Genomic DNA, 57,671 nt, shown 5'->3' with positions numbered 1-57,671 from the left:
TTTCGGAGATGGTTACGCGCACTTTGCTAAGTTCGCCCGGTTCGCGACCCAGCTTATGCAGATAAGCAGCATCACACACCCGCTGGTAAATGTAGCTACACAGAAAATCGACGGTGGTGTTGCGGCCTTTGAACTGAGGCAGGTCATCTAAATTCTTGTAGTTGAACGGGTGCAGGATCTCGGCAAGCACATCCAATGCATTGCCGATATCGATCACGATCCCGTTCTCATCTAATTCTTCAGCAAAAATAGCTACATGCACGTGGGCAGTCAGCCCGTGGAGCTGGGAGGCGGGACCAAAAACTTCGCCCTTTAAGCTATGCGCGATCATAATATGATTGCTGATCTCGACTGAATACATCTCAAAATCCTTGCAAAACTAAGAGTAAACAATGGGTTGGCAAAGAGTATCCTTCTTGCCAGAAAGTACATCCTTCAGATCATGTGGGGCTTTCTCAAACTCGATTGCCGGAGCGAGTAAAGTATCCAGCACCTCATCTTTCAGCAGAGAAATCGCGGCTTCCATCCGCCTGCGATGCGTCCAGCGTGGCCGCATAACGGGAGCGACTTGCCCAACCTGCGAGGAGACAAGGCTCAGGCGTTGGCTGTGAAAACTACCGCCAAGTACTAGGCCAGAAGGGCGTGAACCATACCAGGAAGCCTCCACAATCTTAGCTTCCCTGCCAGCGATGCGAATAGCGGTGTTGAGGCCAGACTCAGACGCACTGCAATGCACCACAACATCCTGATTTTCCGGCGCAACTTCGGGCAGAGCAAAACTGCAGGAAAATTCATCTGCAATGTCTTGCCGCTTTGGGTTCACATCGATCATGGTCACGCGTACACCCGCAATACGGGCACACAAATATCCAACTAGAGAGCCAACGGTCCCAGTCCCCACAACAGCTACACGCGAACAGGGCAGAATACCCGCGTCCCAGATGATGTTCAGAGCAGTCTCCATATTGGCAGCCAGTGTAGCCCGAGTACTCGGTAAATCCTCTGGAATCGGGTAGAGCGCTTCAGCGGAGAGCAGGAAATTGCTTTGATGCGGATAGAGTGAAAACACCCGCTGGCCTGCTCTCAAATCACCTGTTGTTTCAGCCACTTCGGAAACGTTAGCATACCCGTACTTAACGGGGAACGGAAAGGTGCCTTCCTGAAATGGCGCAGTCATCCGCTCGCGCTCGCTCACCGGCACATCACCACTGAAAACGATGGCCTCCGTACCCCGGCTGATCGCAGAAGCGTGGGTTTTTAAGTAAACACGGTTACCAGATGATTTAGAGAGTTTTTCCTCTCTTATTTCAATGGTTTGAGGCGCAGTATACCAAAGCGCTCTGGCTATCTCAGACAAGAAACCCGCTCCCCGGATCGCTAAACTTTCACAAATATACTCTAGGGAAACGTGAACAAAGGAAACTAGCAGAAATGTAGGTCCCTCTAAAAACAATAATAATTTGGGTAGGACATGACAAAACAATCACGGGTTCCTGAAGAGAACGCCCACACTCGTCTTGTTGACCAGCTGCTCTCCACCAACATCATCGACAAGCATCAGGAAAATAAGCGCTTACACCGGCGCAGACTGATCTTTGGAGGGCTTGTTCTCGCCACTTTGGCAGTGCTCACCACCATCATGGTACTGACGTTGTTCTCCAGTGGTTTCGCCCTTTCAAAAATCGTGATGCTTCTCGCATTTCTGGTAACCTTACCGTGGCTTATCATTGGCTTTTGGCATGCTGTCATCGGTCTGGCTCTGATGAGGTTCTCCTCAAACCCTACTGCACAGGTCTATGCTGGAACGCCTCTCGGCACGCTGGACCTGAAAAAGCCGCTGCAGAACAAGCAAACTGCCTTGCTTTCATGCGTGCGAAACGAGGATTCTCCTGAGGTTGCAGCCAAGCTGGAAGCAATGTTGCAGGATCTGGATCGTCTGGAGAAGCTGAATGGCTTCTCCTTGTATATCCTGAGTGACAGCAACGACCCCGATCATATTCGACAGGAGATGAGAGAGTTCTCTCTTCTCAGAGCACGCTGGCAAAACCGCATTGATGTGCTCTACCGCAGAAGAGAAGTAAACACCGGCTTTAAAGCAGGGAATGTCGAGGATTTCTGCCGCAACTGGGGTGATCGGCACGAGTACGCCATCACGTTGGATGCAGACAGTTTCCTTTCCGCTGAAGCCTTATGTCATCTTGTGAGCAAGATGAATGCGAACCCGCGCTTGGGCATCTTGCAAACGCTGGTTTTAGGCTTGTCGACCAACTCCTTCTTCACCCGTGTCTTCCAATGGGGCATGCGCCTCGGCATGCGTTCTTACACCCTGGGAGCTGCTTGGTGGCAAGGCTCTTCCGGGCCGTATTGGGGGCACAACGCAATCTTCCGCATTAAGCCGTTTACACAGCACTGTCTGTTGGAACCTCTTCCGGGGACAGATGCTTTGAGCGGCCCGATCCTAAGCCATGATCAGGTCGAGGCAGCTATGATGGCAAATGCAGGTTATGAAGTTCGCGTCTGGCCTGTTGAGGGCGGCAGTTATGAGGAAAATCCGCCGCATCTGATTGAGTTTATCCGTAGAGACTTGCGCTGGTGCCACGGAAACTTGCAGTACTTCAAGCTTCTCCGTGAGCCGGGCTTTAAACTGCTAGGCCGCATTCAGCTTGCCTTAGCGATCCTGATGTTCATCGGCTCGCCTGCATGGCTCACCTTCATAGCTATGGCGATCCTTACAGCATCCATCGCTGCACCCGGGACAATGCCGTTTGATCCGTTCTATGGCACCATCCTGATCGTAACCGTTATGAGTATGGTGTTCGCGCCCAAATTGGCAACGCTGGCTCATGTGCTCACAGTTCGCAGTGAACGCAAGGAATATGGCGGTTTCCTCTCCGTGTTCATCAGTGCATTCTTTGAGCTGGTTTACTCCATGCTGCTTGCACCTGTTATGGCAATCGCGCACAGCATCTTCATCGCGCAGCTGTTTGCTGGCCGAAAAACGCAATGGGGCGGGCAGGCACGACAGCCGCACGGCATTCCGTTGGTTCTTGCAGCCAAGAAGTTTTGGCCGCAAACGCTTTTCGGTCTGTGTGGTGTTATCTGGATGATGGACTATTCATTGGCTGATACATGGCTCTTGCTGCCAGTAATCCTTGGGCCATTGCTCACCATCCCGTTTGCGATGATCACATCAAAACCAGTGCTTGGCATGTACTTCAAACATTCAGGTCTTTGGGCTTTGCCAGAAGAGAAGAAAACCCCGCTTGAGCTACAGGGCCTCAGCAAGGAGCAACGGCGGGTTGAGATGGAGTTGGCCAAAGCAAACAGGGCGGCGGCCACACGATGAAAGCACTGCCTGAGTAAGGAACCTCAGGCATCTCAACAAAAAAGCCGATTGCGTTTGATGAACTCACGCAATCGGCTTTTCTTTTCCAGTGCTGAAAAGCTAGGTCTGTTAGGAAGCTGGCTTTTCCTTTGGCTTTCTCCAAGGTTCACCCTTGAACCACGCAACCGTGTAAGCAACGGCGATCAGACCTGCGAAACCAAGTAGATTCGCCAAAATACCGCCAGAGATGGTGCCCTTCAGGCCAAGCTCATCGCGGAAGATTGCAAGACCCTGCGCGAGGATGAGGCTGGCGAGGAACACAGCCAGAGACTGTTGTCCAACCTTCTTGATCACGCGAACAACTTTGCCACCAAAGCCACCCATGAGCAGGCGGTGTCCGCCTTCACCAACAGCCACCCAGGCCACATAAGCAAGAGCGAGGAAGTGGATGTAGCGCAGGATACCCATCTCAGACTTCACGGTAAGATCACTGATATCATTCGCAATTCGGCGAAGCTCAGGCACTTCATTGAGAATGCGGAAGTAAGCGAACGGAATTGTCAGAATGATAATCGAAGCACTCAGGAACAACAGGCGTTTCTTGACTGGTGGTGCTGGAATCCAGCCTTTGATGAAAGCAAAGCCGGTAAAGAACAGCAGCTGCCAAGCAAACGGATTAAAGAACCAACGACGATCTGACCAAGGCTCAGCTGGAAAGTCGACCAGCCTGAAAGTTGCAATCAACCAGAAAGCAGCAATGATCGCAGCAACCGCTCCACGGCCAACCTTGTAATACGCAACCATAATCACTGGCAGCATCGCAAGGATCACCAGATACATCGGCAGAATATCGAAGTAGTTTGGTACGTAGGTCAGCGTCAGCAGGCCTGGAAGCTGGAAGATTGGATCTTCAAAGAAGTGCCAGAGGTTTAGTTTTCCCACATAGTCATCACTGGTCCAGCCGTTGATTTGCAGGAACGCAAGCATGCCTGCTACTGCAAGGAACAGGCAGATATGCGCCCAGTAAACTTGCCAGACGCGGAAGAGCACGCGAGCACTTCCCATAGCAAGGCCATGCAGCTCAAACACGCGACCAAATGCGATGGCTGAGGCCATTCCGGAGCAGAACACAAATATCTCGGTAGCATCGGAAAATCCGAAACGAGCCGGAATCCAAAGAGCCCACCCGTTTGCAGGCAGGTGGGCTATAAAGATGATGAACATTGCGATGCCTCGGAAGAAGTCGAGGCGAGGATCTCTTTGGCGGCTTGCCGTTTTCATAGGTGTCGGCGGTATATTGTGTTTGTTCACGGTGTCTCTGAAACTAAAAACTATAAGTCGTAAAATGCAGCTCCGAAATCCCCCGAAGCTGCACCTTCAATTATCCCATGCGGAATCGCAGGTGTTCACTTTGCATAAGGTCAGTGGCTTCCATCATACGGGTCGCCTGAGCCATGCGGGTTTCGCCATAGGTGTCTGAACCACCTCTCAGGCGAGTGCGCTCATCAATCATGCGTTTTGCTTCCTGACAGAGACCAGCGCGCAGAGCTGCTTCAATCGTGATGCGTTCAAACACATCGCGCTGAGCATGGCTGCCGCCAACTGTACGAAGCAGCGGACGTGCCTCTGCAAGGTGATGATAAGCGCTGAAGTAGTTGCCGTTCTTGAACTGCATCAGGCCGGAAGCTGTTGGAGAACCAGCGACTTTGGTCACATGGCCCATCTCATTGGTGTCTTCTTCACCAAAGGTGCGCATGCGAGCCAAAAGACGGTCAGATGACTGACGACGGTTATCGCCCAACAGGGTCAGCATGTAGTGCAAGTCAGCGAAAACATTGCAGGAATCGTCGATACGCTTCTCACTGATGCTTGCCAGTTCTTCCCAACGGTGGCCAACCTTGATTCCCTCAAGCTCAAGACGGACCAACATGGAAGCGGCGTTGGAGATATCGCGGTAATCGTCGGTGTGATCCTTGCGGAATTTCTGGTCGTAGAGTTCGAAAACGCGCTCCACATTGCCACGGTCCAGATGCAACAAGGCAAGGTGCCACCAGACGTGATAGCCAAAGTTGTTGCAGTGTTCCCAGGCCTGTGGCTGGTCGTCGAGCCACTTGATGCCTTCTTCGGTCTTGCCGGTCATGTCAAGCACGTGAGCGACTGCGTGCAGGCCCCAGGCGTCATCATTTTGAAGCGCGACAGCTTCTTTACCAATGCGTTCGGCTCTCTCAAAATCGCCGCTTTCTTCAAGCGCGAAGGAGTAACAGCCGTGAACGTAACCCTTGGCAACGTGGTCTTCTTCATAAGCGCCAATCACACCTTCAATGGAGGAGCGCATACGAGAAGGCTGGCCAAGCACAAAGCGAATGGCGTGCACCAGTTTCAGAGTAAGAGCATCGCGTGGGTATTTGAGAAGCATTTCATCAAGGCGATCAGCAGCTTTGCTTGGGGCGCCTTGGAGCCAATCGTTCAAAGCTTCGACAACAGCTTCTTCACGATCTGTAATCTGTGTATCTCTGCGGCACTTGTCTGCAATTGCGTAAGCTTCAAAAGCAGTTGCCGTCATTTCGCGTCTGCCAAGCAGAAGGCAGAACAGGCCACGAGCGGCCTGAGCCAGCGCAAAATCTGGATCAGCCTCCAGTGTTTTCGCAAGATGCTCCGGCGTTGCTGCACTATGTGCGAGGAACGCAAGAATAGTGTTGTTCCAGTGTGTTAATGCACCCTTATCGGAGAGTGTTACCGCGTATTCGAACTGGTCATCAATGCGCATGGATGCGACCCGTGGTTAGGGCGACCGGTAATTCGTGCAATGTGCAAATGCTCATGAGATAAGCCATTGGGTTCACATTGCTTACGACACAGGTCTGCCAGGAAATCTGTTGATCAGAACCCTTTCAAAACTGGCGATGACGTTCAACACACAAAAAGGTGTTTAATATCAGCAAGCTTTGTTTATGTAGAAAATATAGTTCAACCTCATGAAGAAATAGAAAACACCATTCTAATGAGTAAGAAAAAATATGCGGCAAATAGAAGCTCTCTTGTAAAATCCTACTATTATTAATAGTGATAATAAGTAAGATTTTAGATATTTGGCTCTATTATACCTGTATTTTATTACCCTTTGATAATCTTCTGTTTGCTGGTTAAAATAGTGTTCACTGCTTCTTGATTTTCTAGTTAGCCTCCACTGTGCAATGTCATTGCTCCAAGAGAGACTAAGTACGTGGCGAATTCATGGCGGATACCGGTAGCTATCAACAAACTAATATCGATCAACAGATTCAGTCCCCACAAACATTAATCGTCATTGGGGCGCTGATGGCTCTGGCGGTGGTTGCCGTGTTGGGATTGGAAAACAGTGGCTGGCGCGTCTTCGGTGCTGCGCTGATAGGGGCGCTGGCAGGCCTTGCTTTGTACCACACCAGCTTTGGGTTTACCGCTGCCTGGCGCCGGATTGTTACCCAGCGAAGAGGGCAGGGGTTACGCGCTCAATTCCTGCTTATCTCATTGGTTTGCTTGATAAGTTTCCCACTTCTCCAATACGGATCAGACATTGGCTTACCAACCGGTGGCTTCGTATTTCCATTCGGTGTTGGAGCAGCCGTTGGCGCCTTCATTTTCGGCATTGGAATGCAGCTTGGCGGCGGGTGTGGATCCGGCACTTTGTTCACCGTTGGAGGCGGCTCATCCCGCATGGTGATCACCCTTGCCTTCTTCGTTTTAGGCAGCGTGATTGCAACAGCGCACCTTCCGTTCTGGAATTCTCTTCCAAGATTACCGGCATTTTCGCTTGTGCGCGGTTTTGGGGTGGTCCCTGCGCTGATGATCACGATTCTGCCGCTCATCGCCTTTGCGATATTCTCGGTGTTTATCGAGAAAAAACAATGGGGTGAGTTGGAGAAACCCCGCAAAACAACTGGCTTTTTACAGGGCCAGTGGGGCTATGTTCTGGGTGCGTTGATATTGGCGTTGGTTTGCGTTCTTACGTTCATTGTGCTGCGCCGCCCATGGGGCGTCACCTCCGGCTTCGCGCTCTGGGGTGCAAAGTTTTTCTACGCAGTTGGTATCCCGGTAGAGACCTGGCCCTACTGGAAATGGCAGGTCGCAGCAATTGAAAGATCGGTCTTCGCAGATTCAACATCCGTCATGAACTTCGGTATCGTGCTAGGCGCTCTGATGGCTGCCGGACTGGCTGGCAAATTCAATCCGGTGAAGAGGATCAACCTCAGAGATGCTGGTACTGCGATTGTCGGCGGTCTGATGCTCGGCTACGGCGCACGCCTCGCTTACGGGTGCAACATCGGGGCCTACCTTGGGGGGATAACTTCAGGTTCCATGCATGGTTGGCTTTGGCTCGTTTTCGCCTTCGCCGGTTCCATGGTCGGAACCCGTGTCCGCCATTTGATCGGTATGGACCCAGCGCCAGTTACTTCAAAGTGACAGCTGAGTTCTGCATACGACTAAAACTGGGCCTATTAAAATCGAGGGAGGCTGAACAACAGCCTGTTCAACTCCCGCTTTTAAACTCATTTCATTACGAGAAGGATTGAACCATGAAAATTCTGACGGGTGTGCTTGGCTTTGTTGGAACATTGATGTTCGTTATGGCCGCCTTTCAACCATCACAAGCTCAAATCACAACAGAACAAGCGCAGCAGGGGAAGGTCCTTCCGCGCAATGGCTGGCGTGTTATCGAAACCACTAAGGCAATCGACGAACTGCTGGATTCGCTCAAGAAAGCTATTCGTGAGGAAGACATGCTGCTGGTCAGCATGGCGAGTGCATCCCGCGGTGCCAAAGCCAACGGCTTCGAAATCCCCGGCAACTACGTCATTGGCGTTTTCCGCAATGACTTCGCCCGCCGCATGCTGGCAGCCAGCGTGCAAGCCGGGATCGAGGCACCTATCCGGTTTTATCTAACGGAAAATCCAGATGGATCCGCAACGCTCTCATGGAAGACACCAAGCTTCGTCTTCCAGCCATATCGGGACACTGCATCTGAGGATCTGGTCTCGCTAAGCGAGGAGCTGGACGTGGTCTTCCAGCGTATTGCGGACCGTGCCACAGGTAACACCTGAGGCACGGTCAACTTGCATACTCTATAGCTTGCCGTCGTAGGCTCTACGGTCGATGCGGCAAGCAAGAACGGTGAAGGTATCGCGTTCCAGCGCTGCCTTCGCTTCCTTTTTCAGGCTCTCTGCATCATCCACCCAAACACCATGACCACCGTAAGCTTCTGCAAGGGCCGGGAAGTTGGTGGCGGAGAAATCAACGCCTAGATTAGGGTTTTGGTTGGCGCGCTGCTTCAGCTCAATCAGAGACAGGCTTTCATCAACCAGCACGCAGACAATGAACGGCACCTGCATATCACGCAGAACCGCCAGATCACCAAGACCCATCTCAAGGCCAGCATCACCAACAAATACAACAACCGGATCTTCTGGCTTCGCCATCTTATGCCCGATACCAAGTGGCAACGCACAAGCCATTGTACAAAGCGCAGAACTCTGCAGCATGGTGCGCGGGTAGAGGCTCTCCCAGATCTGGCTCACCAGAATGCGGTGCGCGCCACTGTCAGCCGTAGCCACAGTGGTATCCGGCAGGGCTTCACGAAGGCCGTGGAACACAGTTGCCGGACCCCAGCCGCTTTCCTCTGCAGCAAAGTCTGCCTTTAGCTTGTCTTTGGCAGGTGCGATCCGGTCACGAAGCCAGTCACTCTCCTCAGGAACAACACCAGTCTCATCTTCTGGTGTGAGTGAAAGCAGGGTCGGCTTGATGTCACCTTCCAGCGTATGGCTCACATGGTGCATGCCATGGCTGCGCAGCACAGGTGTGAGCTCAATCACTGAAGTGTCTTCGCTCCATGGATTACGCCAGTTTACACGCATCTCAATTGGGTCATAACCAATCAGCACAACAAGATCAGCATCCGCCAGCAATGGCATCAGGCTCTTGTCGGCTTTTGGAGAAAGGCCAGCGCCACCAAGTGAAAGCTTATGGTTCTCTGGAATAAGCCCCTTGCCCTTGTAGCTGGTGATCAGTGGGATCTGATAGGCCTCACAGAAAGCCTCAATTTCATTGCCAGCATCCACGTTGACCGCATCCACGCCAGCAATCGCAATAGGACGCTGAGCCGAGCCCAGCAGATCGCGGGCCTGCTCCAGCACATCGCCAAATGGCAGCTGGGCAGCACGAACACCGTAGTTCGGCGCCTTCTGTGTTTCAGTGCTTTCGCTTTCCGCAACAGAGATCGGCACATCAATGTGCACGGGCCCCGGTTGACCAGACATGGCAATGGAAATCGCCTTGTCCATCATGGCATTCAACGCACCTGCGGAGGCTTTGAAGCTGGCTTTCACGATAGGGCGCAGTAACTGCTGATGGTCCATCACCTGGTGGGTGTAGGTCTCAGCCTCAGCTGCATCCACACACCCTGTCAGGAAGATCATCGGAACACGATCCTGAAAAGCATTGGCCACCACGTTGACCGCATTGGTCACACCCGGGCCAAGCGTTGCCAGCAAAACAACAGGTGCATCTGTGCCTTGGCGTGCAAGGCCATGCCATGCACCTTCAGCCATGAAACCACCAGCGTTTTCATGCTTCACTAGATTGAACTTCAACCCGGCAAGGTTGAGCGCATCCATAAGGGCCAGAACTTCGCCACCCGGAATACCGAAGGCATACTGGCTACCGGCCTGATGCAGTTTTTGAGCAATAAGATCAGCACCGCGCATAATTATGAATCTCCCAGTGACACGACACCGCGAGCTGCGAGATCGTCAATTTCTTCTCTAGTTTTTTGCAGATATTTGGTGAGCACTTCAAGGCTGTCCTCACCAAGGGTCGGCGGCGCTTTCCGGTATGTAACCGGCGTCTTGCTGTAATTGATCGGGTTACCAATCAGGCTGACCTGACCATCTTCAGATTGCCGGTGTGGCAGAGAAATCTTCATGCCACGATGCAGGATCTGCGGATCGCTGAAGACACCGGCCAGATCATTCACCGGCCCACATGGAACACCAACAGCTTCAAGCTCATCTGTCCAATGCTGGGCACCTTGTTTGATCGTGAACTGGCGCAGCAATGGGACCAACTCAGAGCGATTGCGCACACGGTCAGCATTGGTCGCAAAGCGCGGATCAGTGCTTAGCTCCGGACAGCCCAGAACCTCGCAGAAACGCTGGTACTGCGCGTCGTTGCCAACAGCCACCATGAAGTCCTTGTCGGAGGCCGGGAAGGTCTCATAAGGCACGATGGTCGGGTGCGCATTGCCAAGCCGTTTCGGGATGTTGCCATCCGTCAGATAAGAAAGGCCCTGATTGATCAGCCAGGCCACCTGACAGTCGAGCAGGGAAATATCGATATGTTGGCCTTCACCGTTCTTCTCACGGTGATGCAGAGCCGCCAGAATAGCGTTACAGGCGTACATGCCGCACATCACATCAGCAATGCCAACACCAATCTTGGTTGGGCTACCACCTTCCTCCTCAGGGAGGCCCGTGATGCTCATAATCCCGCCCATGGCCTGGATCAGCGCGTCATAGCCTGCACGATGAGAATATGGACCTGTCTGGCCAAAGCCGGTAATGGAACAGTAGATCAAACGATCATTTTTCGCGCGCAGATCATCATAACCCAGCCCTTTGCGGGCAAGGTCACCAACCTTGAAGTTCTCGATAACCACATCGGCGGTCGCTGCCAGCTCCTTCAGCATCTCCACGCCTTCTTCAGAGCGCATGTCGATGCCAAGTGAATGCTTGTTGCGGTTGGAGCTGAGGTAATAGGCGCTCTCGCCAGTGTCAGCCCCGTCTTTGCCTTTCAGGAAAGGAGGCCCCCACTTACGGGTATCGTCGCCGCGCTGCGGGTGTTCAATCTTGATGATCTCAGCGCCCATGTCGCCCAGCAGCTGGGTGCAGGTTGGGCCTGCCAGAATGCGGGAAAGGTCAAGCACCACAAGGCCATCCAGTGGCCCTTTGGCGTTGTTGGAAGAGTGGTGCTGTTCACCGTCTCGTTGAGAAATCAAACCGTCTAATCCATTGGTATTGAGGCAAGATTGGCCGCAAATGGAGGGTGACTGACCCTGTCACATGCAGCAATCCAGCAAATTTTGGAGAGACGTTAGAGCACTCGGAAAAGGCCCACCACAACAAACTGGAAAATCACACAGTATCGTGATGACCCGTGAAATTTACAGTTTCCAGCGTGATGGACCTGTGGGTTTTACCAGTGCTTGGTGTTGGCAAGATCAAGCCATGCACGGCGGATCCAGTTGGCTTTCATGGAGTGGCCACCATCATGAAGGCAAAGCTCCAGCTTCTCACCTTCAGCAGACCACACATCACACTCCAGCTCGCCGGCAGTGATGGACGTTGGCTCGGTGCCATAAAGTCCAGCCTGCCGCTTCCATACATCTAGACTGTCAAACACATCAGACTGACGCCAGTTCGCGCCAATGGCCCGGCCCACCATCGGAACGGTTTTATCTTCAACGCCGTGTGTGTGGTACAGGTTGGTCAATGGAGACGGACACTTCTCTGGAATAGGATCCCAGAAGGCACCGGCAATTGGAGCAAAACCGGCATAGTTTTCGCCTTTATAGCAGGCCAGATTCCAAACCATGGAGCCGCCCATAGAAAAGCCGGAAAGCAGGATTTTCTCACGATCAATCGGGAAACGATCAGAAACGTCTGCCAGCAACTCATCGAAGAACTTGAACTCGTTGCGATCCTGACTTGGGGAGCCCGGGTAAGACCAGGAACCGCCCACGCCCTGCGGCACAATCAAAGCGACACCAAGCTCGTTTGCGAGGTTGCGCAGAGCCTTGTTCTCAATGGCGCGATCAGCTTTGCCCTTCCACCCGTGTAGGTAGATTATGGCGCCAATCTGTTCATCGTTGGCAGGAGAATCCGGAAGTGCAATATAGTATTCACCGCTCTCAACTTCGCACGGCGCCGTCACGCCACAGGTCGCTTCCTCAGCCATACTTGCATTGGGAACCAACCCTGAAATAACCACAGTAGCAAACGTAATCGCACTTGTAATAAGGCTCATGCCCATTCCACTTCTTGCCGGTTTCTCGGATCGAACTCTTTGAAACTCATGGATAAATCCACGAATTGCCGAGATTAATTTTGATTATGCTAACATACGCCTCAAGGGCGGTCTTACTCTCAAAAATGATGCTGTCATTTACGGCTTACCGCGAAAGGGCCTACTGCCATTCCCCTTCCGTGGGAATGTGCAAGGTATTGCCGCAATGCTTGCAGTGAACGGCGTCATTATCGTGACGATTAAGGCCACAATCAGGACAGGCGTATTTGACTTTCGACGGACGGAAAATGGTCTGGATCAGCCGCAAAAACAGAGCCACGCCAAACACCATGATGACGATCGTAATCCCGCGACCCATCGTATCCGTCATAGTGATATCGCCGTAGCCAGTCGTCGTCAGCGTGGTGACGGTAAAGTACAGCGCATCCATGTAGGAGTTGATGTCCGGGTTCAGCTGCGCCTCGATCACATAAACAACCGCGCTCACCATAAACACGAAAACCATCAGGTTCAGGGCCGAGTTGATGATCTCTTCATGTTCTTTGAACCACGAGAACGTCTCTCGCAAATCCTTCACCACATGATAGGAGCGCAGCAATCGCAGCATGCGGATCACCCGCAGGAAGCCGAGGTTCTCTATGAACGCTTCAGCAAACAGCGAAAGGATCACAATCAGATCCGCAAGCGCCGTGCTGTCAAATGCTGCTCTGAAGGGCCGCAGAGCAATCGCGAGGCGGAAGCCATAATCAACCAGCAGGATGAAGCCGATAGCCCAGTCCAGTCGTGGGTAGCTTTCCAACTGCGGAAGTGTGGCAGAAAGCACGAAGTAGAGGATCGTCACCACATCGAACATCAACAGCCCAATACGCCAGGAACGCGCTGCGGTGGTCTGCCCGAAATAGAGACGTCGTAAAGCGCCCCTGAAATCGGTTATTGCTTCCTGCATAAATCTAAATCCCCTAATCCCGACGTGTCGCCCGATCAAAATCTACTAGCAAATCTGGGGTTTTCTGCAAAGTCACTCAAGATCCCGGCGCAAAAACTTTCGTGTGAACCGCTGTTGCAGACGTTCCGCTAAGGCGGGCGGCCAAGTGGCAAGTAAACCCTTACGTTTTCCCTCAGTGAGTTTATCGAAAAATTCTGCAACTGATTAAAGGGTTTCTGCTCTACTTCCGGCATGAAAAAAGCCAAGGCCATTCCGGTGCCGCCACCTCCCGGGTATTTGGAGGAATGGCGGGCAACCAACAACACCTGTCTGGTAACGGGCGCAACGGATGGCATCGGCAGGGCACTTGCAATCCGTCTGGCAGATGCTGGCCAAAGTCTGGTCCTCGTAGGCCGGTCCAAGGATAAATTGAGATCCGTCCTCAAAGAGGTTGGCGAAGCTGGTCCCAATCGCTCCCACCGCAGCTTCGTTGCAGACCTCTCGCTCATCTCAGAGGTGGATCGCCTCGCCAACGAGATCCAGCAAAAGCTGCCAGACCTGAGCCGTGTTGTCCTCTGCGCCAGCGAAATCCCTGGCTTTCACGGCATCACAAAAGAGGGGATCGAGGCAGGCTTTGCTGTCATCTACCTCAGCCGGTTCCAACTCCTCAACAAACTCACGCCTCTGCTGAAGAAGCAGAAAGCACCCCGTGTCGTCTCCTTCGCCAGTCCAGCCACCCGGTTTGAGCTGCCCAACATGAGGCTGCTCAACAATCCGGATTGCAAACTCAACAACTGGGAACGTCGCAAGGCCCACACCAACTGCAACCTTCTCTTCCTTGCCGAGATCGCAGAGCAGCTGAAAGACACAGAGATCTGCATCAACGCCTTTGGCCCCGGTCTTGTCCTCACCAAACAGATACAGGGCTACAGCGCAGCAAGGCGCTTCTGGCTGGGCATGAAGAGCTCATTAGTCGGCAAGTCCGCGCCCTACGCAGCACTGCCTGCCATGCACATGCTGCTCTCGCAGGATTTTGCGGAGAAGACCGGCGGCTTCTACGAATGCGGTACCAAATACCCACCAGACAAGCATTTTCTTGATGCTGAAACGCGGCGCAAGTTCTGGGAAGACACCCAACAGCTTGTACAACTGGCACAGGCGAGTGAGTGTAAAAACACCTAGAAACCGCTTTTTGTGACAGCGGTCACGGGCTTTCCCTCACGAAAGTGAGAGGAGAACTTCACTTCTCAATCCGACTTGAACGCAACGTCGCCAGGGCACCTTGGCAGCGAAGACTCCAGCTGTGCCCAAGCCATCAAGGATTGAGTCACTTCCCTAGGGTAATGTTAGGCAAGTGCTGCCAGCAATTCTCAATGTGTAAGAGTAAAAAATGAAAAATAAAATTGAATTCCCTGCCGGCCGGAATGGAAGTTTGATTTCATCTGCTCGTAAAGTCGCCACTTCATTTCTAGTGGCGTCTCTTGGCAGTTTCCTCATTTCAGGAGTGGTCAATGCGCAAGAGGCAGCACCCCCGCCACCGGGTGTTCTTGTAGAACCTGCGCGCAAAGAAGTTATTGAAGAAGAACGCGTTTTCGCAGGGCGTACCGAGGCAATCAGTCAGGTCGCCCTCATCGCACGTGTTGGCGGATTCCTTGAGCCGCTGGAGTTCAAGGAAGGACAAACCGTCAAACAAGGCGATCTTCTCTACGTGATCCAGCAGGAGCCGTACGAGTTCGCCGTTGAGCAGTCCCAGGCCAATCTGGAAAGCGCTCAGGCCAAGGTGGATCTGGCAAAGGTCGACTTCGACCGTAAGGAGCAGCTGGTCAATCGGGACACGATCTCGGTCTCAGAACTAGACACGGCCCGCGCCAACCTCAAAGAAGCCAACGCCACTCTCGCTCTTCGTCAGGCAGACCTCAAACTCTCCGAACTTGACCTGAGCTACACCGAAATCCGTGCTCCCCTGGATGGCCAGATCGGAACCTCCGCGTTTAAAGAAGGTGCCTACGTAAATGCCAACAGCGGCACACTGGCGACCATCACCTCTCTGGATCCGATCCGCGTTGCCTTCCCTGTTCCTCAGGCGCTGATCTTGCAGGCACAGCGGGCAGACAATCTGGAAACAGACAACATCCTCATTCGCATCCGCCTGTCTGACGGCAAGTTCTATCAACACGACGGCAAGCTGGACTTCCTGGAAGCGGAAGCCAATCCGGGCACTGACACCGTCACCGCCTATGCTGTGTTCGAGAACCCTGATCATGTCCTCTTTGATCATCAGCTGGTTGATGTGGTCGCCAACCCGAAAGATGCAGCACCTGTGCTCGTCGTTTCTCAATCCGCACTGCTGCTGGATCAGGAAGGTCCATACGTGCTGAAGGTGAACAACGAAGATGTGGTGGAACAGCAGCGTATCACCGTTGTTGATCAGATCAACGGCCTCGTCATCGTTGGCAGTGGGCTGGAAGAAGGCGATCTGGTGATCACCTCCGGCATTCAGAAAGTCCGTCCGGGAATCAAAGTCAACGCGCAGCTGGCAGGTCAGTAAACCATGATCTATGACATGTTTATTCGCCGACCGCGGTTGGCGATGGTGATTTCGATCCTGATCGTCGTTGTCGGCGCGATCTCGATTTTCTCCATTCCGGTCTCTCAGTATCCAACAATTGCACCGCCAACTGTGCAGGTGAACGCCACCTACATTGGTGCAGATGCGCTCACGGTGGAAGAGAGTGTGGGCCAGCCTATCGAAGGGGCGGTCAACGGCGTGGATGGCATGCGCTATATGAAGTCGTCTTCATCCAGCGATGGCACCTACTCGCTAACGGTTTACTTCGATCTGACCACCAATCCTGACATCAACGCGGTGAACGTTCAGAACCGAATAAGTACGATCGAGAGTAAGCTCCCACAGGAAGTGCGGGATCAGGGCGTCAACGTCACCAAAAAGGCAGGTGACCTGCTGCAGGCGATCTCCTTTTACTCTCCCGATCAAACCCACGACGGGCTCTTCATTTCCAACTACGTCACCATCAACATCGTAGACGAACTGAAGCGTATTCCGGGGGTAGGGGATGCCAGCGTATTCGGCGCGCAGGATTACTCCATGCGTATCTGGCTGGATCCGGTCAAACTCAGAGCTCTCAATCTGACAGCAGAAGACGTCATCTCTGCTGTTCAATCTCAAAACAAACAGGCAGCTGTAGGCCGCATCGGTGCTGCGCCACTGGCTGCGGACCAGCAACTTCAGCTGACAGTCACAGCGAAAGGCCGCTTGAACACCGTTGAGGAGTTCCAGAACATCGTTCTGCGCGCCAATCCGGATGGATCTGTCGTCCACCTCAGCAACGTGGCTCGCGTAGAACTCAGCAGTGCCTCCTTTGACGTGCTGGCAGAATACAATCAGCAGCCAACCGCGATGATTGGCATTTACTTGTCACCGGGTGCAAATGCGGTGGCAGTGTCAGAAGCCGTCAATGAGCGCATTGCTTATCTGGCAGAACGCTTTCCGGAAGACCTCACTTACATCTCTGTCTTCGATACCTCTCTCTTCGTGAATGAGATGATCTCGAAGGTGATCCACACCCTGCTGGAAGCCTTCGTGCTTGTAACCATTGTGGTCTACGTCTTCCTCGGCAAGTTCCGGGCAACGCTCATCCCACTCATCGCGGTGCCGGTGTCGATCATCGGCGCAGTCGCAGTAGCTTACATGATGGGCTATTCGGCCAACACAATCTCACTGCTGGCCCTGGTGCTTGCCATTGGTATCGTGGTGGATGATGCGATCATCGTCGTTGAGAACGTTGAACGCATTATGCATGAGCACCCGGACCTTACACCTGCTCAGGCAACCTCCAAAGCCGTAGGTGAGATTGCTGCGCCTGTGCTCGCCACCACGCTTGTGCTGCTCTCGGTGTTTGTGCCTGTGGCCTTCTTGCCGGGCTCATCGGGTGTACTCTTCCGCGAGTTTGCGGTCTCCATATCCGCAGCTATGGTCATCTCCACCATCAACGCGCTGTCCCTGTCTCCGGCACTTTGCGCAATCCTGATGAAGTCAGAGAACCTGACCGGCGTGATGGCCAAAATCTCTCAGAAGATTGATGATGTTGGTCACGGCTATGCAAACCTCATCAAACGCATCGCAAAGATGTCTTTGTATTCTTTGCCTGCCGTGGTTGGTTTCGCACTCTTTGGTTTCTTGATTGTGTCCAGCACGCCAGATGGCTTCGTGCCGGATGAGGACAAAGGCTACGCCATGGTGCTGGTCAACCTGCCTCCGGGCGCGTCTCGCAACCGGACGGAAGCCGTCATGCGCAAAGCCGATGAGATCATCCGCAAGGATCCGGCGGTGGACTCCACCACCATGATCATTGGTCTTGACCTGTTGGCAGGCGGTGGTTCCTCACCAAACGCAGGTGTCTTCTTCGTCAAACTCAAAGACTATGAGGAACGTCCATCTCGCGAACTGTCTTCCTTCGCCTTCGTCTACCGAACTTACGGATCGCTGGCCGGTATTCCTGAGGCAACCTTCTTCCCGGTCAACCCGGCGGCGATTGATGGCCTTGGCACCGTAGGTGGTTTCGAGTTCATTATGGAAGCGCTGGAAGGACAGGATCCGACGGTCCTTGCACAAGTCTCCCGCTCTCTGATCGTGGCGGCGAATGAAGCGCCTGATATCGCATCGTTCTTCACCACCTTCAACGCAAACACACCTCAGCTGAATGTACAGCTGGACCGTGAGCGCGCGCAGGTGCTCGGCCTCAACATCGCCAGCGTCTACAACGCATTGCAGGCAACGCTGGGCGGCTACTACATCAACGACTTCAACCTCTATGGCCGGACATGGACCGTCCGCCTGCAAGCTGAACAGAAGTACCGCTCTGGTGTTGAAGACATTGGCTCCATCTTTGTCCGTTCCGATACCGGTGAGATGGTGGAGCTGTCCTCCGTTGTGCACACGGAGCTGTCGCGTGGTGCAAACACCATCACACGTTACAACAACTACCGTGCAGTCTCCTTCAACGGCAACGCTGCTCCGGGAGCTGGCCTGGGCGAAGCTTTGACCGCAATGGAAGGTGTGGCCGCCGAAGCCTTGCCAAAGGGCTATGCCTATGAGTGGACCGGTCTGGCGCTGGAACAGAAAGAAGCAGCAGGCCAAACAGCGTTGGTGCTCGGTCTGGCCTTCCTGTTCGCCTACCTGTTCCTCGTGGCTCTCTATGAAAGCTGGAACACACCAATACCGGTTCTGCTTTCCGTGGCCCCGGCCTTGGCAGGTGCTTTGCTCAGTCTCTGGATCTTCGGATTGGCGTTCGATCTCTACGCGCAGATCGGTATGGTCATTCTGATCGCACTGGCTGGTAAGAACGCGATCCTGATGAATGAGTTCTCACTTGAAAAACGCATTGATGGCATGGGGCTCTACGAGTCCGCCATTGAAGGCGCACGCCTGCGTTTCCGTCCGGTGATGATGACATCATTGGCATTCTCCGCAGGTCTGGTGCCATTGGTGATCGCATCTGGTCCGGGTGCAGGAGCGATGGTTGCCGTGGGCGTTCCGGTGCTGGCTGGCATGCTGTTCTCAGCAACTATCGGCATCTTCCTCATCCCAACCCTTTACGTCAGCTTCCAATGGATGCGCGAAAAGGCAGGCTGGACCATCGAGGAAGGCCGTGCAGCCAAAGGCACTGGCGGAGAACTGGCAGCAAGCGATGGCAAAGAAGAAAAGCCATCTGATAGCTGATCTAGCTGAAAACATGGCAACAATGGAGAAGGCGCCTCGGGCGCCTTTTTCTATGCAATGCGCAGCAGGGCGAACCAGTAAAACGCAGCAAGCCCCGCAATGGCATGACTGGTTGAAACAGCTATCCAGGATCGCCGCCGCTGGAACATCAGCCCCCAATAAAAACTCACCATAAATGTCAGCAGAACGGCCAGCTTGGAGTAGGGCAGGTGGATGATGGAGAAGGCAACGGAAGCAGCAAAATTGCCCCAGAAAACAGAGGAGATCTTATGCGGCCCCAGTGCAGCAGTCACAGGAACCTGCATGCCACATCGCACGATGAACTGCTGGATTGGACACATCACCAGCGCATAAAAAATAGCAAAGGCAAACTCCGGCCATCCCATAAATGGCCCTTGGACCTGATGACTGAGGAAGTAAAAGGAAAAGGACTCTTCTGAGGGGTGAACGATATAACGAACACCTGCCATCACCAGAATGATTGGAATGGTCATAACTAGCCCATAGCCGAACTGGCTCGGCAGATGCGTGAACTCAAGCCCGAATATGCGCGGTGGCAGATAGAGGTTCTTCATGATGTAGAACAGGATCGCAGCCAGTATGAAGTTTAAGCTCAGGCTGTAAATCGTCATGGCAATAAAGCCATAGCCGTAATCATCAAAGGTGCTTTTGTAGAGGCTGATAAATAGCGCAAACGACGACATGGCAATCATGTTCGCTACCAGCAAAACCGCGTAAGCCTGTAAGCGCCGCGACCGGATCTTAATCTCTTCCAGCACCCGCGAGCTGGTCTGCTCCAACTGATGTGCTGCCTGCCGTGCAAAATAGCGGAACAGCATGGAGTTGGTTTCCGTTGAAGTGGGCAGCGTGCCGTACCGGTTCCAGCTCAACGAGGCAACAACCGTATCCCGCTTGGCCCGAACCGTCGCAATATACCGCTGCGGCCCAACATGGGCGCGGATATACGCCAGCTCTCCGGCCACATCACCGGCCTTCAGGTGCCCAAGAACCGTGTCAGCCCCATCCTGATCGACTTTGATGACCTCCAGCTCCCCTTCCAGAATGATAAAGAACCGATCTGCACTCTGATCTTGAACAAGTAGATTTTCATGTGCTTTGAGAGAGAAGTATTGAGCGCAATCCAGCACTTCGCGAATGACGGGTTGTGTGGGAAGACCAAGATCCAGAAGGCGTTGATGCAGCTGTGTGCGATGCCGCGGGATGTTGCCGTAGCTCACCTCAAGCGGTGACTTCGCTTTCTTAGAGGATTGTTCGACATCGCGCTGAGACAGGAAGCGCATCCACGGGCCTTCTTTCAGTAAAACGCTGGGCTGATCAGCAGTGCCGTGGAGTTTACCGTGCCCATCCCATCCTGCATGCACTTTGGTAAATCATGGTAATCCTGCACCAATGGGATCTCTCAAATTCCATTCAACTCGACAGTGTGTTCCCAAAACGGCTCTGGTTTACGGAAGTGATTATGCCTCAAGCTTCAGGGTTTTAACCCGCATCTCTGGAAATTACGGGAAAGATTTCGGAGTGGCGCCATCCAATGCAGCACGCTTAGATATCCAAAAGGCAGGGGAGGGTTGCTTGGTCTTATCATTGCTGCACTACAAATCCTATCAATGGATGCCGCGAGACAGAGAGGAAAACCACTGCAAGTTCATCTCCAGCAGAGGCCTTGCCAAAAGCTGCACCGGCCGGAACCGTAAACTAAAATCCTCGGTACCTGAGCTGGATGAAGACCTGTTGGAGCACCATCGCGAAGGGGCCACGCTTTACATCACCACAGATGCCTTGCCCGACTTCGTGCGCACCAAACTGCTGCACATCCGCGAACCTTTCGTGTTATTAAGTGGAGACAGTGATCTGCCCATCGGGCCAGATACAACACTGCCCAACACATTGTCCTCACTTGATCTGAAAAACCTGCTGTCTCACCCGCTCCTCATCGCGTGGTATGCGCAGAATCTTGCCATTGAGCACGAGAAGGTCTTCAACTTGCCCATTGGCTTGGACTACCACACCATGACCGCCCGCAAATCCCACGCATGGGGCACCTTCCAAACACCGCTGGAGCAGGAAGAGCGTCTGCGCGCTGTTGTTGCTGAGGCGCCAGCTCTGGAAGACCGTGAACTCCGCGGCTACTGCAACTGGCACCACGCCGCGCATCGGGGAGATCGTGCGGAGGTGATGGAAGTTGCTGATGAGACCGTCGCCTATTACGAAAACGATCATCTCCCCCGCGAACTGTCATGGCATAAAAACGCTCAGTTCCTCTTCACCATCAGCCCTTTCGGGGAGGGCATGGATTGCCATCGCACATGGGAAGCCCTCTTCCTCGGCGCCATTCCCATCGTCAAATCCTCAAGCCTGAACCCGTTGTACGAAGGTTTGCCCGTTGTAGTTCTGAAGGAATGGAGTGAGCTAACTGAGGAGCGCCTGCTGGAAGAAAAACAGCGCATTCTGAACGAGACCTTCGACTTCTCCAGTCTCTACCTCAGCTTCTGGTTGGACCGTTTTGCGGGCAATGAACCAACCCGTTTGGAGCCTATGAGCTATCAGCAGTTCCTGAATTCACTTTGAGAAATCGCCGCTGAAAAAGAAAAAGGCCAGAGGAACGAATCCTCTGGCTCAGGTAAAGGGTCAATAGCCCTTGGGGGAACTTGATCGGGACTCCGGACATGCTGAAGAACGCCCGGAAATCTCGCTGTAAAACAAAGCAAGTTGCAGACTCAGTTCTAGCCCAAACTGCTTTTGTGGAGCTGACGCCTCAAATCGCCAGATAGGCCTGTCGAAGCTCTTCGTTGTCGAGCACTTCCTGTGCCGTGCCATCAAACACCACTTCGCCCATGTCCAGAATGACCGCACGGTCTGCAAGGTGTAGCGCCGCAACCGCATTCTGCTCCACGATGATCGTCGTGATGCCCAGCTCCTTCACGTTCTCAAGAATGCGCTCAATCTCCTGAACGATCACTGGAGCAAGCCCTTCATAAGGCTCATCCAGCAACAGCAGCTTCACATCACGGGCCAACGCGCGGGCCACAGCCAGCATCTGCTGCTCACCGCCTGACATGGTCACCGCTTCCTGCTTGGCGCGTTCTGCAAGGCGAGGGAAGTGATCGTAAAGCCGCTCTATAGACCAACCATGTGGCTCGGCAATCTGAGCCAGTTGCAGGTTCTCTTCCACCGTCAGCCCCGGAATGATCCGGCGATCCTCTTGCACCAACTGAATGCCATTCTGAGCGGCCATATAGTTCGGCATCTCGTGGATCGGTTTGTGGTCCAGCCAGATCTCGCCATGTGTCAGCTGCGGGTCACTGGCACGCGCAATCGCACGCAAGGTCGAAGTCTTGCCAGCACCATTGCGCCCCAGCAGCGCAAGGATTTCGCCCTCACGAATATCAAAGCTAACACCCTGAACGATATAGCTTTCACCATAGTACGCATGCAGATCCCAGGCAGAGAAGTACGCCGGAGCACCGCCTTTGGAACGAACCGGCGAAACACCGGGAGCCTTTGCGCCTTTGAATTGATCTTCGAGAATGGTCATACGTGCGCCCCTCCCAGATAAGCTTCCTGAACGCGCGGATCGCCCTTGATGTCCTCCGGCTGTCCCTCAGCAATCACGGTGCCCTGCGCCAGAACGCTGATTTTGCTGGCGAGGGAGAACACCACATGCATGTCATGCTCAATTACGATCTTGGTGATGCCACGCTCACCAATGCGCTTCAGCAGATCAATGGTGTTGTTGGTGTCCGCGCGGGACATCCCCGCCGTCGGCTCATCGAGCAGCAGAAGCTTCGGGTCCTGAACAAGACACATCGCCAACTCCAACCGCCGCTTATCACCGCGAGAAAGCGAGTCCGCCGTCATGTCCTTTTTCTCGGCAAGTCCCACATCCTCAAGCAAATGCATGGCCTTGTCGCGGATCTCCGCTTGGCCATCCACACGAGCCCATGCATTCATGGTGAACGCGCCATCCCGTTTGGCCAGCGTTGGGATCATCACGTTTTCCAGCAGGGTCAGATCACCAAAAATCTCTGGTGTCTGAAACACACGGGACACGCCCGCCTGATTGATCTCATGCGGCTTTGCGCCGATCAGATCCTTACCCAGAAAGGTCACAGACCCGGTATCAGGGATCAGCCGCCCCACAAAGCAGTTGAGCAAGGTGGACTTGCCCGCGCCATTGGGACCAATGATGGCATGTACGTTGCCCTGCTCGATGGAAAGGTTCACATCATTGAGAGCTTTGAGGCCACCAAAGCGCTTATTCACGCCCTTAACACTAAGAATTTCCATGGTTGCCTCCCCTTATTCCGCAGCATTGGCTGATGCTGGTGCATGCGAACGACCTGCGCCTTTCCGGCGTGAAGGCTTGCCACGGAACATCTTGGAGATCCGGTTAAAGCCTTCCATGATGCCACCCGGCAGGAAGATCACAATCACCATGAACAGCAGGCCAAGCGTCAGGTGCCATCCTTCACCCACAAACAGGCTCGCAATGCTGACCACAGGTCCCTCCATGAAATCAGGCAGGAACGAGAAAATCGCATGCAATGTCTGCTCGTTGTAGGCCGAGAAGATGTTCTCAAAGTACTTGATGAGACCTGCACCCAGGATCGGCCCAAGCAACGTGCCAGCCCCGCCCAGAATGGTCATCAACACCACCTCACCAGATGCCGTCCACTGCATGCGCTCTGCACCAGCCAATGGATCTGTCACAGCCAGCAGGCTACCCGCCACACCAGCAAACGTGCCGGAAATAACGAAAGCAGCCAGCGTGTAAGGCCGCGTGTTCAAGCCTGTGTAGCTCATGCGGTTTTGGTTGGATTTCACAGCACGAAGCATCATCCCAAATGGACTGCGGAAGATACGTTGCGAAATGTAAAACCCGATAATGAGCAGCACTGCGCAGAAGTAAAAGCCTGAGTAACCAGTCATCTCAATGCCAAACAGGTTGGAAATGAGCGGACCAGAAGAGGCGGATGCCCCATCAAACAACCGTGGATCAGACTGCAACACACGCAGACCTGTCTCACCATTGGTGATTGGGGTGAGCACGGAGTAAGCCAGATTGTAGCTCATCTGCGCAAAGGCCAGCGTCAGAATGGAGAAATAAATCCCTGATCGGCGCAGCGAAATATAGCCAATTGCCACCGCAAAGAGGCTGGAAAACACCACGGAAAAGAGCAGTGCTGGAAGTGGGTTCATACCCAGCAACTTGAAGCTCCAGACCGCGGCGTAAGACCCGATGCCCAGAAAGGCTGCGTGACCAAAGCTGAGATAGCCGGTGAGGCCAAACAGCAGGTTGAAGCCAAGAGCAAACAGGCCGAAAATTGCAAACTTCTGCAAAAGGTCCGGATAACCGGCTCCAATCGGTGCCAGCCACAGCGGCATGGTCAGGATTGCAGCGGCAAACAGAACAAACATGAGCAGGTCGGAGCGAGGAGAAATGTTAGTCGTCATTGGCTCAGGTCTCCATCACACCCTTGCGGCCCATAAGTCCACGCGGACGAACCAGAAGGATAATAACTGCAACAAGATAGATGATGATCTGGTCGATGCCCGGCAGAATGGTCTTCACCTCATTCATACTCGCAAAGCTCTGCAAGATCCCAAGGAGGAAACCAGCCGAAACCGCACCGGGCAGGGAGCCCATGCCGCCAACAACCACCACCACAAACGACAGCACAAGGAAGTCCATGCCCATGTGATAGTCTGGCGGAAGAATAGGCGTGTACATCACTCCGGCGAGCCCCGCGACCACCGCCGCAATGGCAAACACCAGCGTAAAGCGCCGCTCAATGTTGATGCCCAGAAAACCAACTGTTTCGCGATCAGCCATACCGGCCCGCACAACCATGCCGAAGGTGGTGAACTGCAGGAAGGCAAACACCGCCCCAATCACGCTCAGTGAAAAGAACAGATAAACGATACGCCATTGCGGATAGACAACAGTGCCCGGATCAAAGCCCAGCACAACACCCAGATCCATCGCACCACGCACAACATCAGGAGCAGCTTGTGGGATCGGGTTTGCACCGAAATAGGTTTTCACAATCTCCTGCAGCACGATGGCAAGGCCAAACGTTACGAGGATTTGCTCAGCGTGCGGGCGCTTGTAAAAGTGGCGGATCAGGCCGCGCTCCATGATGTAGCCAACAAGCAGCATCACCGGAATGGCCAGCAGAATGGACAATGGAACTGAGTAGTTCAGCATCGTCGCGCCTGTATCGCCCAGCCAGGATTCCAGATAGGGCACCCGGATCTCCAGTGGCGTTCCCCAGGCGGTTGTTTTGGTTGGGTCGACAACAACTTTTTCAAGGCTGATGACGTGGTTGAATGCCACTGCGCAGAAGGCGCCCAGCATAAACAAAGCCCCGTGGGCGAAGTTCACAACCCCAAGCGTGCCGAAGATGAGCGTAAGCCCAAGCGCAATCAAAGCGTAGGCGCCGCCCTTATCCAGGCCGTTGAGAATTTGAAGAACGATGGCGTCCATCCGCTCTTCTCCCTTTTAGGGCGCACTCCCGAAAAAATAGAAACCGGTAATCGGAAAAGATACGCCAAAACAAAAGATTAAAGCGTTTTGCCTGATCAGTTTGACGGCAAGTCTCTTTAAATCCGTGAGAGGGTGCGAGGCATCCACTGCGGAACAGGTACAGGTTCATGCAGGAGCCATTACCCGGCTGCATAGGAGGTGCAGCCGGGCAAGAGGTGCTGTTAGACCTTGTAAGGCCCAAGCTCGCCACCAAAGATCTCTGGGTCATAGGTGACCTGAGATGCAGGTGTAACTTCAACAACTTCCAGAAGGTCAAACTGAGAGGTTGCGTTCTCGTTACCTTTCACGACCAGCACGTCCTTGAAGCACTGGTGATCAGCGCCGCGGTACAGGGTTGGACCGTTACCCATGCCGTCGAACTGGTGATCTTCCAGAGCCTTGATGACTTCTACTGGATTGAAGGTTCCTGCACGCTCACAGGCATCTGCATAAAGCAGTGTCTGAACGTAGCAGGTGTGTGCAGCCTGAGATGGTGGGAAGCCATACTCCTGGCCGAACGACTTAACAAAGGCCTTGGAACCTTCATCCTGCAAGGACCAGTTCCAGTTGGTTGTGCCATAGATGCCTTTGATGTTTTCGCCTGCACCCTGCGCCATGAGGCGGGAGTACAGCGGAACGATGATCTCAAAGTTCTTACCGTTCACAACCTTGTCCCGCAAACCAAACTGAACAGCCTGTGTCAGCGAGTTGATCATGTCCTTACCGTAGTGGTTCAGGATCAGAACATCCGCACCGGAGTTCAGAACTGGCGCGATGTACTGGGAGAAGTCACCGGCACCCAGCGGAGTGCGGACTTTGTTGACGGTTTCCCAGCCAAGGCCTTCTGTGGTGTTGGCGATGGACTCTTCCTGCGTCCAGCCCCAGGTGTAGTCAGCTGTCAGGTGATAAGCACGGCGATCAGTACCCATTTCCTTTTTCAGCACCGGGCCAAGCGCTGCACCGGACATGTAAGCGTTGAAGAAATGGCGGAAGCCATAACGACGACGATCTTTGCCGGTGGTGTCGTTGGAGTGGGTCAGACCGCACATGTAGACAACGCCCATTTCCTGCGCCAGAGACTGCTGAGCAATCGCCACGCCGGAAGATGAGCCACCAGACCACATGATAACGCCATCTTTTTCGATCATGCGCTTGGCAGATGCACGCGCAGCGTCAGACTTGGTCTGAGTATCACCGGTGACGTATTCAACTTTCTTGCCAAGAACCCCATTACCGTTCAGAGAAAGCGGCTTCATGGTGTTCAGCATGCCACCGTCGCCATCACCATTCAGGTGCTTTACAGCCAGCTGATAAGCGCGCAGTTCGTCTGCACCTTCATCAGCATATGCGCCGGTCTGCGGCACGTTGAAACCAAACGTAACGCTTTTGGAGTTTGTTGGGTCATTGCGGAAATTGGTTTCTGCCCATGCACTGCGACTAATAATTGTTGGAGTAGCGAGAACCAGACCACTGGCTGCACCCGCCTTCAATAGACTACGCCGATTCATCGGCCTACGAATAATGCTCATGAAATCCTCCCGAAGGGCAAAATGCCCGAAATGACGTGAGAGGGCTCCGTCCTCCTAAGAACCCGCTGCCATCACTGTTCCTTGTTCACGAAAAACAGTTACGTCAGCTCACGCAAAGGAAAGCCTAGTTCGGTAGTATAATGAATCGCAATTCGACTTATGGTTTTTAAACCAAAGGTTAATAACAAGTAAGATTCAATTATTTGCTGTAATTCTTTTGTCTAAATGATATTTTGATCGGTGTTGCACTGCAAAAGTGACTAAGGTGAAATTTGTACAGTTTAGGGAAGGTGAGATTGAAAACTGCAATCTACTGATATTCTATAGAAAACGGCTAAAAGTGCTTATTGCATATGTGGTGTTGGTGTTTGTCCTATCAATGAAAGACAAACACCAGTTTTTTGTGATGCAGCTAATGCAAGTGCGAAAGCCGCTCTATCTCAGGTTGCCAAGAAATGTGCCAACAGAAGACCGAAGATCAGCGGCCTGATTGGACAAAATTTGTGCAGCATCCAAAACACCTGAAGCCGTTTTATCGGTTTCATCCGCCGCCCGCTGTACCTGACCGATGCTTTCAGAGACCTGACTGGTGCCCATGGCCGCATCCTGAATGTTCATCGCAATGGACTGTGTTGCGATGCCTTGCTCCTCCACCGCACTGGCAATGGCGTTGGCGCTGGAGCTCATTTCTTCAATGATCACCTTAATCTCAGAGATCGCCTCTTTCGATTCATTCGTACTTTCCTGAATCCCAGAGATCTGGTCGCTGATCTGTACGGTGGCGTTCGCTGTTTGCTGGGCGAGTGATTTCACCTCATGTGCGACAACGGCAAAGCCTTTACCCAACTCACCAGCACGTGCAGCTTCAATGGTTGCATTGAGGGCCAGCAAGTTAGTTTGCTCGGATATTTGGGTAATCAAATCAATGATATCACCAATCTCGACAGCCACTTGCGACAGATGGTTGACCTGCTGGAATGCTTTGGTCGTAGCATCCGTCGCGTTGGAGGCCGTGATTGTGGTTTTGTGAACCTGCTCAGCAATCTCAGAAATAGCAGTCCCCAGCTCCTCCGTCGCACTGCGCACCGCCTCCACATTCTGGGAAGCATCTAAAGAAGCAGCTGCCACGCTGGAGCTGATCTGGTTGGTGTGCTCAGAGTTGCCGGAAAGCGAAACCGCAGATCCATGCAGCTGATCCGCTGCACTGGCAATGGAGGAGGTGACCTGCCCAACAGAACCTTCAAAGTGCTCTGCCAGATCAGTCAGGAACTCACGACGCTCATCCGCGCCTGTCTGCTCATAAACCGCCAGTGCCAGATCCATATCCAGCATGATCACCTTGTTCAGAATGCCCGGCAGGTTCCGGCTGGCCTTGCTGGACCGCGAAAACAACCGGCCACCCAAGTATTCCAGCAGCGCACTGTTGAGCAGATTTCCCAATCGGCTGTAAGCGCCGATGTACCATTGCGGCGTTAATCCTAGCTTCTGATGCGCTCTGCCAATCCGCTGCACGGACTGAGCATAGTCTTCATCCAGCTTGCCACTGCTGATTAGTCGCCAGTGCTCAAACTGCTTCTCCCGCGCATGCTGCATATGCGCTTCATTTTTGAAAAACTTCAGAGTTTCCGGGAAGTTTCGTATATGCCTGTAAAACTCATCCAAGACCTCTGGCATGATCGCCATAATGATGTTTTGAGAGTTTCCAAGTTCTTCCAATTCCGTCGAAGATATACTGTGATATCTCAACCGATCATCGATAGTTTCGCTCATTAAAAGTCCGTATTTATCAAATCATAGTTTTCGTTTCTTTCAGTTATTACGTAAGGAAATACTGGGGTCACGAAAGAAAAAAACGCGAAAAAAGTTATTTACGCTAAGTATAGAAGCAAAATTCTAATTACCTTGGCGTAATGGTTCGAATGTGCGTAGTTGGTAATTGTATTTATATTTTGATAACTTTTGATGGAGATCAATGTTCCCATGCGAGTACTGCTCTTTTGTAGTATATGACCGGTGTCCATCAATAAAAATAATACCCCAAATGTTTTTATTAACTGTAATTCGATGAAGCAATTTCAGCTTTAGAGTAAGGTCGAGGTACCTATGAAATTAACTGGGATGACAGATGTAGCAGTACGCATACTGATGCTCATGGCTGTCAACCGGAACGACAAGTGGACGATTGACCGCTTGTCTGAGGCAACCAACAGTGGGCGTCCGCAGGTCGCCAAGGTCGTGCAGATTTTAAACCGAAAAGGCTACATCAAATCCAGGCGAGGGCGGTTGGGAGGCCTCATGCTCGCTCACGCACCCGCTTCCATCAACATCGGCAAACTCATTCGGAATGTTGAAGATAATTTTGCTCTCGTAGAGTGCTTTGCCTGCAGTCCATCCAAACCATGCCCGCTTGAAGGCGTCTGCCGTTTCAGAGGTAAACTCAAGCATGCGCTGGATTCCTTCATGGAAGAACTGGATGCTATTAACCTGACGCAGATTATTGAAAACGCAGACGAAATCAGAACGAGTGTGGAGTCAAATATCGAACGTAAGGTCGAGCTTTCCGCCTAGCCTAATGTATTTTAAGTGCATTTAACCAACCTGCTTTCGTGAGCATTAACCGACAAAACTCATAGTTTCGTAGTGCTCACGCCTGCTTAAGACAGTTCCGCGACAATCAAACCTTGTTCATGTGACCTCTGTGCCCGCACGCACGGGGTTTTTGTGCATTTGGCGAATAGCGAACTGTTCGGCGCAGGCAATTTCTATGAGACGAGTCCGGCACTCAATTTCTCTGAAACTCGCAATCATCTCTGTTGTCGCGATAGCTTTATCCTATTTCGCACTGACGTTTCTCGTTGTAATTCAATGGGAAAGAACCCTCCAGCTGCAAAGCGAGCAACTCTCCCAGATCGCCGTCAATCAGTTCTCGACCACGCTGGAGCGTGACGTGGCGCTGGTCAGACACCGTATTCAGTCTCAGCTATCCGAAACCGCAGCCAGCCTTTCCGCCATCGGCGAGCGCGGTGACATCGTGAAAGCCGCAGAAACCCGGGTCTGGGCAGGTGACGTCAACATCCTCTCGCTGGTGCAGGAGGGCACCCCGCTCGATGCTATTATCCTGCTGAACTATCGCGGCCAGATTGTCGGCGCCTCCAAGCGCGCTGATCCAGGTTTGATCCAGAAGCAGTTGCTCAAAGTCCATCTAAAACAATCGCTTAGCACCGTATGGACCCCGTCCACTGGCACTGGCCCCGCTGTACGATACACGCTGCTACCTGCCACCCAGTTCGGCCCGCTGCTCCCCGGAGAACCGGATGCTGGTGTCTCTCAGGTGCTCTATTCTTCGCTCATCGATCCCGGCACACAGTGGCGTGGGGCGCTTGTCGCTCAGAGATGGTTCCCCTTCAACTCCGGCGTGATCGATGAGTACAGTAAGATCTCCGGTGCTGAGATCGCCATCTTCTACAACAACAAACTCGTCGGCGCCTCTCCCAATGCCCCGGTCGAAGCTCTGCAAATGCCGGAAAATCTTCGTAAACTCAAGATCTTAAACACCGCCTTCGAGTATTGCGACAACGGCCCGTCTCCCCTTGTCATCTGCGCATTCAAGCCTTTGGAAGTTCTCCTCGATGCACAAGAACGCCTACGCAATGTCGGGGAAGAAACCAGCTCGCAAACCTTTGAAAGACTTATCGTTCTTGGCTTCACAGCCTGTCTCATCATCTTCATTGTGGCCCTATTTGTCTCCCGCAAGATGTCCCAGCCACTGCAACGTATCGCTGATGCTCTGTCTGACGTCGCAGGCGGCAACTTTGATGTGCGGGTGGAAGGCACGCGAAGAATGGACGAGGTGGGTGAGATCGCCAGAGCCGTAAAAGTGCTTCAGGCCTCCGCTCGCGAGCGTGATAGTTTGCGCCTCAATATCCAGCGAAAGAACAAGGAACTGCGCAAGCAAGAGCAGGAATTGGTGAAGCAAAATACGTTATTCGACGCTGCATTGAACAACATGTCCCATGGATTGTGTATGTTCGATACACAGAAAAGATTGATCGTGTTCAATCAGCGCTTTGACGATATCTTCGCTTGTGAGCAGGGTGAGGGCAAAATCGGCATGACATGGGACGAAATGGTCCAATGCATGCCATTGGCGCAGGAGTTTTTGGAGGCCGAAGGCGAAAACTCAGTCGCACAACAGCACTGGCCCAGCACCGTTCGAAGCACATTCACCCTGACTTTGCAAAGCGAGCAGGTCATTCTGATGACGCTTGAACCTCAGGATGGCGGCGGTTGGGTGGCGATTTTCGAAGATATCACCGACCGACAACGCATCAGCGACCATCTGAGCTACCTCGCAACCCACGATGCCCTTACAAAACTGCCCAATCGCCTGCTGATGAACGAGCGCCTACAGGAAATGAAGCAGGCTGCACTGGAGCAGGACGAACACTTCGGCATTCTCTGGATGGACCTTGATGAGTTCAAGACCATCAATGACTCTCTGGGCCACGCTGTTGGCGATAAGCTCTTGGTCCACGTAGCTAAAATCCTGCGAGAAAAAGTGACTAACAAAGAAATGGTCGCCCGTCTTGGCGGGGATGAGTTCGCCATCCTCTCCAAGCTGCCTGCCTCCCGAGAGCAACTGGAACAGCTCGCCAAAGAAGTGCTGAAAGTCGTGGCTTCTCCGTGCTTCCTGGAAGGGCACGAGATCGTTGTCGCCGCAAGTGTTGGTATCGCCATGTTCAGCCGAGAGCATCAGAATGTTGACGAGCTGATCCGCTTCGCTGACCTCGCGCTGTATCAGGCGAAAAATGATGGCCGCAACACCTTCCGCTTCTTTGAAGATGATATGGCAGCCAAAATCAAACAGCGCCAGACCCTCATCACCGACCTTTACAAAGCCACTGCAAACCGTGAGCTGGAGGTCTACTTCCAGCCGCAAGTCAATCTGGCAACAGGTGAAATCTCCGGCTTTGAGGCACTCCTGCGCTGGAACCATCCACGCTACGGCTTCATTTCGCCGTTTGAGTTTATTCCGCTGGCAGAAGAAACCGGCCTGATCCTCGAAATCGGCGCATGGGTGCTGGATGAGGCGTGCTCTTTGGCCGCTGGCTGGCCAAAGCGGGTGAACCTAGCCGTAAATCTCTCCCCACGTCAGATCTATTGCGAGCAGTTGCTGCCTGTTGTCGATGACGTGTTGGCACGCACCGGCTTGGACCCAGGGCGTCTGGAGCTGGAAGTAACAGAAACTGTGCTTTTGGCTGACCATTTGCGCGTACGCCAAACCCTTGCCAAACTGCAGAAAAGCGGCGTGAAGATCTCCATGGATGACTTCGGCACAGGCTACTCATCCCTGAGCACGCTACGCCGGTTCCCGTTTGATCGCATCAAGGTTGACCGTTCCTTCGTGATGAGCATGAGCAAGGATGAAGACGCCTACTTCATCGTGAACTCAGTCATCGATCTGGCAAACAGCCTCGGCATCGCCACAACGGCAGAAGGTGTTGAAAGTAAAGAGATTGCGGAGCAATTGAAACGGGAAGGCTGCACCGAAGCCCAAGGCTACTACTTCGGCAAACCAGCACCACCAAATCAGGCCTTGTTCTGGCTGTTGGAAGAAGCACGCGGCATCCCACTCGAAGAGCAGGTGAACAGCTCCAAGCTAACGAAAAAGGCTGCTGGCTAAAGCGCTATTAAGCTGGTTCCAAGGCAGAAGCGTCGTCTGACTGTGCTTCAAGCTCATGCCACGGCTGGAAGTTTGGAATACGGGCGTAAGTCGCCTGTGCTTCGATGAAGATGCTTTCGAGACCTGCAATAAACCCATGAGATCCAGCGGTGTACACCATGTCGAACTCAGTCAGATCTGGTAGCAGCGCTTTCAGCTCTGCCTCGGCATTGTCACTCTGCAGATCAACAAAGGTTGGCTGCAAGCCGCGGCGGTTCAGCCAGTTAAACACCTGCTGAAATTGATCCTGCTTCAGAGATTTGTCGAGAATGAGTACCTTCTCACGGCGCGGCTGACCCATAACGGAGCTGAGAGCCATCGCCCAGATCGGCGCCAGACTGTTCGGCCCGGCAATCATTATCAGTCGCTCATCATCATGCCCAAGGAAAGATGAACCATAAGGGCCGGTAATGCCAATACGGCCTTTCACGTCCCCTTTCTTCACGATCATCGCGAAGAGATCTGGCGTGTTCGCCCGCTCAATCAGGAAAATCAACGTGTTGAACTCAGTGCCCGCATCCAGCGCAAAGCTGGCGAACATGTTCACCCGTTCCTGACCTCGAAACTCAACGTGATAATACTGGCCTGGACGCCAGGAAATCGGCTTGGTGAAGCTCAGGCGCAACTCAATAAGGTCATCAGAGACCTGACGAATTGCAGAAACATGCCCCTTGAGTGATTGCAGCTCAGAAGACGGTGGCAGCTTGATCTCTGCATCCCCCGCAACCGTCGCCTTGCAGGCAAGCACTGTGCTTTTCAGCCGAGTGCCATTCGCCTCAACCTCGCCGGATACCACCGTCACGCGTGTGCTTTCGCAGGTGATGTTCCCGCAGTCACATTGTAAAGCTAGTCCACCACGCTCGGCGACGTCCAAAAGAGTTTCACCAAGCTTGGCATCAATTGATTTGCCATTGATATTGAGACTGGTCATGGGCACCCATGTTGCTCCACAAATGTGGCCTACGTATCTAAGGTTGTGCAGGTTATCTAACTACACGCTTATTTCCTAGTGGGAAATCTAAGTCATTCGCGACATTAATACAATTTTAACAATTAATAGTCACGCGCCTTTGTGAAGTTATTTTATCTCCGCTCAGCCCTTATCATATTTCGCCATCACCAGATGGCCCGGCACAGGCTCACCTTGCTCGTAGCGCACGATGATTGGTGACAGATCAAGAACAGAAAAGCCGTTTTTATCCAGCAGGTTCCGCACATAGCTCTCTGCATGGGCAAACCGATGGTACTTGCCAACCATGAAGTTTTGCTCGCCCAGAACCTCAGCTGGCAATGTTTCTGACGAAAATGCAAAAACGCCTTTGTCTTCAATGTTCTCAGCAACTCCGGCAAAGAACTCTTCCAGCTCACCCATGTAAGGCAGCACATCGGTTGCGACGATGAGATCCCAGCGTTCTTCTTCATCAACCTTAAGGAACTCAACCACTTCGCCCACGTAAAGGTCGTCGTAGATTTCCTTTTCGTCCGCAACCTCAACCATGCCTTCAGCAATATCTACGCCGGTTTTATGGGGCACCAGATCATGTAGGGCTTCACCTGAAAGGCCAGTACCGCAACCAAGATCGAGCAAGCGCTTGAACGGCCCAAGCTCCAGCTTCTCAACTTTGTCACGGACCATCAGCGGCACGGAGTACCCAAGCTGATCCACCAGAACCATGTCGAACACTTCTGCATGCTGATCAAACAGCGTGCTGACATAAGCATCCGGTGCCTTGGTTGGGGAAGCACCTTTGCCCATGCTTGCCAGACGAACCGCAACGCCACCATGATCTTCAGGATCTAACTCCAGAACATGCTTGTAGGCCTCAGCGGCCTCGTCAAACTTGCCTGCTTTTTCCAAGTCCAAAGCCCGGTTATATGCTTCGGCAAGTGCTTCGTTGTCTAGTTGTGTCATGGTGACAGTTGAGCCGCTGTAATATTGAAATTGACGCTCTTCCTTACACAAGAACTTCTCGAAAATCTACGCAGCACAAAAGGTTTTGTTGCCGCATCAGAGTAAATAAAACGGATCACCCCGATTAAAATACGCAGTTCACTTTTAAACGGGAAGTGAGGCTGAACTGATAGAACCAAGGCTGGAGAACAGTTGAGGCCCGCATGGAAGCTGCGCAACCCGAGCTTATTGAGATTGATCCATTCACGACAATCACGATCGCAATCCTTGTTTTGTTTGTCGGGCGAGAGCTTGTTCGAAAAAACGTAGCCCTGCGAAAGCTGACAATCCCTGACCCGCTGGCTGGCGGTTTGCTCTGTGCAATCCTCGTCACCGTGCTGACGGTGTGGTGGGGCGTCAAATTCAAGTTTTCGACTGAACCGATTGATTTCTTCCTGATCTACTTCTTTGCCGCCATTGGCCTACGCGCAAAAGTCAGCGATCTCCTAACGGGCGGCAAACCCCTTGTGATCCTGATAATCATCTCCTCAGTCTTCCTCGGCATTCAAAACTTCGTCGGCATGGGGGCTGCCAGCTTCTACGGCTACCCAGTCCACACCGGCATCATCGCCGGGTCGGTTTCTCTTTCTGGCGGTGTAGGCACCACTCTGGCATGGGCGCCTATATTTGCTACTGAACTCGGCGTTGAAAACGCACAGGAAATCGGTATTGCCTGCAACACCGTCGGCATTGTCTCTGCCTGTATCATCGGTGGTCCCATCGCCCAGTTCCTTATGAGCCGACACAAACTCGCCGGTTCCCTCAGCACTGATGAGGCTGTCGGCCAGAACTTCAAGGACGACGGCAAGCTAAACCTACATTATTACGACGTTCTCGGCGCCGTGTTCTTCATCAACATGGCCATCTTCATCGGCTACATGATCTACCTCGGCCTGCAGGAAGCAGGCGTCGTTATTCCGGTATTCGTACCAATCCTCGTTGCTGGCATTATTATCAACAACACTGGCCGCCTGCTGTTCCGCAACTACGACAACGTTGGCCGCGAAAAAGGCATGGCGATGATCTCCGACATTAGCCTCGGTATTTTCCTCAGCATCGCACTGATGACCATGGACCTTCTGGTCGTCTGGCAATTCATGGGCTTCGTCGCACTGGTGATGACCCTGCAAATTGCTTTGGCAGTCGGCTATGCCATCTTCATCGTCTTCACCTCCATGGGTAAAGATTATGACGCCGCTGTCATCTCCGCCGGCTTCGGCGGTATCGCCCTCGGGTCAACAGCAACCGCCGTGTTGAATATGACCTCCGTCACTCGCCAGTTCGGCGCATCGCCCAAGGCATTCCTCATCGTTCCGCTAACCTGCGGTTTCTTCATCGACCTGATGAACACCTGGGTGATCTCAAACCTGATCGCCCTTTGAGGATTCCCTTGCCAGGTCAATGTAAGATCGCAGTGATCCAGATGTTAGCTAAGGCCGAACGAGCAGATAACGCGAGATGGTTGCGTAAGGCCCAGCCTCATAGTGCACCAGCTCCATGGTGTCCGAGTTGATCATGCGCCCCTGCATCGTACCCGTATCCGGATGCTCCACCAGCGTGATTGAAGCTCCGTCCCAGCCGATCATCCCGATCACGGGCTCTTTGGACTTAGACACCTCACTTCGCCCATCATGATCGCGACCTGAGCCGGGGCTAACTTGCCAGAAAAACACTCCTTCCAACACAGGCCCAGTCTGCTCGTCGATCCGCAGATGCGATGGTCCGTTTTCCTGGGTTTGAATGTCGCGATGCCAATATACGGCATCCTTTTTGATCACCACCCATTGCCCAACCAGCTCCGGATAATGCTGTGGTGGTTTTCCATCAACTGCAAAGGCAACAATCGTGGCACATCCCATCATCAGCGCCGCGATTGCAGCCTGAACAGGAAGTTTCCATTGCCTCATTTAGGCCTCCCCAACCAGACGGTGACCACTAACGCAGCACATCTCGAGGCATTCCAAAATCCCAAAGAAAGGGCGTGATAGTTTAGATCAAAGGAATTTGCGTAAAGGGATGAGGTGGCATCGGTTTAGCTGTCCTGAGAAGAAAAGGGTAGTCAGGACAAGAATTGGAACATATAATGAACAAAATGATTTGGATCAAGACATTCCATTGGACGGATTACACATAAGGCTATTGGAAATGACGAAGATTGCAGTGATCCTCACACAGGGCTTTGCGGATTGGGAGTATGCGCTGATTGCAGGAACAGGCGGTCCTTATTTCGGTATGCAGGTTGAGTTCTTCACGCCGCAGGCTGGGACTGTGAGGTCCATGGGCGGCCTCCCTGCCGTTGTTTCGCGCAAGCTGGATGAGATCAGAGCGTTTGGGCCATCCGTCATCGTTGTTGTTGGCGGCACCATTTGGGAAACTGACCAAGTGCCGGATGTTGCTGATCTGCTGCGAGCCAATCATCAGCGCGGTGTTGCGGTTGCAGGCATCTGCGGTGGCACACTGGCACTAGCCAGAGCGGGCCTGCTCAATGAGGTGGCACACACGTCAAACAACGCCGAGTTTTTGCAGCATAATGTGAAGAGCTATGCTGGTGCAGAGCACTTTCAACAAACACCGGCTGCCGTCGTAGATCAAAACATCATCACCGCTCCGGGCACGGCGCCTGTATCCTTCACCGCAGCTGTATTCCGGGCCGCTGGGCTGAATGACGAAGCCATCGCACAGTTCAACGGTATGCTGTCGGCAGAGTATAGAGAGCCCGCTGTTGCCTAAGTTATCTCAAAAGCTGAGCCAGTGCCCTGGGTTGGAGGGGCACTGACCAGATTTGGCTGTTTACACGAAAGCAAAGTCACTTTCGCTCAGCAGCGCAGCATCCACGTTCACCAGAGAAATGGAGTTGGTGCCAAAGGTGATCACGGTGTCCCCGCCATCATCAAAGATGGTCAGGTTCGCAAACTCCGCCATGTGGCTCTTGATGGAGATAAGATCATTGCCAAGTTCAAAGTCGTTGATGGTGTCATCACCACCCACGTTGAAGAAACAGAAGTTGTCAGAGCCAGAACCGCCGGTGAGCGTATCATCACCAGCTCCGGCGATCAGCTTATCTGCCCCGGAACCGCCATCCAGTGTATCGTCTCCGGCACCACCTTTCAGCACGTCGCTACCAGAACCGCCGCGCAGGGTGTCATGGCCATTTCCGCCAATCAGCTTGTCTTTGCCGCCATTGCCGATCAGCGTGTCATTGCCAGCTTTACCTGTCAGCGTATTGCCAGCCGCGTTGCCGATGATGGTGTCATTCCCACCGCTGCCAATGGCATTCTCGATCACGGCATTGTAAGCGATCGCCAGATTGCTCAGGCCGCCGCCCACGTTGGAGAATGAACCGTCGATTAGGCTGATCGTCTGGTTCACCTTACCAGCGCCAGACATATCGATGGTGTCATTGCCGCCAGCATCCCAGATGGTCAGAGCGCTCGGCATACCCTCGGAGAAGTCATAGACGCCGCCGGCGTTGGAGTTGTAGCCATACACCGTATCATCCGCACGGGTGGTGGTGTTCACACCGTAAAGCTGCTGCAGTGCCAGAATGTCCAGCGGCATCAGAGTATCCGGAAAACCGCCGTAACCAAGGTTGGAGTCCGCATTGCTCTCATCAAAGTAGCTCATCACGGAATACTGCTGCGTATCCTGCCGGAACTGCGCATGATCATCATAGGTGATGCGAACACCCGGTCCGGCGTTGTAATCCCCCGGATGCGCCAGCCCAACCGCATGGCCAACCTCATGCATCACTGCAAAGTGGCTGTAAGAGCCAGTCGGCAGCTCGTCGGTGGAGACACTGTTTGTGTTCAGCCACACATCTCCTTCATAGGCATCAGCCTCCGCTGAACCCGGATAGTAGGCATAGGCACCAGCCCCATCCGTGGTGGAGTGGTAGTTGGAAAACAGAATGGTCGCATCATCGGTGAAACCCTCTGGGTTCACCCGCTCAAACGAGATGTTGGCCACCTCAGAGTAGGATGCCAGCACACCCTCAATGGCGGCAATCTGCGCATCTGTCACGTGGGCAAACGTGTCCTCAACCCCGTTGTTGTTCTCACGGAACCCATAGGTCACGGTCGCAGGCGTGCCCGGTCCACTCCAGGAAAGCCCCGGACGAAGCAAGGCACCGGCACCCATGTTGCCATCATAGTACGCTTTGTCGCCCTCCACGACAGAAAGGCCATACTGTCCGGTTCCCTGTTCCCCATAGCTTGCCACATCAAGGTAGTAGGTACCGTTGGTGGTTGCGGTAAAGGTGATGCTGGAATGGGCTCCCGGCCCGCCATCATCGTCTTCCACCAACAGGTTGCCCTCTGCATCGCGCAGGCGCAGATATGGGTCTACCAATCGGCTCTCGCCATCAAAAGTTCCAATGACAGCAAAGGTGTAGGTCTGCCCGGCGACCAGCTCAACCTTGTACCAGTCGTGGTCGCCATCGTTGGAAATGGTGCCTTGAACCGTCTCGAATATATTGTCTTGAGTGCCCTGCGCATCCTGCCCCGTGTCCCTCAAACGGTAGGATGTTGACGCGTCGTCTGCGGCATCTCTGGTCTCGTAGAGATTTGTCATTCTGTTCTCCAGCTTAAAATGGACATTCAGATGAATGAGTTCATTTCCGCTGGGGCTTCGGTGGTTTGTCCGTCCGCCCAGCATCTTCCAGGCACGCACGCTCCACTTGCTCAGTGGCGTATTGAACAGTCCGCTGTTGCTCTTTGCGACTTTGCAAAGGGCTGCCAGCCACAGCCTCCTTCAATCGTTCAATGGCATAGGAACAGGTGGTTTCTGAGTAGGGCCGGTCAGGATTGACCGGCATGGAGGCTTTCGCACCAAAAACGGAAAAACAGAAAACAACAATCGCAAAAAACAATCTGGTGGTCTTCATGTGTCACAGCATCCAGGTCAAAAGCTCACAGATCGTCAGAGAAGAACAAAACACTGGTCAGGCAACAAGCAACAATGATCCATGACCGGCAGAAATGGCTCCTACCGATGACCTCCCACAATTTATGTAATGATCATGCGTACGCAGTTTTTCTATCAACTGACGTAGCGTCAGAAAAACGAATTATCTTTAAGGGAATAAATGCAAAAGGCATTATTCATCAGTCTTCTGACGCGATCGATAGATTAGGCAGATTTATCGTGCATTATTTTATAACAAAACATGCGTCGTGCAGATAATATTGTTTCGCGGAAAGTATGCCGGCTTAGTTTTCTTCATTAGAAAAAGCTGGAAAGCAGGAGGCTGGGCAAGCGGATCAACTCGCCCAGCAACTCATGCAGACTATTAGGAGCCGTCATCCTTCAAACCAAACTTCTCGCTGAAGATATCAATCACTTGCTTACATTCAGCACCGACTTTGTCTTGCTTTTCACTCAGGCACGTCAGAATGCGGCCTCCGCCTACCTCTGTCTCTGAGCATTGTGCCTCAATGTCGGGTGCGCAGATTGCAAGAGCCTCATTGGCATTGGCAAACAGGAAGTCCATTGCATCAGCAAGATCATCAATAGCATGAGAGCATTTGGCGCTCAGCTTGTCTTCATAGGCGTACATGCAGGCGAAGATGCGTCCTTCACCGGGTGTTACCTCGCTGCAATGAGCTTTGATCTCCGGCTCACAGGCCTGAAACACTCCTCTGGCCGCATCCTGTGAGGATGCATTGAAGCTGGTGGCGGCAAACATCAGGCCAACGCCGAGCAAAGCAGTGCCAACTGATTTCATCATATCAGATCTCCAAAACAGTAAAATCAAGGATTAACAACCACATAGACGGTCACACCGTCTTGCACGACAGGCCGGTAATAAACGCCGCCGCAATTGTAATAGGAGTTGTAAGGCGTGCAGCCCGAGATAGACTGGCGGTAATTGGTGCGTCTGGAGGTTCTGCGTGAAGTCCGGCGAGCGACGCGTCGGGACTGATTGATTTGCGGGTTCTGTGCGTTGGCTTTGCCAATGCCAAAGAAGAGAGAGACGCCCGTTGGAACCTCCGCAAAGTCGAGTTGACTGGTATAGCCGAGTGAACCGGCAATAACTGCTGCTGCGAGTAACTTCAGTCGCATGTTTGTTTCCCTTTATTGATGCGGTCATCGGCACCAGACCAGGCACATCAACAGCTGCACTGGTTTTGTCGCCAATCGCGTCAGCCAATGGCTTTCGCGCCTGCGCAGATGCTTGGGCACAAATCTTAGGGTTCTCTTGCGGCACGCAATCGCGTTTTAGCCATCTGGGGTCTGAAAGTGGTGGGGGAGGCCTCGCTTCAAGTCAGCCTCAAGGCTTCATGGGGCAAACACTTCAAGTTTGCCCAAAGCTTGAGGCATCTCTTTCAAACCGTTTTCACTCAAACAAGGGAATCTGAACTCAAATGGCTCGAAGCAAAGCATAATGCCGCAAAATTTTGAGCAGTAACCGCCTTTGACCTGGAGTTGCTATATGTCTGACGTAGACGAACAAACAATCTCTCCAGAGGTTGATGTATGGGTTGAAGAAGTCCTAAGCGCTTGTAATCTCAAATGGGATGGACCCAAAACAAACTTCGACCGCCCCAAGAAAGAAAACCTGCGCATTGATGGCAAAACGCCAGTTGCAGAGCATGTTGATTATCTCCGAAAAACACTGAATGCCACCTACGCCAGACGATCTGAGATCGAGGGCAAGGCCAAGCTCGACCGCGATCTGGCACAGCAGCTGCGATATTTCGATCAGGCCTACGTTGCCGTAGACAGTAACATCGATAAGGCCCAGGCCGGTGCGGGCAGGGGCGGTGCAAGTGATGCACTCAAAGATGCGGTGGACCAGCTGGAGTTCATGAGGGACGCACTGGAAGCGGCTTATTACTCCTCAGCAAAAGATCCGGAAGAGGCATTTGCAGAGCTACGCGCCAAGATTGATGAAGCAAAAGCCGAGCTGGAAGAGCTGGGCAAGGAAAAAGATAAGATCCAGGACGACAACGCGCGCGAAGAGTTTCAGGATATCTTTGAGGAAGCCAAGGCAGGCCTTGATCAGACCCTAAAGACACTGGAAGCGGACAAGTTCCTTGAAGCAGAAGAGGAACTGGAAGAAGCCAAAACCGTGATGCTGGATCTGCAGCCTGGCAACAGCGAGGAAATTGCGAAGCGCAAGAAGCAGTATCAGGCCGCAGTTGAAGATGCGCGCAAAGAAATCAAGAAGCTTTCTGGCAAACTTGCGACACTGGCCGATCCGCAGAAAAAGCTGGACTTTGACAAGCACAAAGCAGCTGCAAACAAAATCATGACCAAAGTCGACGCAGCTCTCAAGAACGGCAAGGTTAAATCTGTTCGTTCTGACATTCCAAAGCTGAAGGCTGAAGTTGAAAAGATGAAAGCCTGCTTCAAAGAAGAGCCAAAGCCCAAAGCTCCGCCAAAAGGCAAAGCTGGCAAGAAGTAGCTTGCAGCAGTCCAGCGACGCGTTTGGGAGAGCCGGGCTTGGCTCTCCATCACGAATGACTTCAAAATCAAAGAATGAGTACCCTATGAAACTCACCAGCAAAGCGCTTGGCCTTTGTGCCGCACTCCTGTTCAGTGGTTCCGCACTGGCGGCAAGTTCAGATCAGAAAACCATCATCAATCCGGACACCCTGTCAGATTCAAGCAGCTCTGGTTACTCGCAGATTGTTGTCGTCGCACCAGACACCCGCATGGTCTATGTGGCCGGGCAGGTTGGCATTGATAAAGATGGGTCCAACACTTTTGAAGATCAGGTCGATCGCACTTTTGAGAATGTAATCAAGGCGCTGGAAGCCGCTGGCAGCAGTGTTGAAGACACTGTGAAGATCACGGTGCTGGTCAAAGGCATCAATCAGGACAGGCTGGACTACGTGAACAAAAAACGCCGTGAAATCTTCGGCGCCAGTCCACCGGCAAGTACACTTATTCCAGTCCCGGCACTGGCGACTGAAATCATCGAGTTTGAAATCGACGCAGTTGCTGTCGTGCCGGATAAGTCCTCCGGCGACTAATAAGCCTCTCTGCGAAACTTCTGCCGGTACTGTGCCGGGGAAACGCCCACCTGTGAGAGGAAGGCCCGGCGAAATGCATTCTCGTCGGAATACCCCAGCACCTCTGCGATTTTCGCGATGGCAGTGTTCGTATACTCCAGCTGAGACTTGGCGCGTTCGCATCGAATGTTCAGGATGAACTGTTGTGGCGACAACGAAAGCTTGCGCTGGAAGTGGCGCAACAGACTGCGGGTGCTCATGCCGAGAAAAGCCGCCAGATCCTGCACTTTGATGGGGTGGGAGGACAGGTTGTTCTGCACCCACTGATCCGCCCGCTCAATCGTCTCATCCCGCGTCTTCTGATGCCATGGGATCATGAAGGGCTGCTGAGAGCCGCGGTTCTCCTCCAGCACCATAAACCGCGCGCACAACCGGGAAAGGGCAGGGCCATTCAGCCGCTTGATTAGGTAGAGCGCAAGGTCCAGTGCCGATGTCCCCGCCGCGCTGGTAATCACATTACCCGCATCAATCAGGATCTCATCACCATCCAACTCAACATCGTGATAGGCGGATGAAAACTCCTTCTGCTTCCACCAGGTCGTTGTCGCCTTCTTGCCATCCAGCAACCCAGCCTCCGCCAGCAAAAACGTGCCTGTGCAACTCGCCGCAACAATTGCACCGTCCTGAGACAGGCGCTGAAGCGTCTCCGCAACGCCCTGAAACCAGCTGGTGTTGAGCGTGCATTGCGGAGCTGTCGCGGTGCCGATGCCCGGCAGAAAAACAACATCCGGTGCGGTGATGTCTTCAAGTGAACCGTCTGGTGTTACCAGAATGCCGTTGGAAGATCGCACTGGCTGGCCGTCCAACGAGTAAGTCTTCACCTCAAACGGCGCGCCCTCATCACCGCGCACCCTGGCGATCTCGTTGGCGGTCTCAAACATATCCGCTGACCCAAAGGCCGCGAGCCCCAGAAAGTTCTCCAGCAGCAATATGGCAATGGTGGAAGGCATGCTTAGGTCTCACTTGGCGGATTATGTATGGTTTATGTCTAGTCAGACTATATCAGCTTTCACGTCAAAAACTAGGATCAGGAGATACCGACGAGTTTTAAGAGCGGCAGGTCAGGATGGAACTTCACTTTCTTCGCAACGCAACCCTCATCATCCAGCATGAACAGCACCGGATTCTGGTGGACCCCATGCTGGGCAAAGTAGGCTCGCTTCCCAGCTACAGCTTCATTCGTCACAAAAGCCGCCGGAACCCTATGGTCCCGCTGCCTGATGTTGCGCAAGACCATCTGCAAGGCATCACCGCTGCCTTAGTCACTCACTGCCAGTTGGGGCACTCCGATCATCTGGATGGCGCCGCCAAGAAATTCCTGCTGTCTCAGAAAATCCCAGTCTTCTGCCGTCTGGATGATGAAACTTTCATCGGTAAGAAAGGCATTCCAACAGTTCCGCTCAAAGATGAGCACCGCCAGCCGTTTTTCGACGGCCACATCACGCCAATCCCAACGATCCATGGCTACGGATGGATTGCAAGGTTCATGGGGCCGGGTGTCGGCTACTTTCTGGAACTCCCGGGCGCCCCCACCCTCTATATCTCCGGTGACACCATCCTCACCAAAGACGTCCGCCATTGCCTCAAAACGCTGAGACCGGACATCGCCGTCGTCGCAGCAGGCAACGCCAGTCTGGACATCGGCAAGGACATCCTCATGTCACTGGATGAGATCATGGAGTTCATCAGGATCGCCCCCGGAAAGGTGATCGCCAACCACCTAGAAGCCATCAACCACTGCCCGGTCACCCGCCCCCAACTGCGAGAGCTAGCCCAAAAAGCAGGCCTGAGCGAGAAACTCCTGATCCCCGCCGACGGCGAAACCCTCAGCTTCAGCGCCGAACCCGCCTTTGCGCAGGCTATATAGACTGCCAGCACCAAACAAAAACGCAGGGCCTAAACCCTGCGTTTTTCAACTCACCTTACTCAGGCAAAATCTTCAGCGTCACATTTCGCTCAGGCACCAGATAATCTGTGGCGGCCACCACCAGATCTTCTGGCGTAATCTGTTTCAGGATCTTCGTGTAATCCTGATAGCGCTGGATCGCTTCCGGGTAGCTCACTGCCTGACTGGCCAGCTCAAACCACAGCCCGTTGCTGTGCTCGGCGTTGTTCATCGCTTCAAGGATTGGCTGGCGTGCGCGCAGCAGCTCATCCTCCGTGATGTTGCCCGTCACCTGCAACCCTTTGACGATATCCTGATACACGGTCTCCGCCACCTCAACATCGTCTACCTTGAGTGAGCTGGACAGGCCAATGTAGCCGAAGTCTTTGATCGTGTTGGAGTTCAGGTTGAAGGCGTAAGGGCTGTAAGAGGCACCCATCGCCTCACGCAGCTTATCGCGCAAGCGCAGCTCCATCACACCTTGCAGCAGCTGCAGGGTATAGCTCTGCGCTGCAACTGCATCGTCACTGGTCTTCCAGTAATACTGCAGCAGCGCCGCATCCTTGTCGCCCTCGTGCGTCAGAGACACCGCCTGCGCATCAGGAAACGCAATGCCAGCCGCATAGCTGTGCGCAGGAACCTCATAGGTATGCTGCAAAGCGCCAAAGGTTTCCGCAACCGCATCAAGCGCCACCTGAACCTCCAGATCACCCACAATGCCAATTTCCACCGGCCCGTTTTGCGCAATACGGCTGATGATCGGCTTCAGCTCCTCATAATTCCGCTGCAACAGCTCCTCTTCGGTGCCTGTGCCCCAGCGCTTGTCACCGCCATGGAGAATACGTGAGAACTCACGGCCCAGAACAGCCTCCGGCGAAATGCGGGAGTGCTTGTAGGCTTCTTTCAGGCTCTTCTTGTAAAACGCCGCGCCCTCAGGACGATAAGCCGGATCTGTCAGATACGCCGCAATCACCTGCAGCTGCAGTTTCAGATCGTCCGGCGTCGTGCTGTACTGGCCGGAAATGCCATCCTCACCAAAGGAAAGACCAACACCAACCTGTGTTCCGGAAAGAACCTTGTCCAGATCCGCAACCGAGTACTTGCCAAGCCCGCCAACAATAAACGCGCTCTGGAAAAAACCTGCCAAACCATCCTTGTCAGCAGGCAAATCCTCAATACCGTGGCCGGTGCGCAGAGAAACAAACACCTTGCCCTTGTCAAAATCCGTCTGCTTGAAGTTCAGCACCACACCGTTTTCAAAAGTGTAGGAGCGGATCTGGCCAAAGCTGCTGATGGTCTGCTGAGCCACTTTGCCTGTCTCACCAAAGCTCTCATAATCAAAGCTGCTCAGAGCCTTGGCCTCAAAAGCTGCAACTGGCTGCTTCTGGCTTTCTGCAAACACAGAAAGGAGCGTCTCCTCTGCATTTGGAATAGCCTCAGCAGTGGTCATGAAAAGGTTCGGCTTTGCGTTGTCCCAAAGCTCCAGCAGAGCCTTAGAAACCCGCGCTGCTTTCAAGTCAGATAAGTGCTCTTTGAAGAACACCAGATTATCAGCGGATGAAGTGGTAACCCGCTCATTGAGCACATCACGCACCAGAATATTGGCAATGGTCCGGTTTGGCAGCGTCTCTTCTGCTTTCAGGGCAACTTCCAAAGAATTGAGCCGGTCCACCAACTGGCGGTCCACTTCTTCCTGTGTCACGCCATAAGCCAGAGTTTGGCGCAGCTTCTGCTCCAGCAGCGCAAAGCCTTCCCGCCATTTGTCTGTGGCAAGCGTCGCGCTGGCAACAATCGTGTCTGCAAAGTCTTCGTGATAGTAGCTTGTTCCGGCACTCACCATGGTGTCATGAGAAGCAAGCGCTGCATCACGCAGGCGCTCCTGCAAAATGCTGATCCCGATACCGCGCACTGCGTTATCAATGCGGGTCTGTAGATTGTCGACACGTTCCTGAGAAGGCTTGACCAGATAGAGGCTCACCACGGTTGGCAAAGAAGGCTCAACGAAGATGGCTGCACGTGGTTCTTGCGCCACCTGCAGTGTGCCAAAATCAGGTTCTTTGCTGTCCAGCTCTTCTGCATTGGCAGGACGCTTCCAATCCGAAAAGTGTTTTTGAATAGCAGCGTCAGTTGCCTGTACATCAATGTCACCGGTGATCACCAGAGTGGTTCTGCCCGGTGTGTAGTAATTCTGGTAGAAATCGCGCAGCGTGGCCTGATCCATGGCATCAATGCCTTCCATGGTGCCCACTGGCAGTAGGGTGCGTGATTTGATGCCCGGATAAAGGAAGGCAAAACGGGAAACCATCGCGTCATAACCCGGCCCGTAATTGCCGCGAATTTCAGAGGCAACAACCCCGCGCTCACGATCAATCGCATTGTCAGAAAGCGTCAGCTCACTGGCTGTCTCACGCATGATGAACAGGGCCGTATCCAACAGCTCAGCATCGGCGGAGGGCAGGGACAGGCGATAGGTTGTGGTGTTCAACGTGGTTGTTGCATTGGTTCCGGCACCAAAAGCCAGCCCTTCACGTTCCAGCAAGGCAACCATTTCACCTTCCGGCACGTTGGTGGAACCGTTAAACGCCATGTGTTCAAGGTAGTGCGCCGTGCCCGGTTCCAGTGCTTTTTCAAGGGAAGAGCCAGCATCAACCGCCATGCGAACTTCAATCTGGTTCTTCGGTGATTGGCTCTGCACCATCAGATAGCGCATGCCATTGGGCAGTTGGCGTGAGATAACGCGCGGATGCAGCTTCAGATCTGTTTCGGGAAACCATTGTGATTGCTGGGCAGCGGCAGTCGGCTTGGGCTGAGGCGGCGTGGCAGCATCCTGCGCGAAAACAGGAACAGAAAAGGCCAGTCCGGTACTCAGCAGTGCTGGCACCATAAGGTGTCGGATTACATGCATATTTTCTTCCCTGCGTGCCGCCAGAATCGCTTGTTTGCTTTTGTAATGGCGCCCCACGTGTGCTGCTGTTCAACACAGCACAACCCCATGCTTTGCACGCAGTGGATCTGCAAGAAATCCAGTTGTTTGAGTGCGAGCTGAACCCGAGTGTCCCGTAAGAGCTTGGTTTGGCAAAAGCTACATCAGCGTAATTATCATAAACTTCGCTGTTTTTCATATGCTTTTGCTTCATGTTGCTTTTGTGGCAAAGCAGCGCAGGCGGGGACATCAAAAGAGCTCACCCAACAAAAAACGCAGAGCCAAAGCCCTGCGTTTTCTTTGAGTCAGTTTGTCAGGCCGTAATCCATTAAATCGGAAGCTCGCTGACGCCGCCGTTGGCTGCGGACCATTCCAGCGGGTTGTTGAGGAATTTCTCAACTTCATTCAGCTTCTCAGGAGAGAAGTAGTCGTTGGAGCGGCAAACACGCAGGATGTCGTGCCAGGTGGCAAGGTAGTGCAGGTTCACGCCGTGCTCTGCCAGCTTGCCCTTCGTTTCCGGGAAGATGTCGTAGTAGAACACCACCAGCGTGTCGGTCACTTCAGCACCAGCTGTGCGCAGCGCTTCACAGAACTTGATCTTGGAACCGCCATCCGTGGTCAGGTCTTCCACCAGCAGCACGTTCTGCCCTTCGTGGATGTCACCCTCGATCTGCGCGTCACGGCCATAACCCTTTGGCTTCTTGCGTACATACTGCATCGGCAGGGCCATTTTGTCTGCAATCCATGCAGCAAACGGAATGCCAGCAGTCTCGCCACCTGCAATCGCATCAAACTTCTCAAAGCCCGCATCACGCAGCAGAGTTGCTACAGCAAACTCCATCAGGGTGCCGCGAATGCGTGGGTAGGAGATCAGCTTGCGGCAGTCGATATAAACCGGGCTCGCAAGGCCGGAAGCCAGAATGTACGGCTCTTCTGGACGGAAGTTCACCGCCTTGATTTCCATGAGCATTTTTGCGGTCAGTTCCGCCATCACTTCGCGGTCAGGAAAAGAATTGGAAAACATCGCTGTCCCTCAAGTCACAGTAGGTGGTTTAGAGCGTGCTCCCGAAAAGCTGTTCCGGTCCTCGGGAATACGCGCACAAACAAAGATCTGAAACACGGGCGGGGATCTGATGCAGAAGTCGCCCGCGTTCACATCAAAAAAAAGCAGCTTGCCCCGGCCATATTAGGTGCAAACTGCTTTGAAACTTATTTCTCGTTCTCAACCTTCCAGAATATATCAAATCCCGGATTGAAGAGGGTCACCGGCCCTTCCGGCGTCGGAATGTTCGGCGGGTAAACAACCTTCTCATCGGTCTTCACCAGATCAACGGTGGTTGTGTTGGGCGCCATGCCATAAAACGCCGGGCCGTTGAGCGAGGCAAAGGCCTCAAGCTTGTCGAGCGCACCTTCCTCTTCAAACACATGCGCCAGACAGCTCATTGTGTTGAGTGCAGAGAAAATACCCGCACAGCCACACTCGCACAGCTTGTTCTGGTCAAGGTGCGGAGCACTGTCTGTGCCAAGGAAGAACCGTGCATCACCGGAGGTCGCCGCGGCCCGCAGAGCAAGGCGGTGCTTTTCACGCTTCGCCACCGGCAGGCAGTAGAAGTGAGGCTTGATGCCACCGACGAGAAGGTCATTGCGGTTGATGATCAGGTGGTGCGTGGTGATCGTCGCGCCCAGATTGTCACCGCCAGACTTGGCGTAGTTGACACCTTCTTCTGTCGTGATGTGTTCCATCACCACTTTCAGCTTAGGAAACTTGCGGCGGATCGGGTCCAGCACAGTTTCAATGAACACTGCTTCACGGTCAAAGATGTCCACGTCCGGTGTGGTCACTTCACCATGCACCAGAAGCGGCAGACCAATCTCTGCCATCCGCTCCAGAACGCCAGCCACCTTGTCAAAGTTGCGTACACCACTCTGCGAGTTGGTTGTCGCGCCAGCAGGATAAAGCTTCACGGCTGTCACCAGACCAGACTTGGCGGCCTGCTCCAGATCATCTGCATCCGTGGTCTCGGTGAGATAAAGCGTCATAAGTGGAGTAAAGTCGTGGCCTTCTGGCATCGCTGCCAGAATGCGATCCCGGTAACCCTCAGCATCCTGACTGGTGACTACAGGCGGCACCAGATTGGGCATGATAATCGCGCGTCCGAAGTTTGCCGACGTTGATGGCAAAACGGACTTCAACATGTCGCCATCACGTAAGTGCAGGTGCCAGTCATCAGGCCTTCTAATGGTCAGGCGGGTCTCGGTCATCTTCATGCTCCGTGTGGTCGAAAGGCTGCGCGACATCGGTTTACTGCCCAATGCCACCAAATCTCAAGGAAAATCTGCGGTTCGGGAGCATCTCGCACAAATACGTATGCAAGGGAACTGGACCTTCGGGTGAAATGCGCTGCGTAACCAGTCAAAATTAAGGCGGTCATGCAGTTTCTGCTATCCACATCTTCGTGGGTCGAAAGCACCCCGCACAAACCCTGAGCGAATCTACCTGTCAATTCTCGCAGGCAGCCAAGCCCCAAATTTGCATGGATTGATTTGGGTGGTAGATTATCATAATGTTCTTGTTATGTACTAAATTAATTCACTCTTAGTTCTGGTTTTTGAGGGCGAGTCGTTACGGCAGTCTTCGCAGCTTGATCTCTTTCAAATGAAAATCATGTCCATGTCAGTTTCTGCGACCTCCGCCCCATCCGGCTATGCAACTCCCAAGGAGAAGATCCCCTCCTTGCCAACACGTGTCTCCCCTGTTCACCATGGCGCAGGTGAGCAGGGGCGCGTGTATTTTATCGAAGAGGTCATCCGCTCCACCGCCCTTTATGATCTGCTGAAAGTCCTGCGTGATGCGGGGCTGCCAGATGCCTGGCTCGCCTCCGGCGCAATCTACCAAAGCGTCTGGAATGCACTGACGGGCAGGGACGCAGGCCACGGCATCAAGGATTACGACCTGATCTACCATGATGAAGCCGACACATCCTATGAAGCAGAAGACCGCGTCATCAAACAGCTCACCAAATCCTGCGAACCGCTGGGCCTTCCAGTCGAAATCCGCAATCAGGCCCGCGTGCATCTCTGGTTTCCCAAGCACTTCGGCATGGACTACCCCAAACTCGGCTGCTCGCTGGAATCGTTGCTTTACTACGCCTCAACAACCCACTCCGTCGCCGCCCGCCTGCACGACGACGACCGCCTGCAGATCGAAGCCCCCTTCGGGCTGGAGCCTATCTTCCAGATGCAGATGCTCCCCAACAAGGTCCTGCCCAACCAGCAAACCTTCACCCAAAAAGCCACCCGCCTCACCAAGCACTGGCCCGAACTCAAAATAGTCCCATGGTAACCTGAGCGTTTCCCCCCTCAAGACCAACAAGTGAGCCAAAGCCAAAGACACTCTTAACCCACCAAAAACCACCCAAGTTCCCAATCATTCGTTTAAAACAGCGTACGTTTCTCTGTGCCTAAGCCGATGTCTTCCAGTCCCCATGCTAGCGACCTCCGCAAAATTGATCCTCAACATTGTTTACCAACCCCCAACCCACCAATGGATTATCTCATTGGAATCTTTTAGTAGTTAGAAAGAGTAGGGCATGTCCCCGGAAGTCAATCACAGGCTCCCGAAAAAGGACCTGCGCAAGTTCAAGGAAGTAGAGCATCACCAGCGCCTCATTTCAGCGCCTGATGTTCAGGGAATAACCGGTGCAAGCGTTATCAAGGCAATGCCGAAATTAATGCGTCCATCAGCTTTGGCCAATGCCAACCTGGAGTATCTGGACCAGGCAGCCCTCGCGGATCCTCAAGTGACCAGCGAAGACGAACGCACACGCCTCCTCGAACTGGTTCTGCGCTCCAACGCCCACCTGATCGCCGCCATGAAAGGCATCCGATCCCTCCGTCTCCCGGACTGGTGCATCTCCGGCCCCTCCATCGCTTGGCCACTCTGGACAGCACTCAAGGGCAAACCCGCCATGGCAGGCAACCACCAGCTCTACATCACCTATTACGATCCCTCTGATCAAGCGCTGGAAAAAGAAGCCACCTACCTGCGCCACATCCGCCAAGTCCTCAGCGCAGGCCCTTATCAGGTGCACCTGTCCAATCAGGCCGGCCATGTTGTCCATCACGATAAAGACAGCATGAGCAACGGCACGCCTGTCACCTGCACGGCTGAAGCACTGGTACGTGATCCCGTCCAGACTTACGCCCTCGGCATCCGCCTCGAAACCAGCGGTGCGTTTACCGTACTGGCACCCTTCGGCCTCTCTGGCGTTTTCGCTATGAAAATGGAACGCAACACCGGTTACTGCGACGAAGAACACTTCCTCTACAAACTCCGCCGCGTCGAAGCCATGTGGCCGGGGATTGCGTTCAGGTAAGGCAGCTTAAGGCCGCGATTGAACTGGCAAATACCCTTGCTCAATCAGATGCACCGTCAAACCAACAGGGAACGGCAGCGCAATCGCATTCTCATAATCGCAGGCAGAACTTGGTGAGCCATCCGGGCACACGAACTTGCGGAAATCGTCTTCATCCCCGCGGCTTTTCTCGGTTGCCTCGTCAATCGCCGCCATGCCTTCCCCCAAACGCGCACGAACAGCTGCCCAGGCGGCCAGGAACCCGTTCTCTCCCCATAGCGCAGGATCTGACTGGGCCCGTTCTTCCAAGTAGGCCAGTTCTTTACGAAATGCTGATTGATATGCCGGATCCAGATTCACATCCATAATCTCATCGAAGGAGAGCTTCTCAACAAACAGCGGCGCAAAGCTACCCGCATAGGGCGCAAACAGATAAAGGAAGCTGTTGTCTGAGCGCACCAGTTCAACGCTGCCATCGCCGTCCAGATCCTCAAAGCTGTAGCCATAAGCCCCGTCCAGCACGGCTCCTTGAACCATGGCCCAACCGCCATTTCGGTCCTGCGTGATGATATGTTGCTCCACGCAACAATGAGCACCGCCCGTAAAGCGCTTAATAATGACCTGCGGCAGCTCTGTCTCATTGGCGAGCCGGATCAGTTCAACGCTCTGCCCATACTCGGGGTAGTAACTCGGCTCAGTCTCAAACGAAAACACCTTGTCGCGTCCAACCCAACCAGCAACACGCACGTGGGAGTTCTTCGAAAATTCATCATTGGGGTCAGCCTGCTCAACAATGAGGTCCGCATTCACCCGCAGTTTTTCCAGCTCCAGCGTAAAATGTGCCTGATTTTCAAACTCATCGAACTGCCGGTCTCTGTCGGGCCAAACCGTTTCAACATATCGCCGCCCCCGAGAAAGGTAGGCATCTTCTGGCAGTATAGTGTTGAACTCCGCTCTGGCCAGTCGAATGCTCTTGAAGTGCGCTGGGCCAACCACAACGGCAAACCACCCATTGTCCGATCGCACCACGCGAACTTTGTCTTCATAAGCAGTGCCCTGCAAAGCGTCTTTATAACTTTCAGCTAACTGCACGGCCTCAGTGGCATCCTGCCTGCTGGCAAAAACAAGCCATCTCTGACCATCGGAAAGGCTTAGGGCTTCCTGCGAAAATCCAGCCGTCGGCATAGCAAACAATGTGAGAAGAAAGATCAAACACACTCTCAAAAAAGACATAACTCGACTCCAGAGGTGGCAGTCCTGTCGACAATTCAAATGCAAAACAACGGCTCAATCACGAGCGCTGACTTTTTAAGAGTTCAGCACATCTGACTCATCAATCAAACCGGCTAATATCAAAATCCGTTGTTTCCTGCAGAAAACCAATAAATCCATCGACCTGATGTTCCGCGGTCAAGCGCCCTTTTTCGGAGCTCGCGTTCGCTGCATTGCCCACCGTGCCGTGTGGGTTCAGATCAGAGGCGATCCAGCCATAAGACGGCAGCCCGGTTGGGCCAAGGCGGGCATTCTCATCCAGATCCTGCGCAGAAGATCGGAAATCTTGCGCTCTTTGCATATCAACGAGATCCGCCCGGAAGTGCAGCATGAGAGAGGTTTCCTCATCTCCACCATGCAAACCAAACTTCAGCTCTTCCTCGCTGAACATGCCGCCCGGAGCGCCAAAACTGGACCAATGACATTTCCCAACCAGCATCTTGCTACGAATGCGCAGCTCGCGGGCAACAATCCCGATCAGATCAAGATTACCCCCATGAGAGTTGGCGATCACCATCTTCCGAATGCCACAAGCCGCAACAGAAGTGCCAATATCTATCCAGTGCTTGGCCGCGGTATCCGCCCGCAATGATAATGTACCGGGCGCATGAATGTGCTCGTCAGATTTTCCGATGCATTGCAGCGGCAAAATGCGAAAGTCCAGGGCTTCCGGTGCCCGGGCACAAAGCGTTTCCAGCATACCCTGGTTGATATAGGTGTCCACACCAAGGGGCAGGTGAGGGCCATGCTGTTCAACAGAAGCCGTCGGCAAGATCGCTATCGTCCTTTGAGGATCGATACTCTCAAAGTCCGTTGTCTTGAAATCCATCCAATAGCGTCGAGGAAACATAGCAAGCACCTCACTATTTGGTTGCCCTCAAGTATATCTGATCATTGAGCAGAGATGAGGGCTGTTCTCTAGGCTTTGCAAAGGCCTCGGGTCTTCCGTTCAATCACCTTTAGATGTCGGCTTCTCGACGTATCCGTGGAGCTGTCCATATTATAGTGAGCCGCATATCTGGTTTTTACCCAAGGGCTGCAAAGCAAACGTACGCCGCGCAAAATGGTCTTTTTGCCGGGAGTACCCATTAGAAAACTAAGCCATCTTGGAGCCCCGCAGGTGGTAAAAACGGCAAGTTTCTTAATGTTCTGCAAATTTGGCTTGATCGCGCCTTCCTCGGTGAGCCGAAAGGCGACACCCGGCACAAACACTCGGTCCAGCCATCCTTTGATCATTGCTGGCAGCCCATACCACCACGTCGGATAAATGAAGATGAGTGTGTCACACCGTTTCAAAGCGTCAATATGATGCTCAATGCCCTGCTGGTTCTGCGCGGTGTCCAGATAGTTGTCCAGCTCGCTCTTTGTCAAAACAGGTTGAAAATCATCTTCATAAAGATCAATCACATCAAAGCTGATTTGCTGGTGGTTGAGCGTCGTCACCACCTGTTCAAGAACGGCCTTACTGAAACTCTCAGTGTTGGGGTGGCAATAGACGATCAGAGCATGCATGTTTTTGTCCGGTTCAAATGTAGTGCGGTCCATTCAAGCCATATACCAAGGCAGGAGCAAACCAAATTCTCTGTAGCTTCAATCTTCATGATCGCACAAAAACCGTCTAGTTCGTAATCCTCCCTAACTCAGCTGAGATTTTCCATAAGCTAATGACATTAAAGGCCTAACCTCAGTAATCACGAGTATTTGAAAGGCTGACTCTGGGGCCGTTTTATGTAATGCCTCAATATTTACACAATTTTGTATATTTTTTAGTGTGTACTTTCTGAAAGATAAATCAGAAACAGGCTGGCAATCACTTGGAGGAGGTGAGCAGCCAAAAAGAAAAAAGCGAAGTCGCCACACAAAGACAATCGCGCCAATCCTCCCAAAAGAAAAATCTGCGCCCGATGAATGGTGCACTGTGTAACTCATCAAATAAGAAGCAGAACCAATGACGATTCACAGACCTACTCTCCGATCCGTTCAGGCCCCTTCCGCCGTTGTTATGATCCGCCCTTTGTTTTTCAGCACAAGCAAAGATGCTGGGCAGAGCAGTTCTAGAAGTCTTATTGGTGAAGCGCAGGCAGATATTGATTTTGCCGAACAGGCATATGTAGAGATCTCAACCGCAGCCGATGAACTGATCCGGCACGGTGTGGATGTTCATCTGTTTGAGGATAAGTCCCGCGAAACCCCGCATTCAGTGTTTCTGAACAATTGGCTGTCTACTCATGCAGGTGGGTATGTCACAATCTATCCAATGCACGCTGAAAATCGCCGGAAAGAACGCCGTGAAGACGTTATTGATCTGCTAAAAGCAGAATACCGTGTTCAGGATGTCGTCGACTATTCCGAGCTGGAAGAAGAGCAGCAGTTTCTCGAAGGTACCGGCGCAATGGTGTTCGATAATGTCGAGCGCGTTGTTTACGCTGTACCAAGCAATCACGCGGATCGTCAGGCTCTGGAGCAGTTCTGCAATCACTTCAAATATGAGCCTGTTATCTTTGAGGCTCAGGATGCTGAGGGCAATCCTGTTGCCCACACCAACTCTATCCTGTGCATCGGCACCGGTGTGGCGCTGCTCGGCTCAGATATGATTACCGACCCTGCGAAAAAAGCAGAGATCATCACCCGCCTCGAGCAGTCCGGTCGTCAGGTTGTTCATCTGACCAATGATCAGATTGCAGCATGTGCAGGCCGTGCAATTGAGTTGCACAGCAAAACGGAAGGTTTGCTGCTTGCTATGTCTCAGGGTGCTTATGCTTCATTGAAACAGGAGCAGGTCGATCTAATCGAGCAGAGCGCAAAGATCGTCCAGTTGAAGCTGGATACCATCGAGCAAGCAGGCGGTTCAGCCCGCTGTGCCATGGCTGGTATTCACCTGAACCAGCGCGAAACCGAAGTGGAAGCAGAGAAGCTTGTCGAGGCTACTTAAAGTTTCCCTGCTGAGTATCAGTTAAGTCAACAATATCGGTGACCGTCAGAACAGCTGGCGTGTCGCCGTTATTTTTGACCCAGTGCTGAACATTGGAATTCTCGTTGATCACTTCGCCAAGCTTATGAATGACCGGCACACCACATTCATTGCTGTATTCCACAAACTCACCTTCTGTAACCAGCGCCAGAGCTGGCCGGTTTTCATGGCCGTGAAGCAAAACGTGCCCACCAGGTTGAACCGTTATCGTGCGCATGCGCAAGTTATGGTTTGGAATATTGACCTTCTCTTTGCCAAGGTCAATCGCATCCAACTCCTCAGTCTCAACCAGATAGTTCTCCGTGGGGGCACTGTCATCAATTGCGGAGCCTTCTTGTCCCGGAGGGCATTGGCCTGCATATGCGGAAGTAGCTAAACCGGTAAAAAACAGTGTCGCAGTTGCGAGTGCAATGGTCTTCATGGGGCTCTCCGATGTTCCGCGCAGACAATACCCCAACAGAAAACCACAGGTGCCTTCATCTGAAAGCATCCTAAATCACTGGTGAAGCGCTCAGTTAAGAAGCAACGCATCTCTTTCTTGTTCTTTTTGCCTCCATCTTCTTCAGAGACATTTCTAAATGCAGGGGGCGGATAGATTTAAGAAGCGAGAGGATAAGATTGGATACGGTGATAACAAGTTGGACGTATTCACATGCCCCTCATGCGAGGTACGAGTGTCTAGCTCTTCAATTAAGAGCACCGTAGACCGCTTCCTAAAAAGACTGATCTAAACATAGCAGTGTCGCCAAATGCGGTATCTTTCAAACGAACGCACTAAATAACGCAAAAGGTGCAGTACACCCGTTTCCATTTTCGAGCTAACAGTTATGAGCTGCCCCATACACTGTCGACCTATTCAATTGTCAAAGAACTCGGATTGCTCCGCAACGCTTGCAAGTGTTGGGAAAGCATGCAGCGTGTTTTGATCGCGGTCTATTCCTGTAATGTTCTCCCCGAGTCGGTATGGGGAAGGAACAAGGGGGAATGTTTCGTGGGTGAATTAGCGGGAATAACAGCTTGCTTTGAAAGCCGGTTAAACCCTCCCGCTGCGTGAGTTTGATGGGACTAAGTTTTCTTGAATGTGACTGTTGAGAACTTAATCGGCAGATTTCTGCGGGTTGGTTATGTTTTGCACATAGGTTGGTGATGTTTTTGCGTTTTTTTGTCGTTTATAGGTTGACGGTTTGAGGGCTCAGGCCTATAACCCAGCTCATCGAGAGCGACGGCGCTGCCGGCGACGGGACGACGCGCTCTTGAGTTCCTCGAAAGGATTGATCGCTCAGCTCAATCAGAGATGATTGAGTTTGTGAGTGATTTACTCTTTTGAGTGCGGGTGAGAGCCCAGTTCTTTGACAATTGAATATGATATAGAAAGAGAAACGTGGACGGCGGTTATTCGCGGGTAACATTTTCGGATGTTACTGTTACGGAATAACTGACTTGATTTACGTTTTTCA

General features: G+C 53.0%; 47 protein-coding genes (1 of these 47 running past the window's edge). 17 read left to right on the top strand and 30 right to left on the bottom strand.

What is annotated here, in order from left to right:
- Together AC3CB2_RS08680 and AC3CB2_RS08675 are read right to left on the bottom strand one after the other, a co-directional pair.
- Positions 1-361: the 5' portion of a 6-pyruvoyl trahydropterin synthase family protein gene (locus AC3CB2_RS08680; RefSeq protein WP_008548247.1), read on the bottom strand. Its footprint begins 59 nt before the window's first position; the window shows 361 of its 420 coding nt (coding positions 1-361); its start codon is at positions 359-361; its stop codon lies beyond the left edge, outside the window.
- A gap of 18 nt (positions 362-379) precedes the next feature.
- On the bottom strand, positions 380-1,357 hold the full coding sequence (locus AC3CB2_RS08675) for a zinc-dependent alcohol dehydrogenase (RefSeq protein WP_352932942.1): 978 nt from the start codon (positions 1,355-1,357) through the stop codon (positions 380-382).
- A gap of 114 nt (positions 1,358-1,471) precedes the next feature.
- Here AC3CB2_RS08675 and mdoH point away from each other — a divergent pair, with 114 nt between their 5' ends.
- Positions 1,472-3,346 carry a glucans biosynthesis glucosyltransferase MdoH gene (gene mdoH, locus AC3CB2_RS08670; protein WP_352932944.1) on the top strand — a complete coding sequence of 625 codons (1,875 nt, stop codon included), beginning with the start codon at positions 1,472-1,474 and terminating at the stop codon, positions 3,344-3,346.
- A gap of 108 nt (positions 3,347-3,454) precedes the next feature.
- Here mdoH and AC3CB2_RS08665 read toward each other — a convergent pair whose 3' ends face one another.
- On the bottom strand, positions 3,455-4,606 hold the full coding sequence (locus AC3CB2_RS08665; RefSeq protein WP_008548616.1) for an OpgC family protein: 1,152 nt from the start codon (positions 4,604-4,606) through the stop codon (positions 3,455-3,457).
- Positions 4,607-4,706: 100 nt separating this feature from the next.
- Entirely contained in the window at positions 4,707-6,092 is a 1,386-nt protein-coding gene (locus tag AC3CB2_RS08660; protein ID WP_352932946.1) for a tetratricopeptide repeat protein, read from the bottom strand.
- A 467-nt stretch (positions 6,093-6,559) separates the two neighbouring features.
- Here AC3CB2_RS08660 and AC3CB2_RS08655 point away from each other — a divergent pair, with 467 nt between their 5' ends.
- Positions 6,560-7,765, top strand: a complete 1,206-nt coding sequence (locus AC3CB2_RS08655) for a YeeE/YedE family protein (protein ID WP_352932948.1) — start codon at positions 6,560-6,562, stop codon at positions 7,763-7,765.
- Between the two features lie 113 nt (positions 7,766-7,878).
- Positions 7,879-8,403: a DUF302 domain-containing protein gene (locus AC3CB2_RS08650; RefSeq protein ID WP_008548580.1), complete on the top strand. Its 525-nt coding sequence runs from the start codon at positions 7,879-7,881 to the stop codon at positions 8,401-8,403.
- 21 nt (positions 8,404-8,424) lie between these two features.
- Here AC3CB2_RS08650 and AC3CB2_RS08645 read toward each other — a convergent pair whose 3' ends face one another.
- The 4 genes from AC3CB2_RS08645 to AC3CB2_RS08630 form a co-directional block, all read right to left on the bottom strand.
- A complete protein-coding gene (locus tag AC3CB2_RS08645; RefSeq protein WP_352932950.1) occupies positions 8,425-10,062 on the bottom strand; it encodes a thiamine pyrophosphate-binding protein in 1,638 nt (545 codons plus the stop codon).
- 2 nt (positions 10,063-10,064) lie between these two features.
- Positions 10,065-11,351 (bottom strand): CaiB/BaiF CoA transferase family protein, encoded by a 1,287-nt coding sequence (locus tag AC3CB2_RS08640; RefSeq protein ID WP_352932952.1) that lies wholly within the window; start codon positions 11,349-11,351, stop codon positions 10,065-10,067.
- A 197-nt stretch (positions 11,352-11,548) separates the two neighbouring features.
- Positions 11,549-12,379, bottom strand: coding sequence for a CE1 family esterase (locus tag AC3CB2_RS08635; protein ID WP_352932954.1), 831 nt, complete (start codon positions 12,377-12,379; stop codon positions 11,549-11,551).
- A 160-nt stretch (positions 12,380-12,539) separates the two neighbouring features.
- On the bottom strand, positions 12,540-13,325 hold the full coding sequence (locus AC3CB2_RS08630) for a potassium channel family protein (RefSeq protein ID WP_008548223.1): 786 nt from the start codon (positions 13,323-13,325) through the stop codon (positions 12,540-12,542).
- A 231-nt stretch (positions 13,326-13,556) separates the two neighbouring features.
- Here AC3CB2_RS08630 and AC3CB2_RS08625 point away from each other — a divergent pair, with 231 nt between their 5' ends.
- The 3 genes from AC3CB2_RS08625 (at position 13,557) to AC3CB2_RS08615 (ending at position 19,044) form a co-directional block, all read left to right on the top strand.
- The gene (locus AC3CB2_RS08625) at positions 13,557-14,486 is read left to right on the top strand and encodes an SDR family NAD(P)-dependent oxidoreductase (RefSeq protein WP_352932956.1); all 930 of its coding nucleotides are present in this window, start codon (positions 13,557-13,559) and stop codon (positions 14,484-14,486) included.
- A gap of 208 nt (positions 14,487-14,694) precedes the next feature.
- A complete protein-coding gene (locus AC3CB2_RS08620) occupies positions 14,695-15,852 on the top strand; it encodes an efflux RND transporter periplasmic adaptor subunit (RefSeq protein ID WP_352932958.1) in 1,158 nt (385 codons plus the stop codon).
- A 3-nt stretch (positions 15,853-15,855) separates the two neighbouring features.
- Positions 15,856-19,044 (top strand): efflux RND transporter permease subunit, encoded by a 3,189-nt coding sequence (locus tag AC3CB2_RS08615; protein WP_425328945.1) that lies wholly within the window; start codon positions 15,856-15,858, stop codon positions 19,042-19,044.
- 50 nt (positions 19,045-19,094) lie between these two features.
- Here AC3CB2_RS08615 and AC3CB2_RS08610 read toward each other — a convergent pair whose 3' ends face one another.
- A complete protein-coding gene (locus tag AC3CB2_RS08610; protein WP_352932962.1) occupies positions 19,095-20,426 on the bottom strand; it encodes a cyclic nucleotide-binding domain-containing protein in 1,332 nt (443 codons plus the stop codon).
- Between the two features lie 211 nt (positions 20,427-20,637).
- Here AC3CB2_RS08610 and AC3CB2_RS08605 point away from each other — a divergent pair, with 211 nt between their 5' ends.
- A complete protein-coding gene (locus AC3CB2_RS08605) occupies positions 20,638-21,633 on the top strand; it encodes a hypothetical protein (RefSeq protein WP_352932964.1) in 996 nt (331 codons plus the stop codon).
- Positions 21,634-21,820: 187 nt separating this feature from the next.
- On the opposite strand, the gene AC3CB2_RS08600 is transcribed toward AC3CB2_RS08605, so the two are convergent.
- The 6 genes from AC3CB2_RS08600 to AC3CB2_RS08575 all read right to left on the bottom strand — a co-directional run bounded on the left by AC3CB2_RS08600 (position 21,821) and on the right by AC3CB2_RS08575 (position 28,890).
- Positions 21,821-22,600, bottom strand: coding sequence for an ABC transporter ATP-binding protein (locus AC3CB2_RS08600; RefSeq protein WP_008548317.1), 780 nt, complete (start codon positions 22,598-22,600; stop codon positions 21,821-21,823).
- Positions 22,597-23,352: an ABC transporter ATP-binding protein gene (locus AC3CB2_RS08595; protein ID WP_008548698.1), complete on the bottom strand. Its 756-nt coding sequence runs from the start codon at positions 23,350-23,352 to the stop codon at positions 22,597-22,599. The genes AC3CB2_RS08600 and AC3CB2_RS08595 overlap by 4 nt, the downstream gene beginning before the upstream one ends.
- A 12-nt stretch (positions 23,353-23,364) precedes the next feature.
- Positions 23,365-24,519 carry a branched-chain amino acid ABC transporter permease gene (locus tag AC3CB2_RS08590; RefSeq protein WP_008548761.1) on the bottom strand — a complete coding sequence of 385 codons (1,155 nt, stop codon included), beginning with the start codon at positions 24,517-24,519 and terminating at the stop codon, positions 23,365-23,367.
- 4 nt (positions 24,520-24,523) lie between these two features.
- Positions 24,524-25,552, bottom strand: coding sequence for a branched-chain amino acid ABC transporter permease (locus AC3CB2_RS08585; RefSeq protein WP_008548700.1), 1,029 nt, complete (start codon positions 25,550-25,552; stop codon positions 24,524-24,526).
- Positions 25,553-25,773: 221 nt separating this feature from the next.
- Positions 25,774-27,120: a substrate-binding protein gene (locus AC3CB2_RS08580; protein ID WP_174519176.1), complete on the bottom strand. Its 1,347-nt coding sequence runs from the start codon at positions 27,118-27,120 to the stop codon at positions 25,774-25,776.
- A gap of 435 nt (positions 27,121-27,555) precedes the next feature.
- Complete coding sequence (locus AC3CB2_RS08575; protein ID WP_352932967.1) at positions 27,556-28,890, bottom strand: methyl-accepting chemotaxis protein; 1,335 nt, start codon at positions 28,888-28,890, stop codon at positions 27,556-27,558.
- A gap of 333 nt (positions 28,891-29,223) precedes the next feature.
- Between AC3CB2_RS08575 and AC3CB2_RS08570 the strand changes: the two genes are divergently transcribed.
- The gene (locus tag AC3CB2_RS08570) at positions 29,224-29,688 is read left to right on the top strand and encodes an RrF2 family transcriptional regulator (RefSeq protein ID WP_208608943.1); all 465 of its coding nucleotides are present in this window, start codon (positions 29,224-29,226) and stop codon (positions 29,686-29,688) included.
- Positions 29,689-29,884: 196 nt separating this feature from the next.
- Complete coding sequence (locus AC3CB2_RS08565; protein ID WP_008548206.1) at positions 29,885-32,803, top strand: putative bifunctional diguanylate cyclase/phosphodiesterase; 2,919 nt, start codon at positions 29,885-29,887, stop codon at positions 32,801-32,803.
- A 7-nt stretch (positions 32,804-32,810) separates the two neighbouring features.
- On the opposite strand, the gene AC3CB2_RS08560 is transcribed toward AC3CB2_RS08565, so the two are convergent.
- Both AC3CB2_RS08560 and AC3CB2_RS08555 read right to left on the bottom strand, forming a co-directional pair.
- On the bottom strand, positions 32,811-33,773 hold the full coding sequence (locus AC3CB2_RS08560) for a 2Fe-2S iron-sulfur cluster-binding protein (protein WP_352932970.1): 963 nt from the start codon (positions 33,771-33,773) through the stop codon (positions 32,811-32,813).
- 162 nt (positions 33,774-33,935) lie between these two features.
- Positions 33,936-34,754 carry a class I SAM-dependent methyltransferase gene (locus AC3CB2_RS08555; protein ID WP_008548816.1) on the bottom strand — a complete coding sequence of 273 codons (819 nt, stop codon included), beginning with the start codon at positions 34,752-34,754 and terminating at the stop codon, positions 33,936-33,938.
- Positions 34,755-34,957: 203 nt separating this feature from the next.
- On the opposite strand from AC3CB2_RS08555, the gene gltS reads away from it, so the two are divergent.
- The gene (gltS, locus tag AC3CB2_RS08550) at positions 34,958-36,175 is read left to right on the top strand and encodes a sodium/glutamate symporter (RefSeq protein WP_054783047.1); all 1,218 of its coding nucleotides are present in this window, start codon (positions 34,958-34,960) and stop codon (positions 36,173-36,175) included.
- A gap of 48 nt (positions 36,176-36,223) precedes the next feature.
- On the opposite strand, the gene AC3CB2_RS08545 is transcribed toward gltS, so the two are convergent.
- Positions 36,224-36,700, bottom strand: a complete 477-nt coding sequence (locus AC3CB2_RS08545; RefSeq protein ID WP_352932972.1) for a hypothetical protein — start codon at positions 36,698-36,700, stop codon at positions 36,224-36,226.
- 238 nt (positions 36,701-36,938) lie between these two features.
- On the opposite strand from AC3CB2_RS08545, the gene AC3CB2_RS08540 reads away from it, so the two are divergent.
- Positions 36,939-37,523, top strand: coding sequence for a DJ-1/PfpI family protein (locus AC3CB2_RS08540; protein ID WP_352932974.1), 585 nt, complete (start codon positions 36,939-36,941; stop codon positions 37,521-37,523).
- A gap of 60 nt (positions 37,524-37,583) precedes the next feature.
- On the opposite strand, the gene AC3CB2_RS08535 is transcribed toward AC3CB2_RS08540, so the two are convergent.
- The 4 genes from AC3CB2_RS08535 to AC3CB2_RS08520 form a co-directional block, all read right to left on the bottom strand.
- Positions 37,584-39,362 (bottom strand): M10 family metallopeptidase C-terminal domain-containing protein, encoded by a 1,779-nt coding sequence (locus AC3CB2_RS08535; RefSeq protein WP_352932976.1) that lies wholly within the window; start codon positions 39,360-39,362, stop codon positions 37,584-37,586.
- 40 nt (positions 39,363-39,402) lie between these two features.
- Positions 39,403-39,675 carry a hypothetical protein gene (locus tag AC3CB2_RS08530; protein WP_352932979.1) on the bottom strand — a complete coding sequence of 91 codons (273 nt, stop codon included), beginning with the start codon at positions 39,673-39,675 and terminating at the stop codon, positions 39,403-39,405.
- Positions 39,676-40,080: 405 nt separating this feature from the next.
- Complete coding sequence (locus AC3CB2_RS08525) at positions 40,081-40,518, bottom strand: cysteine rich repeat-containing protein (protein WP_352932981.1); 438 nt, start codon at positions 40,516-40,518, stop codon at positions 40,081-40,083.
- A gap of 23 nt (positions 40,519-40,541) precedes the next feature.
- Positions 40,542-40,853 carry a hypothetical protein gene (locus tag AC3CB2_RS08520; protein WP_008548361.1) on the bottom strand — a complete coding sequence of 104 codons (312 nt, stop codon included), beginning with the start codon at positions 40,851-40,853 and terminating at the stop codon, positions 40,542-40,544.
- Between the two features lie 370 nt (positions 40,854-41,223).
- On the opposite strand from AC3CB2_RS08520, the gene AC3CB2_RS08515 reads away from it, so the two are divergent.
- A complete protein-coding gene (locus AC3CB2_RS08515; protein ID WP_008548279.1) occupies positions 41,224-42,198 on the top strand; it encodes a hypothetical protein in 975 nt (324 codons plus the stop codon).
- 85 nt (positions 42,199-42,283) lie between these two features.
- Positions 42,284-42,769: a RidA family protein gene (locus tag AC3CB2_RS08510; RefSeq protein WP_054783052.1), complete on the top strand. Its 486-nt coding sequence runs from the start codon at positions 42,284-42,286 to the stop codon at positions 42,767-42,769.
- Here the strand turns inward: AC3CB2_RS08510 and AC3CB2_RS08505 are convergent.
- On the bottom strand, positions 42,766-43,758 hold the full coding sequence (locus tag AC3CB2_RS08505) for a GlxA family transcriptional regulator (RefSeq protein WP_352932983.1): 993 nt from the start codon (positions 43,756-43,758) through the stop codon (positions 42,766-42,768). The two genes, AC3CB2_RS08510 and AC3CB2_RS08505, sit on opposite strands and share 4 nt — an antisense overlap.
- Before the next feature lie 116 nt (positions 43,759-43,874).
- Between AC3CB2_RS08505 and AC3CB2_RS08500 the strand changes: the two genes are divergently transcribed.
- Positions 43,875-44,675 carry an MBL fold metallo-hydrolase gene (locus AC3CB2_RS08500; protein ID WP_352932985.1) on the top strand — a complete coding sequence of 267 codons (801 nt, stop codon included), beginning with the start codon at positions 43,875-43,877 and terminating at the stop codon, positions 44,673-44,675.
- A 55-nt stretch (positions 44,676-44,730) separates the two neighbouring features.
- Here the strand turns inward: AC3CB2_RS08500 and AC3CB2_RS08495 are convergent, their stop codons facing one another.
- The 3 genes from AC3CB2_RS08495 to pyrC all read right to left on the bottom strand — a co-directional run bounded on the left by AC3CB2_RS08495 (position 44,731) and on the right by pyrC (position 49,878).
- Positions 44,731-47,598 carry a M16 family metallopeptidase gene (locus tag AC3CB2_RS08495; protein ID WP_352932987.1) on the bottom strand — a complete coding sequence of 956 codons (2,868 nt, stop codon included), beginning with the start codon at positions 47,596-47,598 and terminating at the stop codon, positions 44,731-44,733.
- 346 nt (positions 47,599-47,944) lie between these two features.
- Positions 47,945-48,640: an orotate phosphoribosyltransferase gene (locus AC3CB2_RS08490; RefSeq protein ID WP_014283731.1), complete on the bottom strand. Its 696-nt coding sequence runs from the start codon at positions 48,638-48,640 to the stop codon at positions 47,945-47,947.
- 185 nt (positions 48,641-48,825) lie between these two features.
- Complete coding sequence (gene pyrC, locus AC3CB2_RS08485; RefSeq protein WP_352932989.1) at positions 48,826-49,878, bottom strand: dihydroorotase; 1,053 nt, start codon at positions 49,876-49,878, stop codon at positions 48,826-48,828.
- A 403-nt stretch (positions 49,879-50,281) separates the two neighbouring features.
- On the opposite strand from pyrC, the gene AC3CB2_RS08480 reads away from it, so the two are divergent.
- Both AC3CB2_RS08480 and AC3CB2_RS08475 read left to right on the top strand, forming a co-directional pair.
- On the top strand, positions 50,282-50,959 hold the full coding sequence (locus tag AC3CB2_RS08480; protein ID WP_352932991.1) for a nucleotidyltransferase family protein: 678 nt from the start codon (positions 50,282-50,284) through the stop codon (positions 50,957-50,959).
- Positions 50,960-51,206: 247 nt separating this feature from the next.
- Complete coding sequence (locus tag AC3CB2_RS08475; protein ID WP_352932993.1) at positions 51,207-51,992, top strand: nucleotidyltransferase family protein; 786 nt, start codon at positions 51,207-51,209, stop codon at positions 51,990-51,992.
- A gap of 6 nt (positions 51,993-51,998) precedes the next feature.
- Here AC3CB2_RS08475 and AC3CB2_RS08470 read toward each other — a convergent pair whose 3' ends face one another.
- From AC3CB2_RS08470 to AC3CB2_RS08460, 3 genes are all read right to left on the bottom strand, one after another.
- Positions 51,999-53,204, bottom strand: coding sequence for a hypothetical protein (locus AC3CB2_RS08470; RefSeq protein WP_352932995.1), 1,206 nt, complete (start codon positions 53,202-53,204; stop codon positions 51,999-52,001).
- A gap of 100 nt (positions 53,205-53,304) precedes the next feature.
- Positions 53,305-54,093, bottom strand: a complete 789-nt coding sequence (locus AC3CB2_RS08465) for a creatininase family protein (RefSeq protein ID WP_352932998.1) — start codon at positions 54,091-54,093, stop codon at positions 53,305-53,307.
- Between the two features lie 68 nt (positions 54,094-54,161).
- Positions 54,162-54,788 (bottom strand): NAD(P)H-dependent oxidoreductase, encoded by a 627-nt coding sequence (locus AC3CB2_RS08460; RefSeq protein ID WP_008548502.1) that lies wholly within the window; start codon positions 54,786-54,788, stop codon positions 54,162-54,164.
- 403 nt (positions 54,789-55,191) lie between these two features.
- Here AC3CB2_RS08460 and ctlX point away from each other — a divergent pair, with 403 nt between their 5' ends.
- Positions 55,192-56,175, top strand: coding sequence for a citrulline utilization hydrolase CtlX (ctlX, locus tag AC3CB2_RS08455; RefSeq protein ID WP_352933000.1), 984 nt, complete (start codon positions 55,192-55,194; stop codon positions 56,173-56,175).
- Here the strand turns inward: ctlX and AC3CB2_RS08450 are convergent.
- On the bottom strand, positions 56,168-56,635 hold the full coding sequence (locus tag AC3CB2_RS08450; RefSeq protein WP_352933002.1) for a cupin domain-containing protein: 468 nt from the start codon (positions 56,633-56,635) through the stop codon (positions 56,168-56,170). The genes ctlX and AC3CB2_RS08450 overlap by 8 nt on opposite strands.
- Positions 56,636-57,671 lie beyond the last annotated feature (1,036 nt).

Source organism: Pseudovibrio sp. SCP20 (assembly GCF_057774105.1).
Note: the sequence above shows the minus strand (reverse complement) of the source record. Positions and strands in the feature narration are given on the sequence as shown.

What these genes read in the sequence shown, in the direction of transcription:
- mdoH (WP_352932944.1), top strand. Translation starts at nt 1,472, where the DNA reads ATGACAAAACAATCACGGGTTCCTGAAGAGAACGCCCACACTCGTCTT.
- AC3CB2_RS08665 (WP_008548616.1), bottom strand. Translation starts at nt 4,606, where the DNA reads ATGAAAACGGCAAGCCGCCAAAGAGATCCTCGCCTCGACTTCTTCCGA.
- AC3CB2_RS08660 (WP_352932946.1), bottom strand. Translation starts at nt 6,092, where the DNA reads ATGCGCATTGATGACCAGTTCGAATACGCGGTAACACTCTCCGATAAG.
- AC3CB2_RS08655 (WP_352932948.1), top strand. Translation starts at nt 6,560, where the DNA reads ATGGCGGATACCGGTAGCTATCAACAAACTAATATCGATCAACAGATT.
- AC3CB2_RS08650 (WP_008548580.1), top strand. Translation starts at nt 7,879, where the DNA reads ATGAAAATTCTGACGGGTGTGCTTGGCTTTGTTGGAACATTGATGTTC.
- AC3CB2_RS08645 (WP_352932950.1), bottom strand. Translation starts at nt 10,062, where the DNA reads ATGCGCGGTGCTGATCTTATTGCTCAAAAACTGCATCAGGCCGGTAGC.
- AC3CB2_RS08635 (WP_352932954.1), bottom strand. Translation starts at nt 12,379, where the DNA reads ATGAGCCTTATTACAAGTGCGATTACGTTTGCTACTGTGGTTATTTCA.
- AC3CB2_RS08630 (WP_008548223.1), bottom strand. Translation starts at nt 13,325, where the DNA reads ATGCAGGAAGCAATAACCGATTTCAGGGGCGCTTTACGACGTCTCTAT.
- AC3CB2_RS08625 (WP_352932956.1), top strand. Translation starts at nt 13,557, where the DNA reads ATGAAAAAAGCCAAGGCCATTCCGGTGCCGCCACCTCCCGGGTATTTG.
- AC3CB2_RS08620 (WP_352932958.1), top strand. Translation starts at nt 14,695, where the DNA reads ATGAAAAATAAAATTGAATTCCCTGCCGGCCGGAATGGAAGTTTGATT.
- AC3CB2_RS08615 (WP_425328945.1), top strand. Translation starts at nt 15,856, where the DNA reads ATGATCTATGACATGTTTATTCGCCGACCGCGGTTGGCGATGGTGATT.
- AC3CB2_RS08600 (WP_008548317.1), bottom strand. Translation starts at nt 22,600, where the DNA reads ATGACCATTCTCGAAGATCAATTCAAAGGCGCAAAGGCTCCCGGTGTT.
- AC3CB2_RS08595 (WP_008548698.1), bottom strand. Translation starts at nt 23,352, where the DNA reads ATGGAAATTCTTAGTGTTAAGGGCGTGAATAAGCGCTTTGGTGGCCTC.
- AC3CB2_RS08590 (WP_008548761.1), bottom strand. Translation starts at nt 24,519, where the DNA reads ATGACGACTAACATTTCTCCTCGCTCCGACCTGCTCATGTTTGTTCTG.
- AC3CB2_RS08585 (WP_008548700.1), bottom strand. Translation starts at nt 25,552, where the DNA reads ATGGACGCCATCGTTCTTCAAATTCTCAACGGCCTGGATAAGGGCGGC.
- AC3CB2_RS08580 (WP_174519176.1), bottom strand. Translation starts at nt 27,120, where the DNA reads ATGAGCATTATTCGTAGGCCGATGAATCGGCGTAGTCTATTGAAGGCG.
- AC3CB2_RS08575 (WP_352932967.1), bottom strand. Translation starts at nt 28,890, where the DNA reads ATGAGCGAAACTATCGATGATCGGTTGAGATATCACAGTATATCTTCG.
- AC3CB2_RS08570 (WP_208608943.1), top strand. Translation starts at nt 29,224, where the DNA reads ATGAAATTAACTGGGATGACAGATGTAGCAGTACGCATACTGATGCTC.
- AC3CB2_RS08565 (WP_008548206.1), top strand. Translation starts at nt 29,885, where the DNA reads ATGAGACGAGTCCGGCACTCAATTTCTCTGAAACTCGCAATCATCTCT.
- AC3CB2_RS08560 (WP_352932970.1), bottom strand. Translation starts at nt 33,773, where the DNA reads ATGACCAGTCTCAATATCAATGGCAAATCAATTGATGCCAAGCTTGGT.
- AC3CB2_RS08555 (WP_008548816.1), bottom strand. Translation starts at nt 34,754, where the DNA reads ATGACACAACTAGACAACGAAGCACTTGCCGAAGCATATAACCGGGCT.
- gltS (WP_054783047.1), top strand. Translation starts at nt 34,958, where the DNA reads ATGGAAGCTGCGCAACCCGAGCTTATTGAGATTGATCCATTCACGACA.
- AC3CB2_RS08545 (WP_352932972.1), bottom strand. Translation starts at nt 36,700, where the DNA reads ATGAGGCAATGGAAACTTCCTGTTCAGGCTGCAATCGCGGCGCTGATG.
- AC3CB2_RS08540 (WP_352932974.1), top strand. Translation starts at nt 36,939, where the DNA reads ATGACGAAGATTGCAGTGATCCTCACACAGGGCTTTGCGGATTGGGAG.
- AC3CB2_RS08535 (WP_352932976.1), bottom strand. Translation starts at nt 39,362, where the DNA reads ATGACAAATCTCTACGAGACCAGAGATGCCGCAGACGACGCGTCAACA.
- AC3CB2_RS08530 (WP_352932979.1), bottom strand. Translation starts at nt 39,675, where the DNA reads ATGAAGACCACCAGATTGTTTTTTGCGATTGTTGTTTTCTGTTTTTCC.
- AC3CB2_RS08525 (WP_352932981.1), bottom strand. Translation starts at nt 40,518, where the DNA reads ATGATGAAATCAGTTGGCACTGCTTTGCTCGGCGTTGGCCTGATGTTT.
- AC3CB2_RS08520 (WP_008548361.1), bottom strand. Translation starts at nt 40,853, where the DNA reads ATGCGACTGAAGTTACTCGCAGCAGCAGTTATTGCCGGTTCACTCGGC.
- AC3CB2_RS08515 (WP_008548279.1), top strand. Translation starts at nt 41,224, where the DNA reads ATGTCTGACGTAGACGAACAAACAATCTCTCCAGAGGTTGATGTATGG.
- AC3CB2_RS08510 (WP_054783052.1), top strand. Translation starts at nt 42,284, where the DNA reads ATGAAACTCACCAGCAAAGCGCTTGGCCTTTGTGCCGCACTCCTGTTC.
- AC3CB2_RS08505 (WP_352932983.1), bottom strand. Translation starts at nt 43,758, where the DNA reads ATGCCTTCCACCATTGCCATATTGCTGCTGGAGAACTTTCTGGGGCTC.
- AC3CB2_RS08500 (WP_352932985.1), top strand. Translation starts at nt 43,875, where the DNA reads ATGGAACTTCACTTTCTTCGCAACGCAACCCTCATCATCCAGCATGAA.
- AC3CB2_RS08495 (WP_352932987.1), bottom strand. Translation starts at nt 47,598, where the DNA reads ATGCATGTAATCCGACACCTTATGGTGCCAGCACTGCTGAGTACCGGA.
- AC3CB2_RS08490 (WP_014283731.1), bottom strand. Translation starts at nt 48,640, where the DNA reads ATGTTTTCCAATTCTTTTCCTGACCGCGAAGTGATGGCGGAACTGACC.
- pyrC (WP_352932989.1), bottom strand. Translation starts at nt 49,878, where the DNA reads ATGACCGAGACCCGCCTGACCATTAGAAGGCCTGATGACTGGCACCTG.
- AC3CB2_RS08480 (WP_352932991.1), top strand. Translation starts at nt 50,282, where the DNA reads ATGTCCATGTCAGTTTCTGCGACCTCCGCCCCATCCGGCTATGCAACT.
- AC3CB2_RS08475 (WP_352932993.1), top strand. Translation starts at nt 51,207, where the DNA reads ATGTCCCCGGAAGTCAATCACAGGCTCCCGAAAAAGGACCTGCGCAAG.
- AC3CB2_RS08470 (WP_352932995.1), bottom strand. Translation starts at nt 53,204, where the DNA reads ATGTCTTTTTTGAGAGTGTGTTTGATCTTTCTTCTCACATTGTTTGCT.
- AC3CB2_RS08465 (WP_352932998.1), bottom strand. Translation starts at nt 54,093, where the DNA reads ATGTTTCCTCGACGCTATTGGATGGATTTCAAGACAACGGACTTTGAG.
- AC3CB2_RS08460 (WP_008548502.1), bottom strand. Translation starts at nt 54,788, where the DNA reads ATGGACCGCACTACATTTGAACCGGACAAAAACATGCATGCTCTGATC.
- ctlX (WP_352933000.1), top strand. Translation starts at nt 55,192, where the DNA reads ATGACGATTCACAGACCTACTCTCCGATCCGTTCAGGCCCCTTCCGCC.
- AC3CB2_RS08450 (WP_352933002.1), bottom strand. Translation starts at nt 56,635, where the DNA reads ATGAAGACCATTGCACTCGCAACTGCGACACTGTTTTTTACCGGTTTA.